We start from the raw sequence: 57,671 nt of genomic DNA on the forward strand, positions 1-57,671 counted from the left end.
CATCCTACTCCTGAGTGATAATCCCTGGCAAAGCTATCGTACCACCACTTGTTGATAATTTACAAATAGTTTACTTTTAAAATTTCATGTGTTGAAAATTGGTTGGAAAACCTTTTCCATAAACCAATCTAATGCAGGGTGGTACTGCTTTCCGAAGCGATTAAAAAATGAATCATTTACATTCATTTACTCAACACTTACCAGATTTTACACCTAATCCGAAGAAAGGCAAGCAAATATGCGAAAAAGAATAAATTTACATTTTTAACGTCGGTTATTTTTTAATGTTCGGCTGATTTGTCGGTCAACTTCCTTACGTTTCAAGTCTTCACGCTTGTCGTACTGCTTTTTCCCTTTAGCTAAACCAATCAAAACTTTGGCATAGCCGTCTTTAATATAGACCTTCAAAGGTACTAATGTGATACCTGTATTTTTGGTTTCGCCGATTAACTTATTAATTTGTTTTTTGTGTAATAATAATTTTCTGGTACGTAATGGGTCATGATTAAAAATATTGCCCTGTTCATATGGACTAATATGAACATTATACAAAAAGGCTTCTCCGTTTCGAATTCGTGCAAAACCATCTTTTAAATTGATACGACCATTTCGAATAGATTTGATTTCTGTTCCTTGTAAAACAAGCCCAGCTTCAACCGTATCGATAATTGAATAATCATGTCTAGCTTTGCGGTTTTGTGCGATTAATTTTCCTTCCCCTTTTGGCATAAGCGACCTCCTCTACTTCTTCTTTTTCCCTTTTTTATTTTTTTGTTTCATTGCTTCTTTATAAAAAGGTTGTTTTTTGCCTTTGCCTTTTTTCTTATTTTTCTTTTTCTTACCATCAAATGATTCATCTTTTTTATTTCTTCGTTGATTATTTGAACGAGTTGAAGAATTGGCTTTACCTTTTTTACGTCCTTTTGGTCCTTCGACTGGCGCGACTTCCTCAGCTGAAATCAATTCAAAATCAACTTCTCTTGTTTCTGGATCAGCTTTTTCAACACGGATTTGAACTTTCTGACCAATTTTCAAAGTCATTCCCGTCCGTTCACCAACTAACGCCATATGATTTTCAATAAAGTGGAAATAATCTTGTTTTAAGTTGTTCACGTGAATCAAGCCTTCTATTGTATTAGGCAGTTCCACAAAGATACCAAATTTTGTGACTGAGCTGATGATCCCGTCATACGTTTCTCCCACTTTATCTACCATAAATTCGGCTTTCTTCATGGCGTCCACTTCACGCTCTGCATCAACTGCGCGACGTTCCATACTTGAACTATGGTTGGCAATTTCTGGTAATGCTTCGTTCCATTTTTCTTGATTTTTTTCAGATTGATCTTGGCTATAGCTGCGAATCAAACGATGCACAATTAAATCTGGATAACGACGTATTGGTGAAGTGAAATGCGTATAATATTCAGCAGCCAACCCATAGTGTCCGTAGTTGTCTTCTGAGTATTTCGCTTGTTGCATACTTCTTAGCAACATCGTATTGATAACCACTTCTTCCGGCTTATTTTCAACTTGCTCTAAAACTTTTTGTAAATCTTTCGGTGAAATGTTTTCTTTTGTTCCTTTAACAAGAATGCCAAGTACTGCAGCAAAGTCAAAGAAACGTTGCATTTTTTCTTCTTTTGGTTGTTCATGAATCCGATAAATAAATGGCAGTTTTAAGTCATGATAATGACGTGCCACAGTTTCATTCGCTGCCAACATAAAGGATTCAATTAATCGTTCACCCACGCCACGCGTGCGTAAAAGAATATCTTGGGGATGACCATTTTCATCAACTAGGACTTTGGCTTCACGATCTTCAAAAGAAATCGCACCACGGCGCATACGCATCTCTTCTAATATATGGTGCAGCTTGCCCATCTCTTTAAACATGGGAACTAGCTCTTTGTAGCGTTCTAACGTTTCAGATTTTTGCTCTTCTAAAATTTCATTGACTGCTGTATAGGTCATTCGCTCCGTTGTTTGGATTACACTTTGGAAAATTTCATGCGAAATAACTTCTCCTTCTGGTGTAATTTCCATCTCACAACTCATGGTTAAACGTGGAACATGTGGGTTTAGCGAACAAATCCCATTCGATAATCGCTGCGGAATCATTGGCACAACTCGGTCTGTCAAATAGACACTTGTACCACGTTCATACGCTTCCATATCCAATTGGCTTCCTTCAGTTACATAATAAGAAACATCTGCAATATGCACCCCTAAAAAGAAATTGCCATTTGCTAACTTTTGTACCGTTACTGCATCATCTAAATCTTTCGCATCTTCTCCATCAATCGTCACAATCAACTGATCACGTAAATCCCGACGACCGACTAAATCGCTTTCTGCAATAGTTTCTGGTACTTGGTCCGCTTCAGCTAAAACTTCGTCAGGAAATGCTGTGGGAATTCCATGAGCCACCACGATTGATAAAATATCCATTCCTGGATCATTTTTATGACCAATCACTTGTTTGACTAGTCCTTCCATACTCGTTGGATATTCTTGATCTGGATAATAGGTAATTTCAGCAATGACAATGCTACCATCTACTGGCTTAATCCCTTCAGGTGCAATTGATACAGTATACTGATTCAATTTCTTATCTTTGGGAATCATGTAGCCATACAGTCCCATTTCTGCCATTTCTTCTTCACTATATGCCACAAATTCTCCGACAACTTGGCTCACTGCTCGCTCTTTAATTTCTTTGACTTTACCTTCTGCGCCGCGATCTGAAAAAGGATCCGCATGTTGGATCACGTCAATTAAAACCGTATCTCCATCCATTGCAAAGTTCGTTGCCTCTTTCGGAATATAAACATCTGGTTCTTCAGGATCGATGGTTACAAAACCAAAGCCTCGTTCATTCGCACGAAACGTTCCTTCTATTAATAAGTCTTTCATTGGTAACAGGACTTTGCCTTTTTTGTTGAAACTAACTGACTTTTCTCGTTCCATTTGTGCAATGGTTTGCACTAAAATTTTAAAATCTGAACTTTTTTCTAAATTCAAGCCTTGTGCAATTTCTTCCATTGAAAAGCTTTTCTTTTTTTGGCTTTCCATGAAATGTAAAATTTGCTCTTTAATTGTTTGTTTTGTCATTATTTCTCCTCATTCCAAGGTAGTGTTGCTAAAAATTGCACCACATCTTGCTCTAATTGTTTGTGTTCTCCACTCACCGTAATGACATGTCCGCTGTTTGGGTACCATTGTAAGGTCACACGTGCTTGTGTTAGTGCTTGGGCCGTTTGATAGACGCCCATTGGCTCAATCATTTCATCTTTGCCAGCTTGCGCTAAGAAAAGAGGTGCGTGGATTTTGTTTAGTTTGTCAGCCGTCTGACTAGCAATCGTTTCAATCGCTCCTAATTGTTGTTTGACTCGTTGCTCAATCGATTGCAACCGGCTTTGTTGTTCCTCTGCAGGAACTTCTGCGATTTTCATCACGTTTTCTGCGTATAATACAAAATTTTCTGGGACTTTATTTTCGACAGGGTAGATCGGTGAACAGAAAAATCCACCACCAATTAATCCTGTTAATTGTTCCGTTAATGCATGCATACTGAAAATCCCGCCCATTGATAAACCAAAAATGGCAATTTCTTGGTAGCCTCTTTCTCTCAAAAAAGCGACTGCTTCTTGTGTATCTTGCCACCATTGTTCCGTTGTTTGATCTAAAATATCTTCAGGAACTAGCGTGCCATGTCCTGAAAAATTAGGCGAATAGACAGTATAATTTTCTTTTTCTAAACGTCTGCTTAACATCCGTACATCATTACTGCTGCCAGAATAAGCGTGTAATAAAAGAACCGCCCGTTTTCCTTTTTCTGAAAATAACGGCTTCGGTAAATTGATTTTTTTTGCCACTTCGCTCACCTCAGCTTCATTCTATCATATTCTCAAAAGAAAACCTTCCGAAATGATAAGTTTCAAAGACTTTTTCAGAAAGAAAAAGAACAGAAAAATAAGTGTTCGCACTCATCTCTCTGTTCTAAACTTGTCATTTTAAAAGATTACGTACTTATTTTGAAGATAAGAACGCCAAAACAAATAATAAAATCATCCAAATTGCGCCAAGAACTGCTGTTGAGCGTTGCATAACAGCTTCAAAACCGCGCGCTTTTTGCTTTCCAAATAATTTATCTGCACCGCCAGTGAAGGCACTTGCTGCACTGTTTTGTTTGCTTGGTTGCATCATAACAGTAATGACGATTAAAACAGATAAAATGATGACCAACGTTAAGATTAGATTATACATGCGTTAATTCTCCTTTTTATACAAATATGCGAAATTCATCTACTTTAATGTAGCATATTTTATCTGTAAACACCAGTGAAATTTAATGTCTTTCCCTATTTGTCTCTAATAGCAACAGCCGCAAGTAGGAATCAGATTTCTACTTGCGGCTGTTGCTAGTTTCTTCTTTATTTTCTCAATACGTCTCCGTATTCAGGTTTAGTATCAAATTCTTTTTTGGCAAATGGACATAGCGGAATAATTTTTTTATGCTCTTTTCTCGCTTTTTCAACACCGGCTAAAACAAGTTTTTCAGCTAATTTTTGTCCACGATAAGTTGGATCAACAAACGTATGATCAATAATCATCATGCTTTCGCCAGCATCTGACCAAGTCATTTCACCAATTTCTTGGTTTTCATCGTTATATAGAGCAAAACGATTGTTTTCTTCTTTAATTTGCATATTCGTTCCCTGCTTTCCGAATATATTTTAGAGCACCACTTGGACATGAATCTACCACAATCATGTCATTTTCAACACTTCCGTTATCTGGAATAATCCATGGTTTCCGACCAACTTCAAAGACTTCTGGATTTCCACGAACACAATTACCAATATGTTCACAAATATCTTTATTATAAAAGATATCAATTCCTTCCCCAGTATATTTACGGTAGCCTTCTTTTAATAGTTGTTCTTCCGTGACTGGTTGCCCATCTATTTGGTTTCCTTTCATTGCACAATCTCTCCCCTGTAACTTATTAATATTAAAAACGTACCTTTATTTTACCACTAAGCTGGACATTCAGGCAATTAATTGTTCCACCTTACTGGCCAATTCGACGAGCACGCAAAGCAGATAAGATTGACACAGTGTCCACGACTTCTTGTAGCATAGCCCCGATTAGCGCCGGAATGATCCCGGTACTAGCAATTAACATTAGTAAAACGCAGATAAAAATTCCGATTAATACAGATTGTTTGGCAATTTTCATGGTATCTTGGGCAATTTCGACCGCTTGGCTGACTTTACTTAAGTCATCTTTTAAAATAACAACGTCAGCAGTTTCACTAGCCGCAGTAGCTCCATGAGCACCCATAGCAATACCTACGTCTGCAGCAGCAAGCGAAGGTGCATCATTTACACCATCTCCTACCATGATGACTGGATGATTTTCTTTAGGCAATTCTTTTAGAATAGTTAATTTATCTTGTGGTAAACATTCCCCATGTACTTCGGTAATTCCTACTTCTGCAGCAATCGTTTCTGCAACGGATTCTTGATCCCCCGTCAGCATTAAAATTCGTTGAAGATGTAATTGGTGTAATTTTTCCATAGTCTCTTTTGCTTCTGGGCGTACAGTGTCTGTAAAAGTAATTCGGCCTAAATATGTGCCATTACGTGAAATATGAATAGTCGTTTTATCAATTTTTTCAGTTTCTTGAGACTCTTGTGTCACAAAATTCTTTTTACCTACCCGTATCTCAGCACCATCCACAAATGCCTTCACGCCAGCACCAGAAACTTCCGCTAGATCTGTAATATTTTTTAATGGGACATCTTGCTTTCTGGCATAAGCAACAATTGATCTAGCTAAAATATGACTTGATTCTTGTTCCACGCTTGCTGCCAATCCCACTAATTCAGCAGCAGTTATTCCAGCATTGATTGGTTGGACTTGATCAACAGAAAGTTGTCCTTGCGTAATCGTGCCTGTTTTATCAAACGCAATCGTTTTTGCAGAAGCTAATTTTTCGACCATCGTTCCCGATTTAATAACGACCCCATGACGACTTGAACGACCCATCCCTGCCACTAAAGCAATTGGGGCAGATAGAATTAAAGGACACGGCGAAGCAACAACTAAGACTTCCGCAAAACGTGTCGGACTTTTTGAAACAAACCAAGCAACACCTGCAATTAGGTAGGCAACTAGTGTAAAAGGTACCGCATAGCGATCTGCTAAACGTACAAAATGAGCTGGACGCGCCGCAGATTCTTTCACTAAGTTCACAATTGTTTGATATTGACTGTCTGCTACAGTTTTTTCAGCAACCATTTTCAAAGAGCCGTCACCATTCACGGAACCCGACATTAATTCATCCCCAGGATTTTTTTCAATTGGTTTTGATTCTCCTGTTAATGAAGATTCATCGACTGTTGATGTCCCGGTTTTTACCAAGCCATCAACTGGAACTAGTTCCCCTGGTTTTACTACTAATTCATCGCCAACATTGATTTCCTCAACAGAAACATCTTCTAAATTTTCGCCATTCAAGCGATGAGCTTTTTGTGGCGAGTTATCCAATAATGACTTCAGCTCTTGGTTAGCTTTTCCAGCGGCATAGTCTTCTAATGAATCACCACCAGTCAACATAATTAAAATCATCAAACTGGCCCAGTATTCTCCCACAGCTAAGGTTGCAACGATAGCGGTAATCGCTAAAATATCGACACCATATTTTCCTTCACGTAAGGTTTGAATCATTTCCCAGAACATCATTAACGCCATTACAGAACCTGTTATTAAAATAATGCCATACGCCCAATTCGGCTGATGTAAAATAAATTCAAATAATAATGCCAAAACTCCTGTTATAATTGTAATCCCCAATTTTGTTACATGCTTCATCTCTTTTTCTCTCCCATCATTCACTTTACATTATTGAGCGTACCTTTTCTGTTTTGAAAAAGAAAGTGAAAACGCCTAAATGAAAACGACTTTCATTATCATGGGATAGTTGCTGTAGCAACGTTTACTTTCTAAAAAGTAGTTATGTAAAAAAACACAGACCATCGTTCATTCGCCGATGGTCTGTGTTTTTATTTCCAAAAATCATCAAAAATTGTAATGGGTAAATGCCGTTTGTGTTGTCCTTTTTTATACCAGTTTTCAATTGTTTGTTGATCTGTTTCCGAGACTTTTTTGCCTTCCAAATAGTCATCAATGGCATCATACGTGACACCTAAGGCAACTTCATCTGCAACTAACGGTTTGTCATCTTCTAGATCAGCTGTTGGTATTTTTAGATACAAGGCTTCTGGTGCCCCAAGTTCTTTCAGCAAAGCTTTTCCTTGGCGCTTATTTAAACGAAATAACGGTAAAATATCCGCTCCGCCATCGCCATATTTGGTGAAGAAAGCTGTCACATTTTCGGCTGCGTGGTCTGTGCCAATTACTGCGCCAGCATTTTCGCCAGCTACTGCATATTGTGTAATCATACGTTGACGTGCTTTCATGTTCCCTTTATTAAAATCGCTAATTTGAACGCCAGCGTTTTCTAGCGAACCAACCATTGCATCCACTGCTGGTTTAATATCCACTCGTAAAGAAACATCTGGCTGGATAAAGGCTAGCGCGGCTTGTGCATCAGCTTCATCTGCTTGCTCACCGTAAGGAAGGCGAATCGCAATAAATTGATACGACATATCTCCTGTTTCTTCGCGCATTTCAGTCATCGCTAATTGTGCTAAGCGCCCAGCTAATGTTGAATCTTGTCCGCCACTAATTCCCAAGACAAAGGTTTTTAAAAAAGGATGTTTAGTTAAATAAGCTTTCAGAAAATCAATACTTTTACGAACTTCTTCTTTTGGATCAATTGTCGGTAACACACCTAACTCTTGAATGATTTTTTCTTGAAGTGTTGTCATTTCTAGGCCTCCTTATTCACCGTTTCCGTTAAATGTTTAACGTCTTTACGCACTTTTTCCAATAAATTCATTTTGTGGTTCCAACAATCTGTTGAAAGGTCCACTGGATATTTCTGCGGATTCAAGTCCCGCTTGTATTCTTCCCAAAGTGAATCTAAATTTTCTTTTGCATATTGTTTAATTTCATCTAAAGTTGGTAATTCGTACACACGTTTTCCTTCAACGAAAATATCTTGGAGTACTGGCCGTGCTTCAAAATCACGGACATACTTATTAATAAAGGTATGAACGGGATGGAACATATAAATTTCTTCTTCTTGGCGAGGATCTTCGTTCCAAAGTGTCACATAGTCCCCTTCTGACTTTTTATCAGATTTACGTGTAATGCGCCAGACTTGTTTTTTTCCTGGTGTTGTCACTTTTTCAGCATTGCTAGATAGTTTAATGGTATCTTTCATTTGACCATCTTCACCTTCAATTGAAACTAATTTAAACACCGCTCCTAAAGCCGGTTGATCATAGGCAGTAATCAGCTTGGTACCCACGCCCCATACATCAATTTTTGATTTTTGCATTTTTAGATTCAAAATCGTATTTTCATCTAAATCATTCGATGCATAAATTTTTGCTTCAGTAAAGCCTGCTTCGTCCAGTTGTTCACGAACTCGTTTAGAAATATAAGCCATATCGCCACTATCAATCCGCACACCTAGGAAATTAATTTTATCCCCCATTTCTCGAGCTACTCGAATTGCGCTTGGCACTCCCGCTTTCAAAGTATCATACGTATCAACAAGGAAAACACAATCCCGATGTGTTTTGGCATACGCCATGAATGCTTCATAATCATTTCCATACGACTGAACCAATGAATGGGCGTGAGTCCCACTAACCGGAATACCAAAAATTTTACCAGCACGAACATTACTTGTCGCGTCCGCCCCACCAATATAGGCGGCTCTTGTGCCCCAAATGGCAGCATCTAATTCTTGTGCCCGGCGTGTTCCAAATTCCAATAAAGGATCATCGCCTATCACGGATTTAATTCGAGCCGCTTTTGTCGCAATTAATGTTTGGAAATTCACCATATTTAGCAAGGCAGTTTCTACCAATTGACATTGTGCCAAAGGACCTTCAATTTGAATTAACGGTTCGTTATTAAAAACCAAATCCCCTTCTAAAGCAGAGCGTACAGTACATTTAAATTCAAAATTTGCTAAATACGTCAAGAAATCTTCTGGATATTCTTCAACTTCTCGGAGATATGCAATATCAGATTCTGTGAACGTTAAATTTTCGAGATAATTGACTAAACGTTCTAAACCTGCAAAAATTGCGTAGCCATGATTAAAGGGCATCTCTCTAAAGTAACATTCAAAAACAGCATGTAAATCTGCTCTCCCTAATTCCCAGTATGTTTGCATCATATTGATTTGATACATATCTGTATGCAATGTCAAACTATCATCTGCATATGTATAGTCCATCGTTTTCTACCTCTATTCTTTGTATTAAAAACTTGTTTATATTATAACAAAAAAATTTTTTTTAGCCTAAAATCTGCTTAGACCTCTTTTTCTTTAAAAATGAAAAATTTACTGAAGAAATAATTTAAAATCACTACTACAACTTGTGTAATCATTTTCGCCCAAAACGATGAAAAATGAATGCCATCAATTAGGAGAATCATTAAACCCATATCAGCCACAAAAGATAAAATTCGGTACCAATAAAATAAGCCCATTTCTTTAAAAAAACCAGCTATGCTTTCATGCTTACTTGCGAATACCCAATATTTATTCGTGAAAAAGGCAAATAGAACAGATAAAAACCAACTAATTGCGTTACTTATCTTGTAATCCAGCCCTAACACGTTTTGACAAACAAAAAACACAACTAAGTTGACGACCGTCGTTGCACCACCAAAAAATAAATAAGCCAGTACTTCTCGGTATTTACGAAATAATTCTTTCAATTTTCACGCATCCTTTCAACTAATCATTTTATCAAACTTCGGCAAGAAAACCTATCTATTTTGTGTAAAGACACAATTCTCTTGCTAATTTTACTATTTATTAAGGTATTTATGAAAAACATAGTAAGAGAAGAGGAGAAGTTCATCCATGGATGAACTTCTCCTCTTCTCTTACTCTAATAATATATTGACTCCATCGACCGATAAGTTAAATCAGCATTAGTCCTTTAGCTTAGGAAGTGCTATCGTTTGTCCTTCGGTTAATACAGAATACGTTAAGTCATTTGCCTGCTTGAGGGCGGTTAAGGAATAGCCCGTTTTTTTAGCAATCTTTGCGAGTGTCTCTCCTCTTTTTACTTCATAATACTCAGTAGACGCTGTTTTTGAGTCATTCGCTTTACCATTTGATTGCTCTGCTGTCTTCAAAGCATTAGTCACCGATTTACTGATTATTAGTGATTGAAGTAACGCTTGTTCTTTCGGTTCTAGAGAAGTCGCCGCTGTATGTTGAGGAATCGTGATCTTTTGGCCAATATAAAACATTTCTTGAGTCTTTGAATTTTGTTTTAAGATGGCTGTTGCTGACACACCAAACGTCTGACTAATGGTGGCGAGAGAATCTCCTTTGCTTACTTCATAGACGACTGCTTCTTTTTTTAGCTGTTCTTTGACTGCTTCCTTATCAAACGAAGGTTTCTTTTCTTCTGCCAAATTAGTCACTACTGGTTTCTTCTTTTCTTGATCGTATTCAGTTAATTGATAGGTTTCAATCAACGCGTTTAATTTTTTATCGTAATATGTATCCGTTGCATAACGACCTGTTAAAAATTTTGTTGCCTGCTGATAATTCGTCGTGTTTGCTTTCAAAACGCCGTGATAAAACGTTGGATTACCCGCCAGCCCATTGATGATTAATTTACTATAGTCTGTTAATGACTCTTTATAGGATGGGTACTGACGAAAATCGGCATGAATGGTGGTCATCTTCCCTTTACCATCATCTTCTTGTGTGGGAAAGCTGACACTTTGACCATGGTAAGCTCCTTTAATGCCAAACAAATTATAATTTGGCGCCGCCGCTAACGCACTATTGCCCGAGCCACTCTCTAAAATAGCTTGAGCTATCATTACAGAAGCGTATAGATCATGTCGCTGACCAATAACTCGTGCTTCTTCACCGATTTTTCTAATAAACTCAGAAGTAGAAGCATTCTCTTGGACAACAAAATTTGCCTCGGCTTGTTGTTGAATTCCTGCTTGCTTTTCCTTTTCTTGACTATTGTCTACCTCTGAATGTACCAACGGCTCTTTGGTCTTTTCAGTTAATGTAGAATTTTGTGGTTCCTGATTATGAGGTGACTTCTCAGTGAGCGCTTTACGCTCTTCAGATACTGGTTGCTCATTTTGTAACGATTCGGTTGGTTTAGTACTAGCAATTGTCTTTTCTTGTGGCGGTAAACTATTTTCAGATTCTAATGGTTCCACATTATTTTCCTGATGGTCACTGCTGTCATTTTGTGTTGAACTTTCTTGTTGTTCAGACGAACTTATTATTGTTTCGTTCAGCGTTGAAGAAGTAAGGGTTCCTTGGTCTTGATTGGCTTGGTCCGCTCTTTTTTCTTCCAGCGATAGCTGTCGACTTTCGTCCCTCGTTTCGGTCTCTTCTTGAGCGATTAATGGTTCCGAATTGTAGTAACTGGCGCCCGCATAAATCCCTAAAATTCCAATACATACCAACTTCAAATATCTTGCCTTTCTTTTTTTCATCGCATTTCTCCTTCATTTACCTCTTTATTTCTGCTAATAACTGCTCTATCTGTTGGTACGTTCCTGTTGATTCATTCTTGATTGTCTGCATTTGTTCACAATAAGCTTGGTACTCTCTTGCCACTTGCTTCATGCGTGTTAAAGTTGCTAAACGTTGTTCCATTTCTTCATGAACTGTTGCAACTTGTTGGTTGGCTTGACTAATTGTTTCTTTTGCTTGACGTTTGGCTTCTAATAACACTTCGCCAATTTCTTTTTGAGAAAGCGTAACGGCTGTGTCTAAATTCTCTTCACTGGTCTGTCTCTGTTGCATCTTTTCTTCAGACAATTGTTTCTGTAAAGAAGTGATAGTTGTTTCTTTATCACTTAATGTTTCTTTAACATGTTTAAGTTGAACATCTTTTTCGACTACTTGTTTTTGTAATGCTTCCACTTCATTGGTTTGCATTAATAATTGCTCCGTTAGCTTTTTAATGGATTGCTGATATAGTTGATTTTCTTCTTCTAGTTTTTCAACAAAAGAAAATGACTCTTCTGACAGTTCAGTCGGCACTTGTTGCTGGACCTGTTTTACTTTTGCGGATTGCTCTTTTGCATAAACGACCTCGTCATCAAAGATTGCTTCTTCTGTTACCGTTGGTTGTGCTTTCATCGATTGTTCATTTTCAAAATCTGGCATCTTCTCATACTCCTCATCTTCATTGTTTTTAGTCAAAAATTGCCACATCTTTTTCTCCTCCTTCGTACCTTTTACACCGTTAACATATAGCCTTTTGAACGAATTGTTTTGATATATTGTGGTTTGTTCACATCTTGTTCAATTTTTTTGCGCAAATGGAAAATCACATTAGCGACACGATATTTTCGTTCATTCGCAGTATCTTTCCAGACATTTTTGTAGAGTTCTTCATATGTAATTGTTTGTCCTGCGTGTTTGTATAAATACTCTATTGTGAAAAATTCCAATTTTGTTAAAAGAATTTCTTCTCCACTTCCCAAGCAAACACTCAAATTTGGCGCAATTAAATACAATCTCTCAGAAAGATTCTTAGTAACTGTTTGTTCCTCGTTTGCAATAGCTAATTTAGGATAAAAACGTCTTTTTACACGTTGCAATAAATTACTCATGCTTAACATGCATTCTTGACGATCATAAGAATAATCAAAAACGCCATCTGCACCTAATTGTAAATAAATAATTCGATTGACTTTACTAATTACTTCTGTCCGAGAAAATAACCAAATCGGTAAATCTGACTGCTTGCGAATCGTCATTAATAACTCACAACAAGTATTTACTTGCTGGTGGTCAGTAACTTCAATCACTAATCCATCAATATGGTGCAAATGAAGAAGTATATTTGTTCCTTGGATGATCTGACATTCTACTTGATTACTAACAAACCAATTTTGACAGTATTCTTTTGTTTCAATTGTCAAAGGAACGACACCAATTGTATATTTTTCCATTTTTCCACCTCAATCTTCCTAATATTCCCCTTCAAAATATAATAATTTTTATTTATATTCTATTAATAAATAAAAATTACCAACTACTAGTTTTCAAAAAATGATTGTTATTACTAAATATTATCGAATAAAAACAAGGCTGTCTAGCTAAAACGAAGCCTTTAAATTATCATCTTTTTTGTTAATTGAGTAAATATTTGAGAAAACACCATAAGCAAAGATATTATTTAGATTATTTATTCTTTATGTAAAAAAAAGCTTACGATTTTTCAATCGTAAGCTTTTAGAATACTTTTTTATTTTTACATCATACCGCCCATGCCCATTGATGGATCCATCATAGGAGCTGGTGCAGCTGGTTCTGGTTTGTCTGCAACAACTGCTTCAGTTGTTAATAATAAAGCTGACACAGAAGCTGCATTTTGTAAGGCAGAACGAGTTACTTTTGTTGGGTCAACAATACCGGCTTCAACCATGTTTACCCATTCACCGTTAGCTGCATTGAATCCGATACCTAAGTCAACATTTTTTAGTTTGTCAACAATCACTGATCCTTCATAACCAGCATTTTCAGCGATTTGACGGATTGGTTCTTCTAATGCACGAACGACAATCTTGATCCCTGTTGCCACATCGCCTTCAGCTTCTAGCGCAGCGACTTTACCAATTACATTGACCAGTGCGGTACCACCACCAGAAACCATGCCTTCTTCTACAGCGGCACGTGTTGCGTTTAATGCATCTTCAATTCGTAATTTTAATTCTTTTAATTCTGTTTCAGTTGCAGCACCGACTTTAACGACAGCAACCCCACCAGCTAATTTAGCTAAACGTTCTTGTAATTTTTCACGATCAAAATCAGACGTTGTTTCGCCGATTTGGTTTTTAATTAAATGAACGCGGGCATCAATGGCTTCTTTTGAACCAGCACCTTCGACAATTGTTGTGTTATCTTTGTCGACAACTACTTTGCTAGCATTTCCTAAGTTTTCAATAGTTGTGTCTTTTAACTCTAACCCTAAGTCGTCAGTGATTACTGTACCACCTGTTAAAATAGCAATATCTTCAAGCATCGCTTTGCGGCGGTCACCAAATCCTGGCGCTTTTACTGCGACAACATTAAATGTACCACGGATTTTGTTCAATACTAATGTTGGTAGAGCTTCCCCATCAACATCATCCGCAATAATCAATAGTGGACGGCTTTGTTGTAGAATTTGTTCTAATAAAGGTAAGATATCTTGAATATTTGAGATTTTTTTGTCGGTAATTAAGATATATGGATTTTCTAAAACAGCTTCCATTTTATCGTTGTCAGTAACCATGTATTGAGATAAATAACCGCGGTCGAATTGCATTCCTTCAACCACATCTAATTCTGTTTCAATCCCTTTTGATTCTTCAATGGTAATTACGCCGTCGTTACCAACTTTTTCCATTGCATCGGCAATTAATTGGCCGACTTTTTCAGAACCTGATGAAACAGCAGCGACTTGTGCAATCGCTTCTTTTGAATCAACTACAGATGAAATATTGTGTAATTCTTCTACTGCTGTTTTTGTTGCTAATTCAATCCCACGACGAATACCTAATGGGTTGGCTCCAGCAGTTACGTTTTTTAAGCCTTCACGAACAATGGCTTGTGTCAAAACAGTCGCTGTTGTTGTTCCGTCACCAGCAATATCATTCGTTTTAGAAGCAACTTCTGAAACTAATTTTGCGCCCATGTTTTCAAAATGATCTTCCAATTCAATTTCCTTAGCAATTGTTACTCCATCGTTAGTAATCAATGGTGAACCAAATGATTTTTCTAAAACAACGTTACGACCTTTAGGGCCTAATGTCACTTTCACTGTATCTGCTAATACATCTACTCCGCGTAGCATTGCTGCACGTGCATCTTCTGCAAATTTAATCTCTTTTGCCATGATTTCTTCACCTCATAATTTTTTTCTTCTATTATATTATTCTGTAAAAGTTGTTTATTATTCAACAGTGGCAATAATGTCTTTGGCTGATACAATTAAGTATTCTACGCCTTCGTATTTCACTTCTGTTCCTGAATATTTTTCAAACATTACTGTGTCACCAATTTTTACTTCCATCGGAACTTTTGTGCCATTTTCAAGCACACGACCTTCACCTACTGCGATAACTTCACCTGTTTGTGGTTTTTCTTTTGCAACGGATGCAAGAACAATTCCTCCAACAGTTTTTTCTTCTTCTTTCGCGACTCTAATTACGACGCGATCGCCTAATGGTTTTAACACAATAAATCCCTCCAAATAAAAAGTTTTCGCTTATTTTAGCACTCGATACACAAGAGTGCTAACTCACACTATTTATAATACTCATTTCACTCTAAAAATGCAAGTCTTTTCTCTCTTTTTCTTGTCAATTATAAGATACGCATTTTTTATTGCGTATTCTTTTTTCATGGAATGTTTTTCCAATCCTTTAATTCATGGTAAAATAAATTGACTACGATTGGAGGCGAATAAAATGAAACAACGTTTACTTACAGCACTAATAGCAACCTTCGTTTATTTTGTGATAGCGAATTTAGGAAATCTTGTTTTCAGTGTCACAGAAGGAATTGTTTCGACACTTTGGGAATCTCTTTTCTTTTTCTTATTCGTTTTTCTTTTATTAGGATATCGCAATAATCGTAAAAAATAATTATAGAAAGGATTAACCATGACCTTAAGAAAATCAAGTTTATTTATTTTAGTCACATACATTATCGCTTTCTTCGGGCCGTTACTTTTTTCGGGTATTTCCCCCAATGCAGCGATTAATGTGACAACTGCTCTCTACATTATTGGCGCCCTTGTAATGATTGGCATCTTTTTAAAAACAACAGAACCTTCTCCTTTAGAGGAAACAGCAACCTTGAAATCACCTATTTTTATTTTTTTACTAGGTGTTAGTGGGATTTTCATTGCCATGCTGATTCAAGGGGTTACTTTTGCCATTGAAGTAGCCATCACAGGAGAACAAGCTACTTCTCAAAATACACAAGCTATTGTAGCGGTGATTTTGGCAAATCCTTTATTTATTTTGGCAACTACTATCGGTGGTCCGATTATGGAAGAATTCGTCTTTCGTTATGCATTTATCCATTTAATCCAGCCTTTTACAAATTTCTGGATTGCGGCTACTGTTAGTTCGGCGATTTTTTCACTCGCACATGCCGATGGTCACTTTTTTGTTTATTTCTTTATGGGATTTTTCTTTGCTCTTTTGTACAAGCAAACTGGAAAAATTTGGACCTCAATTATTGCCCATTGCGGCATGAATACGATTGTGATTATTGTTCAACTACTTTTGCATAATGGTACAATTCAATAAGAAAAGGGCCTTCGTCTAAACGACTAGGCCCTTTTCTTTTGCTTATTCTTCTTCGTCAATCAATTCGTTGTCATGATGTAAGAAATAAATTAATGTTTGTAATTCGTTGGTTAAGTCAACATTTTGAATTAATACTTCAGGTGGCGCTACTAAACGCGCAGCCGTAAAGTTTAGAATTCCTTTAACCCCTGCTTCGGCAAGTTTGTTTACAACTTCTTGTGCTTTGCGAGCTGGAATAGTTAAAATAGCTACTTCGATTTGTTGAACACGGATTTGTTCCATCATATCTTCCATTGGATAAACCGGAATACCGTCAACAATGCGTCCCACAATATCTTCATTCACATCAAATGCGCAACTTACACGAATACTGTTGCTTTGATGGAATTTGTACTTTAATAAAGCACTTCCTAAATTACCAACCCCGATTAATGCGACATTGGTTAACTCATCTTCATTCAATGTTTTTGCAAAAAAGTTCATTAAGTTTTCAACATCATAGCCGTACCCACGTTTACCTAATTCACCAAAATATGAAAAGTCACGACGAATAGTCGCACTGTCTACTTGTACCGCTTCACTTAATTCAGTTGATGAGACTTTATTTTTTCCTGTATCATGTAACATTCTTAAGTAGCGATAATATAAAGGAAGGCGTCGCGCCGTTGCTTTTGGAATAACTTGATCTTTCACAATTGGACCTCCAATACTTTCACTTAAATCTTATCCATTAACATAATAGCAGTTTTTCACAATAAAAAGCAATTCTATGGCTCAAAAATAGCATTTTTCTTCAAAAGTTTGTGATAAAAGGTATAAACCTTCACAAAGCATTTTTTGATACGTGCTATTTTAGCAGATTTTATGCTACACTAAGGGCAATGAATTTAGAAATGAGGACTACTGATGATTTTATTACAAGCAAATCAAGTTGCCCGGCATTTTGGCTCGGAAACATTGTTTGAAAACATACATTTAGAAATTGCAACAAAAAGTCGGATTGCCTTAGTTGGTCGTAATGGTGCTGGAAAATCGACTTTTTTAAAAATCATTGCAGGCATTGATGCTCCCGATAGCGGAACCATTGCCAAAAATAAAACTGCTACGTTAGGTTATTTAGCTCAAAATACCGGCTTAGAATCAGATAAAACCGTTTGGGAAGAAATGACAAAAGCCTTTGCTGACATCCTAGAAATGGAACAGCGTATGCGAGAATTAGAAACTAAAATTAGTGAAATGGAGCCAACCACTTCCGTTTATGAAGGAATTTTAAAAGAGTACGATCAATTGCAACATACGTTTTCTGAAAAAAATGGCTACGGCTATGAAAATGAAATTCGCTCAGTCCTTCACGGCTTTGGCTTTGATGAATCCTTTTACACGAAAGATATTCAAACCTTATCTGGTGGTCAAAAAACCCGGCTTGCATTAGCGAGAATGCTTTTACAAAAACCAGACATTTTAATTCTGGACGAGCCTACAAACCACTTAGATATCGAGACGCTTTCTTGGCTGGAATCTTATTTGCCAAGTTATGCCGGCGCCCTATTAATTGTTTCCCACGATCGTTATTTTTTAGATAAGGTAGTTAATGAAGTTTATGAACTGAGTCGCAAAAAAATGACTCACTACAAAGGAAACTATTCCAAATACTTAGAGTTAAAAGCAGAACAATTAGCCAGTGAATGGAAAGCGTATGAAAAGCAACAAGAAGAAATCAATAAGTTAGAAGATTTCGTTGCCAAAAATCTGGTTCGTGCATCTACAACGAAACGTGCACAAAGTCGCCGAAAAGTATTAGAAAAAATGGACCGTTTAGACCGACCTCAAGGAGATGAAAAATCGGCGCATTTTCTTTTCGATAGTGAAAAAGTCTCGGGAAATGTTGTTTTACAAGTCGAAGATGCCGCCATTGGTTACGACCAAGAACATATTTTATCCGAACCTATTCACTTGGATATTCGTCGCAAAGAAGCCATTGCCTTAGTCGGACCGAACGGAATTGGTAAATCCACTCTCTTGAAATCAATTATTGACCGCATTCCTTTCATTAAAGGAAGTAAAACTTTTGGCACCAATGTTTCTGTAGGTTACTATGACCAAGAGCAAGCCAATTTACATGGCAATAAAACGGTCTTAGCGGAATTATGGGATGAACACCCAACCACACCTGAAAAAGAGATTCGAAGTATTTTAGGCGGCTTTCTCTTCAGTGGAGACGATGTTGAAAAAACGATTCCTTTATTAAGCGGTGGCGAAAAAGCCCGTGTGGCATTAGCAAAACTAGCGATGGATCGTGACAATTTCTTGATTCTCGATGAGCCAACCAATCACTTGGATATCGATAATAAAGAAGTTTTAGAAAATGCGCTGATTGATTATGAAGGAACCATCCTCTTCGTTTCCCATGACCGTTACTTTATCAATCGAATTGCAACAAAAGTTGTTGAGCTTTCTGAAAAAGGCAGCAAACTTTATTTAGGCGACTATGATTATTATTTAGAAAAGAAACAAGAGGAAGAAGAAATCGCTGCCCTCTTAGCTAATGAAGAAGCGGCGAAAAAACCCGAACCAGTTACAGCCAAAAATACCTTTTATCAAAACAAGGAGCAACAAAAATTACTCCGTACTTTGCAAAGAAAAATAACACAAGTCGAAGAAAATCTTGCTCAGTTAGATACGACAATTGCACAATTAGAAGCACAAATGAGTCAACCAGACATTCTAGAAAATCATGTTGAATTGCTGGCTTTAAACCAACAATTAGATGAAGTTCGTCAGCAACAAGATGAACTACTTGAGCAATGGGAAAATTTCAGTTTAGAATTAGAAGAAATGGAAAATAACAATTAACGGAGGGATTCACTATGGCTTCCAAAAAAATCAGTTTAACGAAGCCCAAATATCAACAAATCGCCGTTGATGTTGCGGAAAAAATTGCAGAAGGCAAATTACATGTTGGAGATAAAATCCATGCCCGTTCCACCCTAGCTAACCAATACCAAGTGTCGCCAGAAACAGCTCGCAAAGCCATTATCGTTTTAGTTGATTTAGAAATCGTTAAAGCCAAACACGGCAGCGGCTTCTATGTGGCATCAAAAGAAAAAGCGCAGGACTTTGTGACACAATATCAAGACGTTCAAACGATTGCTGAAATTAAAGAAGAATTGCTAGATAGCGTAGCGAAACAAAAAGAAGAACTTACTCATTTTTCTAGCATTCTAGATACTCTTGTTGAACAAACAAAGCGTTTTGATTCTTTCAATCCAATGAATCCCTATTCATTAGTTTTAACAGAAGAAGCTGCTTATCTTGAGGCGACGATTAGCGAAATGAATTTTTGGCAAAACACTTCGGCAACGATTATCGCCATCAAACACAAAGAAGAGCTTCTGGTCTCACCTGGTCCATATGCAAAGATTTCGTTGAACGACACACTTTATTTTGTTGGACATGACGAATCAACCTTACAACGTGTCCAAAATTTCTTTTATCCTTAAACAAAAAAGTGACTACTTATCTTGCGGTAAATAGTCACTTTTTTTATTTATTATTTCTATTTTTCATAAAAACCCACTATAAAACCTAGTTAAAATACTGTTTTTCTTCATTTTCAGAAAGATTTTCATCTAATTTGACAAAGTGACAACTTTATAGTAGTCTGATGTAGTCACTTTTTTAATGAGGAGGAACAATGATTTGCCAAAAGTAAAAGTAAATCACCTTACCAAGATCTTTGGTAAGAAAACCAAACCGGCACTTGAAATGATTCGTGCCAACAAAAGCAAAACAGAAATTTTAGAAAAAACGGGTGCTACAGTCGGTGTTTATGATGTAAATTTCGAAGTTGAAGAAGGCGAAATTTTCGTTATTATGGGGTTATCAGGAAGTGGGAAATCAACATTAATTCGTTTATTAAATCGTTTGATTGAACCAACTTCAGGAAATATTTATATTGATGGTCAAGATATTTCTTCTTTAGATAAAGAAGGATTACGTGAAGTACGTCGAAATAAAATGAGCATGGTTTTCCAAAACTTTGGTCTTTTCCCCCATCGAACTATCTTAGAAAATACGGAATATGGTTTAGAAATTCGTGGTGTTCCTAAAGAAGAACGCCAAGCAAAAGCTGAAAAAGCCTTAGAAAATTCTAGCTTAATTGCTTTTAAAGACCAATTACCAAGTCAATTATCTGGTGGGATGCAACAACGTGTCGGCCTTGCTCGTGCCTTGGCTAACGATCCAGAAATTTTATTAATGGACGAAGCGTTCTCTGCTCTTGATCCGTTAATTCGTCGTGAAATGCAAGACGAACTATTAGATTTACAAGAAAATGTCAAAAAAACCATTATCTTTATCACACATGATTTGAATGAAGCTTTACGAATCGGCGACCGGATTGCTTTGATGAAAGATGGTCAAATTATGCAAATTGGGACTGGAGAAGAAATTTTAACCAACCCAGCCAACGAATATGTGCGAACCTTCGTGGAAGATGTGGATCGTTCAAAAGTCTTAACTGCCCAAAATATTATGGTACCTGCTTTAACTACTAACATTGAAATTGATGGCCCAACTGTTGCTTTAAAACGGATGCGTCAAGAAGAAGTGAGTATGTTACTTGCCGTGGATAAAAAACGCCAACTAAAAGGCGTTGTACGCGCAGAAAAAGCTTTAGAAGCGCGTAAAAATGGGACTTCTCTTGTAGAATGTGTGGATCCAGAAATTCAAACAATCGACAAAGATATGTTAGTGAATGATATTTTCCCACTGATTTATGATGCACAAACGCCTCTTGCCGTGACTGATAACGGCAAACTATTAGGCGTGGTCATCCGTGGTAGCGTACTTGAAGCACTTGCAGAAACAGAGGTGAACGAACATGAATAAGTATCAATTACCTGTCGCGTCTTGGGTTGAAAGTTTTACTGATTGGTTAACTTCAACATTTGCTGGATTATTCAGCTTTTTACAAACAATTGGTCAAAGTGTAATGGACAACATTACTGCCTTACTAACAGCCGTACCACCACTTGTGCTGATCGTGCTATTAACGATTGCTGCTTTCTTTATTTCTAATAAAAAAATTGGCTTAAGTTTATTCACGTTTATTGGCTTAATGTTTATCTATAATCAAAACTTATGGAACGATTTAATGAGTACCGTTACGTTAGTTTTACTTTCTAGTGTTATTTCCATTATCATTGGTGTGCCACTAGGGATTTTAATGGCGAAAAGCGAAAAAGCCAAGAGTATCATTACACCGATTTTGGACTTCATGCAAACAATGCCTGGTTTCGTTTACTTGATTCCAGCCGTTGCATTCTTCGGAATTGGTATGGTTCCTGGGGTCTTCGCCTCTGTTATCTTCGCTTTACCACCAACCGTACGCTTTACGAACTTAGGAATTCGACAAGTGCCAAATGAACTTGTTGAAGCAGCTGATTCTTACGGTAGTACTGGCTGGCAAAAATTATTCAAATTAGAATTACCTTTAGCCAAAAACACGATTATGGCTGGTGTTAACCAAACAACCATGCTAGCCCTATCAATGGTAGTTATTGCTTCAATGATTGGTGCGCCTGGATTAGGACGTGGCGTCCTTTCCGCTTTACAACGTGCACAAGTCGGGAACGGTTTCGTAAATGGTGTGGCTTTAGTTATTTTAGCGATTATCATTGACCGTTTTACTCAACATTTAAATAATAAAAAAGCAGCTCCTAAAGCAGCTGGTGCCACCTCTAAAAAGAAAAAATACGGGATTATTGCAGCGGTTGTTGTAATTGTCGCTGGCTTAGTTGGTGCTTCAATTTTTACAACAACAAATGATAAGCAAATTTCCCTTTCTTATGTGGAATGGGATACCGAAGTAGCCTCCACACATGTGGTTGCCGAAGTCTTAAAAGATATGGGGTATGATGTTAAAACGACCCCTTTAGATAACGCAATCATGTGGGAATCTGTAGCTAAAGGTGAAACAGATGCCATGGTTGGTGCGTGGCTGCCAGGAACTCACGCAGAGCAATATAAACAATATAAAGATAAATTAGACGACCTTGGTGAAAACCTTAAAGGCGCGAAGTTAGGAATTGTTGTCCCTTCTTATATGGATGTTGATTCTATCGAAGATTTATCTGATCAAGCTGGGAAAAAGATTACTGGAATTGAACCTGGGGCTGGTGTTGTTGCAGCAGCAGAGAAAACTAAAGAAGCTTATCCTAATTTGAAAGATTGGTCTGTTGAAACTTCTTCATCAGGTGCCATGACTGTCGCCTTAGGACAAGCAATTAAAAACAACGAAGACATCGTTATTACTGGCTGGTCTCCTCACTGGATGTTTGCAAAATATGATTTAAAATATTTAGCTGATCCAAAAGGCACTATGGGCGGCGAAGAAGCGATTCACACAATGGCTCGCCAAGGCCTAAAAGAAGATCAACCAGAAGCTTACAAAGTGTTAGATAATTTCCATTGGACCACTAAGGATATGGAATCTGTCATGTTAGAAATTAACGAAGGCAAAGACCCACAAGAAGCTGCACGTGATTGGGTTGATTCACATAAAGACCAAGTAGCAGAATGGAAAAAATAATTCTTAACAAATGACTTCCCCATCTATTAAAAGAGGGCGTTGAACAAATTGTTCAACGCCCTCTTTTTTCGCAAAAAAAACCACTCAGTTGGGTAGACTGAGTGGAAAGGAGTTATTTTTACTTGAGGAGTAAAAATGAAAAGTGTTTATGTTGGGTGTTTTGTTGGTATGCTTATATATTAACGAGAACCTGTGAATAATTTGTGACGAAAACCTTGGAAATTTGCTACGAATTACTTAAAAAAGTTTAAATGTGTCTCACCCTAGTTAATCGATACAGTGATTATTTCTTTTTAGCATTTTGGATGGCTTTAAATAATGTTGAAAATTGTCCTTTGAAAGACATCACATCATCAAAGATATCAACACCATCGTTTAACATTTTGACGGTAACCCAGCCAAGCGCTTCCGTAATTGCTACCGCAACTGAAGCATTGACCATGCCACCAGTCACAGTTCCGACAACAGGAATCACTTTTAGAATATTCCCGACTGCACTCTTACCTAAACTAACCACTACTAATTCTTTGGTTAAGCTTTTCCCTAAGCTTTCAGACCAAGACTGACCAAAAATTTTATGCAGCCGTGACATCATAGTTAATTGAACAGGTACCAGTAAAAAAGCATCCGAAAACGGAATTGGCGAAAACCCAATAATTGCTGCTGACAATGCAGCAAAATGAATCGTTTGATGACTTTTCTTTTTCACGTCAGGTGAAACACCAGCCAAAAATTCATCAAATACTTTGTCGAGTTGTGTTTGACTGTTCGTCACTAATTGTTCTGCTTTACCTTTAGAAGTTGCGAAAGCATTCATTATAGCCGTAGACGTTTTTTGTGGAAATTTTTTCAAGACATCTTGAAAAAAAGAACGAAATTCTGGGTCTTCGATTTCTTCATTCAATTGCTTAGTTTCTTGTTCTGCTAATTCTTGTTTTTCAATCTCTTCAAAAAGTTCTTGTTTCTTTTTGTTTTTATGTTTTTTTCTTCTCATCTCATTAACTCCTTTATCTATCAATATGTAGAAACAAAGTATAGCATAGCCCCTGATTGATTCTCTTTTAGATGATTTGAAAAGCCAGAACTTATCTGTTTTTTAAACAAATAGAAATGTTCCAGCTTTTCTCAAAAAAATCAGCTATTTTGTTTGTTCTTCACCGCAATAAACCGTCAAGTGTTTAGGCAAAATCTTCAGCGTAATTGGCAAAGCAGCTCCTTCATCACCATCCACATTAGTGGTTAATTCTTCTTGGTTTTCTAAGGAGATTGTTCCTTCTTTAAAGGTTAGGTAAACTAAATTATCAGTGGACTGGTCGACGCCTTTTAACAAATCTGGGACTGCTTTTACTGCATCCCATAATGATTGATCTTTTAAATAAACTAAATGAAGTTTGCCATCATCCACTTGGGCCTCTGGTAATAATGTTTCAAACCCACCGATTGAATTCGTTAAGCCAACTAAAACGGTACTACTTTCAATGGTTTGTTCTTTTTGATCCAAGCTTAAATGAAAAGGATACGTTTGAGCATTCGCTAAATGTTTGGCACCTGAAATAAAATAAGCGAGTTTTCCTAACTTCGTTTTTTGTTCAACGTCCACGTCGTTAATTGACTCTGGAATCGTCCCAATTGCAACGACATTCATAAAGTAGTCGTCATTGATTTTCCCCACATCTAAAGCACTGGTTTTTTCTAAATCTAATTGTTGAATCGCTTCTTCAGGGTCCATCGGTAAATTCAAGGCTCGCGCTAAATCGTTCACCGTTCCTAAAGGAAAAAAGCCAAATTTTGGGCGGTAAGCTTGTTCTGCCAACCCACTAATTCCTTCATTAACGGTTCCATCTCCCCCCATTACGAAAACACTGTCGAAGTGACTTTCCGCAGCTTCACGGGCAAATTGTTCTGCATCGCCGCCTTTTTCTGTTTGTTTCACTACAACTTCATCAAATAACTGCTTTAATTTTTCTTCTGCTAACGTTTCAAATTCTTTGGCTTTTTCACCACCAGAACTGGGGTTAACAATTAAAACTGCTTTTTTCACTGGTACCACTCCTCATTGATATCTAAATCGTTTGATTCCTTACAATTATTATAAAAGATATTTTTGATTCTGGCGAAAAATATGCTGACACTTGCTTAACAAACAAGCATTCCTGCTCCTCACTACTTTTCAAAACGTTCTTTAAAGCAATAGGCAAAATAATAGAACAATTTCCAAAAATCTTGCCAAACTTTTGGATCCATCCCCGTCAATTCATGAATTCGTTTCAAACGGTAATTCAATGTATTTCGATGGATATGTAATACTTGTGAGGTTTCATTGATGTTTAAGTTATGATTGGCGAAAAAAATAACGGTTTCATAGTATTCATCATAAATCGTCTGGATGGTTTCAAAAAAATCCAATTCAATATGAAAAGGAAAATTAAAAATTCCTTGAATGAAAAAATCTTCTGCTTGGTAAAACTTAGCCTTTTCTAATTGGAGAAACGATAGAAGTAAATACGTGTTTTGTGCCTCTTGGACCATTTGTTGAATCGTGGCTTTTTCCGAACTTATCACAAGGTATTCTGTTACTGGCTTTGTTATCTGAGGTGGTTCAGAAGTAATCACCAGATAACAATTTTCCCATTCAAATATTTCATGTCCAGGATAATAACTGGATAATAAGCGCTTGTCCTTGGTCAGTACACAATGATTCTGGTCATCTAATTGAAGGTTATATAGTTCCAACGCTTCAAGTTTTAAGGCTTCTGAGTAAGCAGAATCAACATGCATTAAGTGCTGGATAAACTGATTTTTTTGTTTCTTCTTTTTTTCGCGTTCTTGTTGTGTATTTAATTCTTCTGTCAGTAAAAGAACAATCGAGCGCACAAGCTTGGTAAATTTGCGCACCTCGTCTGGTTCTCCTGAAATGCCTACGACACCTAAAATGTGATTATTCAAAATAATCGGTTCATTGGTGCCTTTTTTCTCTAAAGAAGTATCTTTATAAATTTCAATATTTTTTCGTTCATTGATGGCTCTTTCTGCACCACGATGGCGCTCCCCAATTCGAGCAGAATCTCCACTCGCAATAATTTTTCCTCGTTCATCCATAATATTGATGTTATAAGGAATATCTGCCATCAACTTTTCAACAATTTTATTTGCTTGGATTTTGTCTAATTTTAACATTGCTATCGCCAACTTTCTAAAAAGCGAGTAGCGTTTGGGACATAAGCCGCAATGACTTATGTCCCAAACGCTTAATTCTTCAGATCAACGACTGAACATTTTTATTTCAGCTTTCATTACTGATGATACCATGGTTAGTTCTTAGTCACAAGGCACCAGCTGTAATGTACGAGCAATATTTTCAACGGTTCTTTCTAAATTAACTGGTCCATTTTTCAATGCTGCTTCCAATGGTTCGGCTTTGGCCAAAATTCCAAAAATAGCCGTCATCCCTTCTTCATAGAGGACATCCACATCTTTGCCGATATAGCCAGCACAAGCGAAAACCGGTTTTTGATACTTCTTGGCCAAACGCGAGACGCCATAAGGGGCTTTGCCGAATTTTGTTTGAAAATCCATACCGCCTTCACCAGTAAAGACATAATCAGCGGCTTTTATTTTTTCTTCTAATTGATTCACTTCTACGACAATATCAATTCCTGGGCGTAACTGAGCTTTTGTGAATGCTAGTAACCCTGCACCCAAACCACCAGCAGCTCCTGCGCCTGGCATCATCTCAACATCAATGCCGATCTCTTTTTTGATGATCGCTGCATAATGGGCTAAGTTTTTATCTAATTGAGCCACCATTTCTTCTGTCGCACCTTTTTGCGGACCAAAGACATGAGACGCCCCTGTTGGCCCTGTTAGTGGGTTATTCACATCACTTGCTACTAGAACTTCGGTAGCAAAAATGCGTTGATCAAACTGTGTTAAATCGATCTGCGCCAGTTTATCTAATGCACCACCGCCACGTGTCAATTCTTGCCCTTCCTTGTCTAACAAACGCGCACCAAGTGCCTGAATCATACCTGCACCCCCATCATTTGTCACGCTACCACCAATGCCGATAATGATTTTTTTTGCCCCATGATTGAGCGCATGTTGAATCATCTCTCCTGTACCATAAGTAGAAGTGATCAAGGGATTGCGTTCTGCTGCTTTAACCAATTCAATTCCGTTGGCTTTCGCCATTTCAATGACCACCGTTTCTTGGTCACCTAATAAGCCGTAATAGGTTTCAACGATTTGATCAGGAAGCGGTCCTGCCACGCGCACTGGTACTCTTGTACCTCCTGTTGCATCCACTAAGGAATCCACCGTTCCTTCCCCGCCGTCTGCCATCGGGACATGTTGAATGTCTGCATCTTTAAATACAGCTAAAATCCCTTTTTCCATTGCCAGACAGGCTTCTTTTGCACTCATACTTTCTTTAAATGAGTCTGGAGCCAAAACAAATTTTTTCGTCATCTTTTCGCGCCTACTTTCCAACTAGTTTAAAATAAAGCCATATAAAATGGTTGCAACAATCGTCATTACCCCACCGACACACATTTCATAAGGAATCACTCGAATTCTTTCTTTAATCGTCATATTCATACTTTGTGCCGTAATATGGAAATAATTGCCTTGAGGAACACTATCAATCACAGTTGCACCAGTATGCACCATGACTGCTGCTGAAAGTGAAGATGTGCCCATATCTAAAATCGCTGGTCCAAAAGAACCTGTCGCTAAAATAACCGCTGTGGATGTTGAACCAACTGCTAAGCCCATTAAAATACCAGAAATCGGTGCCAAGAAGGTTCCAGAAATTCCCATAACAGAAATTAAGTGGACAATTTGTGTTGATAAATCAGAAACAGAAATTAATCCAGCAATTGCACCTGCACCAATTAAAATTAAAACGGTATCGGTTACTCTCTTCAAGCCAGAAGATGCATAAAAGGCCAGTTGTTTTGTTTGCCCAATCGCAATTGTCCCAACAACTGAGGCGAACGGCAAAATATACAGAGCATCAATATTCAAACTTTTGATGAAAGAAATATTTAAAACGGCGCCAATCGGATTAAGTAATAATAAGACAATCGCTAACACTGGCGCGATCAACGCCTTTTTCAAAGGTAATAATTCTTTTGTTTGTTCCTCTACAAGATCTGTTTCTTTGACCATTGATCCTTTGTTTCTCATGATATTTGCAAGAACAACAGCTGTAATTAAGCCAAATACGGCTGGAATAAAGCCAGCAATCATAACGTCACTTAGAGGTAAATCAAAGCCATTCGCCGCTGCAATAGTATTTGGATTAGGCGAAATAATATTGCCCGCTTTGCCGCCACCTGATAAGGCAATCAATAATGATAACTTACTGATACCCGTACTTTTCCCAACAGATAGAGCAATCGGGGCAACAATCAACACTGCAACAGGAATGAATACGCCCACTGCTGTAATTACCATTGTGGATAATGCCAAAGATAAAATAGCTTTTTTCTCGCCAAGCTTTTGTACAATGGCGTTGGCAATTGATTCTGCCGCACCAGATTCCATCATCACACCCGCCAACATGCCGGCTGCTAAGACACGGATTGCGGTTCCCATAATACTTTGTGTTCCGTTTAATAGAACAGCGACTGTATCTGACAGGGAAGCGCCTCCAATAAGACAACCAACAATTGCACCAAAAAACAAGGAATACACAGGATTAAATTTTTTCAAAATTAATACTATCGCTACAACTAATCCTAAAATTGCAGCAACCCAAGATATTGTAATATCTGGCATTCAAAATCAGCTCCTTAAATTGTTTACGCTTTCATTCTATCAAAGTCCTTTCTTTTTAAAATTGTAAATTTAACAGGATTTATTGTTCAAATGCACAAAAAAACCGTTCTTAAAGAACAGTTTTTTGAAATCTTTTTCTATCTTTCTCAATAATGACCACCAATCCAACGAACAAAAGAACACTCACAATTAACAATACTGCCGTTTTATTATATCCATGAAATAGCGCTTCGCCTCCACATGCGTAAAGTATTGAGGAAGGAATTACACCAATGAATATAGCGGCTATTAAATTTTTTAATGGCAACTGCATAGTATCTGCAGCAAAATTAATCACAGAAGAAGGAATAATTGGAATCATGTAGCCCACCATAATCCCAATTTTTGGATGCTTCATCCGTCGAATGGACTGGACCCAATGATTGGTCTCCGTTTTTTTATCTAAAAATTTTATATGATGCATCAAAAAGATTGCAACCAAATTTCCCATACTATTCCCTAAAACGTTAATGAGTGTGCCGCTGAAGGGACCAAAACTCAATCCTGCAATCACACCAATTACTGAGGTCGGAATCCCTGGTACTGCACACATGATCGCGGTCAAAAAAACCAACAATAGCGCTGCTGAAAAACCATGTGAACGAATTCGCTCTAATAATTGTGTCTTACTGGCTTTAGGATTCAAAAATAATTGAATATCTGTTTGATATTCTAGATACAAACGGTAACCTACCAGCAGGATTAAAATAAGCCCGCTACTGATTAGTAGTATTCGGATTGTTTTCCTCTTCATTTTCTTTGCTCCTTTTATGCTTTATACAAAGTGTAGCACAGGATTCTTTGTGCCTCAATTAGAAGCTTGTATGAATAAAAGCCGCCCCTAAAAGTTAGACTAAAAATCTAACTTTTAGGGGCGATTCGAAAGTTACGAAGATACTTTTTTTATTTCCGATACATCTTAAACTCCAAGAACAGATCGTTATAAATTCCTAAGTATTCTTGACCTAAGTCTTGGTAAACTTCTAAATGTTTGATAGTTTCATCATCTGGATAAAATTGTTTATCTTCGGCAACTTCTTTTGGTAATAGTTTTTTAGCTTCTTTATTTGGTGTGGAATAACCAATATATTCTGCATTTTGTGCCGCATTTTCTGGTCGTAACATAAAGTTCATAAATGCATAGGCACCCTCTTTATTTTTGGCTGTCTTAGGCATCACAATGTTATCAAACCAGAGATTAGAGCCTTCACTGGGAATCACATAATGTAGATGTTCATTGTTTTCTAGCATTTCAGCAGCTTCACCAGAGAAAGTTACAGCAACTGCACTTTCTTCATTAGCCATGTACATTTTGATTTCATCGGCAACAATTGCTTTGACATTGTTCGTTAATCGGTTTAACTTATCGGTAGCCTGACGTAATTGTTGGTCGTTTTTACTGTTTAACGAATAGCCTAAACTGTTCAAAGATAATCCTAACACTTCGCGAGCGCCATCAATCAGCATGACATTATTTTTTAATTCCGGGCGCCATAAATCATCCCAATGTTGGATCTGACGGCCGTCAATAAATTTATCATTATAAATAATCCCCAACGTGCCCCAGAAGTACGGAACGGAAAACTTATTTTTGGGATCAAAGGATTGATCTAAAAAGCGTGCATCAATGTTTTCTAAGCCTTTTAATTTGCTGTGATCAAGTGGTAAAAGCATCTTCGCTTTCATCATTTTTTGAATCATATATTCAGAAGGAATGGCAATATCATAGGCTGTGCCACCTTGCTGAATTTTTGTATACATAGCTTCATTAGAATCAAAGGTTTCGTAATTGACTTTATAGCCTGTTTCTTTTTCAAATTTCTTAATCAAGGCCGGATCTATATAGTCCCCCCAATTGTAAATGGTCAAGGTATCTGCTCCTGCCATGCCACTTGCTTTCTCCAATTGGCGCACGCCAAAAAACAAGATGACAATAATAGCGATAATTCCAATAAAAAGTGACTGTAATTTTTTCATTTTAACTTGGCCACCTCACTTTGTTCCCGACGCATTTTCTTTAAACGTTTTGGCGTATTGTCTTTACTGATAAAGTAATAACCGACAACTAGAATCATTGAGAATAGGAATACTAACGCACTTAAGGCATTGATTTCTAAACTAATTCCCTGACGTGCTCGTGAATAAATTTCAACAGATAATGTTGAAAAACCATTGCCTGTCACAAAGAATGTTACGGCAAAATCGTCCAACGAATAAGTAAAGGCCATAAAGTAGCCAGCAATAATTCCAGGCGCTAAAAAAGGCAAAATAATATTTTTAATCACTTGAACATTATTGGCCCCTAAATCCCGTGCCGCATCTACCATAGAATCGTTCATCTCTTGTAGTTTTGGTAAAACCATTAAAACAACAATTGGAATACTAAAGGCAATATGCGACAATAATACACTTGTAAAACCTAAACTGATAAACCCTACTGCCGTGAAGAAAATTAAGAAACTGGCTCCAATAATAACATCTGGTGAAACGAGTAAAATGTTATTAAAGCTAAGCAACGTGTTCCGGTTTTTACGACGTTTTGTATAATAAATCCCCATCGCACCAAATGTTCCAATGATGGTTGCTATTAAAGCCGATAAGAAAGCTAGCAAAAACGTATTCAGAACAATGGTTAACAAGCGTGTGTCTTCGAAAACGTTCCGATAATTATCTAACGTAAAACCAGTAAACTGATTCATCGTTTGCGTGTCGTTAAACGAATAAAAAATCAAATAAAAGATTGGTGCGTACAGTAGCGCAAAGACAACGAATAAATACACATAAGACCATTTAAACTTTTTCTTTTGCATTATTTGCCACGCCCTTTCTTCTTCTCACCCGTCAGCAACATCACAATAAACATGGCAACAATTAAAATCACACCTATTGTTGAACCCATGCCCCAGTTTTGCGTTACTAAGAAGTGTTCCTCAATCGCCGTTCCCAACGTAATCACCCGATTGCCGCCAATTAAACGCGTTAACATAAAGAGCGAGAGCGAAGGAATAAAGACAGCTTGAACGCCACTTTTCACACCGTTTAGGGAGAGAGGAAAAATGACACGGCGGAACGTCTCCGCACTGCTAGCTCCTAAGTCCCGACTAGCACTAATCAATGAAGGATTCATCTCTTCTAAGGCATTAAAAATCGGCATAATCATAAATGGAATTTCAATATACGTTGCGACAAATAAAAAACTGAAATCTGTAAACAGAATCTGGTGCGTACCCAAACCCATAAAACTCATAAACTGATTGATACTCCCATGAATACTGAAAATCCCAATAAAGGCATAAGCTTTTAATAATAAATTCACCCACGTTGGTAAAATAACAAGCATTAACCACAACTGTTTATGCTTGAGCTTTGTCAAAAAATAAGCCGTAGGATAACTTACCAATAACGTAAAAATGGTAATCAGAAAAGCATACCACACTGAATTAATGGTCATACTTAAATACGTTCCTGATGTAAAATACGTTTGGTAATTCGCCAAGGTAAACTGGCCATTCATATCGAAAAATGATTGATAAATAATCATTAGCACTGGCGCAATGACGAATAAAAGTAACCACATTACATAGGGAATCGAATAAATTCGACGCATTGTTTTCATTTTATTTTCCCCTTTCGTTTACTCGTCGTAACTTTCTAAACGGGCATCAAAGTCTTCTTCTGATTCATTGAAGCGCATCACGTGAATATCTTCTGGCTCAAAAGAGAGCCCTACTTGAGCGCCTTCTTTGGCTTTTCGAGTGGAATGCACCATCCATTCGTTTCCTTGTTCATCAAAACAAATAATTTCATAATGAACGCCGCGGAATAACTGCGTGTCCACCGTTACGGTTAGCTTGCCTTTTTCAAGCGTGGTAATCGTTAAGTCTTCTGGACGTAAAACGACTTCTACAGGTTCATTTTTCCGCATGCCGCCATCGACACATTCAAACTTTTTGCCCACAAATGAAACTAAATTATCTTCCAGCATCACGCCATCCACAATATTACTTTCCCCCACAAAGTCAGCAACAAAGTGATTAATCGGTTCATCATAAATATCGACTGGTGTGCCACTTTGCACGATATGACCTTTATTCATGACAAAAATTTCATCACTCATCGCTAATGCTTCTTCTTGATCATGGGTCACAAAAATAAAAGTAATTCCTAAACGTTGTTGTAAATCACGTAGTTCATATTGCATCGCTGTGCGTAATTTCAAATCTAAAGCGGATAACGGCTCATCTAAAAGCAATACTTTTGGCTCATTGACAATCGCTCGTGCAATTGCGACCCGCTGACGTTGGCCCCCAGACATTTCACTAATTTCACGTGTTTCGTAGCCCGGTAATTGAACCAAACGTAATGCCTCTTTCACTTTTTTTTCAATTTCTGCTTTGGATAGTTTTTTGATTTTTAAACCAAACGCAACATTATCAAAAACATTCATGTGAGGAAACAAAGCATAATCCTGAAACACGGTATTGACTTGGCGTTTATTGGCAGGTACATCATTTATTCTTTTACCATCAAAATAAACATCGCCAGAAGTCACGTCATTGAATCCCGCAATAATACGCAAAATCGTTGTTTTGCCACATCCTGAAGGTCCTAATAACGTATAAAATTTTCCTTCTTCAATTTCAAAGCTGACATTTTTTAATACTGGTTCATCGTCAAATTGTTTGACAACATTTTCAAATGAAATCACATGGTTTCTCACTGGATAAACTCCTCCATTTCGTCCTTTATAAATACGATTCTGTCGCCACAATTAACGCACGACTTTTTCCTCGACCATTGTTGCTAATTTGGTGAGGTTCTGTTGCTTGGTAATACATGGTTTGACCTTTTTTAGCAATATACGTGGCTTCCCCTAATGTCAAACGAATGGAGCCATCAATCACATAAATAAATGTTTCTGATAGAGAAGGTTCAAACGTTTTGTATTCGCCATTTTTATCAAAAGTAATAATGACAGGTTCCATTTCTTTTTCATTCGAGGCTGGAATTAACCATTTTAGTTCATAGCCATGTTCTTCATCATAATAGAGGGTACTTTCTTCTTCATTGTAGACAATTTTTTGTTCAAGCGGTTGCTGACTAAAAAACTGCTCTGGCGTCACGCCTAGTACTTCTAAAATTGAGAAAAATGTTTCCATTGATGGTGAGCTTAAATCCCGCTCCAATTGGGAAATATAGCCTTTGGATAAATCCGTTCTTTCGCCTAATTCTTCTTGTGTTAAATTTTTCTGAATGCGTAAATTTCTCAACTTCTCACCAATTTCCATGGCACACCTCGTTTCTATTTTCAGCTAATCTTTTCAACAAAAGTTTTGTAATACTAAACTTACAGTTTAGTTTTACCTTTTTTAGTATACGAACTTTTTGAAAAATTTCAACCATTTTTCTTTATTTTTCTAGTCTAATTGTCACACAATCTTTCTTTTCTGTATAACTTACTGTTTATAAGAAGAAAAATGATACGAAAAAATCAGAATATGATAAAATAAGACGAGTTGCTTTTTTACATAATTGGAAGGAGAGTTTTTATATGAATTCATTTCAAGCATTTACGTTAAGAGAACAAGATACATCTGTTATTGGTCAACTAGAAACCATTACTTTAGACGATTTATCAGAAGGCACTGTAGTAATCAAAGCAGCCTACTCCTCAGTTAACTTTAAAGACTCTTTAGCTTCAAAAAAAGACGGCGGTGTGATTCGCAATTATCCAATGATTCCAGGAATTGATGTCAGTGGCACTGTTGTCACATCGGAAGATCCTCGTTTCAAAGAAGGCGATAAAGTGATCGTAACAGGCTATCAATTAGGGGTTAGTCATACTGGTGGTTATTCTGAATATGTGCGTGTTCCTGGCGATTGGGTAGTTCCACTTCCTGAAAAAATGAGTCTCAAAGAAGCAATGATCTTCGGAACTGCTGGCTTTACGGCCGGATTATCTGTCACAGCTTTAGAAGACGATGGCTTACGCGACGACAAAGAAGCCCCCATTATTGTAACTGGTGCGACAGGCGGTGTTGCGACATTGTCTATTGCGATGTTGCATCAATTAGGCTACACTTCAATCACTGCATTAACTAGAAAGCCAGATTCTTTTGAGCTTTTAAAAGAGTTAGGTGTTAGTGAATGCTTATTAGTAGAAGATTTCTTAGCAACTCCTGTTAAAGCATTGATGAAACAGCGTTTTGCTTTTGCAATTGACACCACTGGTGGGGAAATTACTTCTGCTGTTTTACCACAACTTCGTTATGATGGCCGTTCAGCCATTTGTGGCCGCGCTGCTGGAATTACATTAGAGACAACCGTTTTACCCTTTATTTTACGGGGCGTTCATTTATTGGGCATTGATTCGGTTAATGTTGGTATGGACAAACGAAAAATAGTCTGGCAACGTCTTGCCACTGATTTAGATATCACTGAAAAAGCTGTGTATCAAGAGATTACTTTAGAAGAACTTCCCCCTGTTTTTGAAGCATTACAAGCAGGCCAACATATTGGACGGACCATTGTCCGAATTTCTTAAGGAGGCGTTTTGATTATGGATGTTTTAGTTACTGCTGGCGGAACGTCAGAACCGATTGATAATGTTCGTTCGATTACCAATCATTCTTCTGGCGGACTAGGAAAAGCAATTGCTGAAAGTTTTTTAGCTGCTGGACACACCGTAACCTACGTAACAACCAAACATGCATTACGTCCAACCCAACAATTGGACTTATCAATTAAAGAAATAGAAACAACGGTTGAATTAGCCACTACGTTAGAACAACTCTTTGCTGAAAAGCAATTTGATGCGATTGTTCACGCAATGGCAGTCAGTGATTTTACGACGGAAACCGCGCAAACGGAAGAACAATTTATTGATTCTTTTGCTCAACAATTAAGCGAACAAACATTGCCAAAGACCAAAGAAGCCTTGGTAACTATCGTTCAAAACACATTGAATCAGATTGCTGATATTCCTCAAACAGCAACAAAAATTTCATCTGATACGGACCGATTATTAATTTTTCTAAAGAAAAATCCTAAAGTCATCCAAATGATTCGTGACAAGCAACCCCAAACTGTTTTAGTGGGCTTTAAATTACTTGTCAACGTTTCACAAGAAGAACTTGTCCAAGTTGCACAAGCCGCTTTGGTTAAAAATCGGTGTGACTTTGTCTTAGCCAATGACTTGATGAACGTTCATGAAACAGAACACAAAGGATTATTAATTAACGAAACGGGCATTGTCCAAGAAGCTTATTCAAAACAAGGGATTGGTTCAATGATCGTTAAAAATGTTGAAAAGAAATGGAGAGAACAACAATGAAAACTATTTTATTAGGCGTCTCTGGCAGCATTTCTGCATATAAAGCAGCAGATATTACAAGTCAACTAGCTAAGCTTGGCTACAATGTGGAAATTTTAATGACTAAAAGTAGCACAGCGTTCATCACTCCGCTGACCTTACAATCACTTTCTAAGAATCCAGTGCATACGGATGTCATGATGGAAATTGATCCCAGTAAAATTAATCACATTGAGTTAGCTAAAAAAGCGGATTTATTTTTAGTAGCACCTGCTTCGGCCAATACAATTGGGAAATTAGCCCATGGGATTGCCGACGACTTATTATCAACAGTTGCTTTGGCACTTTATCCTGAAACACCAAAAATTATTGCGCCCGCGATGAATACGTATATGTACCAAAACCCCATTGTCCAACGAAATATTGGCATTTTAAAAGAAGTCGGCTATCAAGAAATAATCCCACGTGAAGCTCTATTAGCTTGTGGCGATTATGGTCGTGGCGCACTTGCCACTGTTGAAGATATTCTTCAAACAGTGATGAAAATTTTAGCATCTGATAACAAGGAGTAATTTATGAATAACACGAAAAAATTTACGTTAACAGCAATGTTCTTAGCTATCTTACTTTTACTGGCTTTAACCCCACTAGGATTTATCACATTAGGTCCTTTAAATTCGACCACGATGCATATTCCTGTAATTATTGGTTCCATTGTTTTAGGGCCAAAAATCGGTAGTATGTTGGGCGGCACGTTTGGGATCATTAGCTTAATTAAAAATACGACAGCACCAACACCTTTGTCGTTTGTTTTTTCTCCATTTATTCCTGTGATCGGTACCGATCATGGTAGTTGGAAGGCACTTTTAATTGTGCTCATTCCGCGGATTTTAATTGGGGTCGTTCCTTATTTCGCTTACAAATGGCTAAATAAATTAACGAAGGAAAAAGCGCAACCTGTCTCCTTATTTGTGGCTGGTGTTTTAGGCTCAGCAACGAATACCATTTTAGTCATGAACATGATTTATTTTCTTTTTAATTCAGCTTATGCTGAAATTATTGGTAAAGCTGGAACTGCTGTTTACCTAGCTATTATTGCGACGATTTTCAGTTCTGGTGTGCCAGAAGCTCTTGTTGCTGGTGTAGCTGCTTCAGCAATTGCTAGCGTTTTGCTTCGCTTAATGAAACGGAATGCAACGCAAAAACTATAGAAAAAAACACAGGGACTAAAAATCAAGTTTGATTTTTAGTCCCTGTGTTTTTTATTTATTTTTTTTGTTTTCGTAATTTATAGGCATATTCACTGGCTTTAAATAATAATTTATTAACCGGTAAATCGAATTCCCCAATAAATTCATTAATCGTTGGGTTGAAGTTCGCTTTAAACTTAATTAAGCCATCATTTAAACTACCTTCTAAGCCGCCCATATTACAGCTTTCGCAGCCACGGTTAAAACATTCTTGAATGGCATCTCGCCAAGTCACATATGTTGGCATGTAGCGTTTATAACGATCATCTAAGCCAGCATAAAGGATTTCACTTGTTGGACCAAATGTCACAGCCAAAGCGCCAGCAACCGTGACGATTTCACCAGCTTCTGCGATATTTTCTTCTAATTCTTTTAGTTCCCGAGTCAAGGAAGCATCTAATTCTTCTAAATTATGGCGCTTTTTCACTTGATTTTCTTTCAAATTACTCAAGTCTTTTTGATTTTTGTCATAGCGTTGTCGCGTGCTATCTAAGCGTTCCTTTAAATTGACTTGCGCCAGCATAATAAAGGAGTCTTCTGGGTAAATGTTCAACAGCTTCTTAAAGTAATCACTATTCCGCAAAGAAATATGTTGGCGTTCCATGGTTGATTGAATGACTTTTTCAAATTCATCAACAAAGTCAACATGCCCTTGCTGCACAACGACCCCTTTTTTTTCAGCTGTTTTAATCATTTTCTTGGTACTTTTTGACAATTGTTCCTCACTAAAATCTTCACGATAAATATTCGCTTGGAAGCGAGGCTGGATGGTGGCCCCCATATCCATTGTCAGTCCTTGATATTTGGCACCTGCTTCTTTCAAGGTCTCAATAATAGATGTCGCTTCAGCATGCGGTTGGTGTTCTTCTCCCAAATGAAAATCTTGATAATGAACCGCTGGATCCATTTTTATAAATAAAGCTCGTTTTTTCTTGCCAAATTTTTTCAATTCAGCCATAAAGTAGCTGACCAAACGTTCATTTGTATAGTCCATTACTGGACCTCTTGGTGTATATAACATCGTAAAACCGGCTGGTAATGGTTTGATTAAAACTAAACTTGATGCAACTAATGTATCCTTTTCATAAACCCCAACAATTTCAGAACCCCAGTTATCCTTGACTTTTGCCCATGAAGATGACTGTAGTAAATTACATAATGGGTGATTTTTAACAAATGTATCGTGTACTTCTGCCGGAATACCGATTTTAAATGTGTACATGTTCAAACTCCTCTGCTGTGACTTTCCAATAGTCCGTTTATCTTACACTATCATAGTGTATTCCAACAGACTAGTAAAGTTTTACATGAAAATTTTTAGAAAAAATGTAGATCTTATTCTTTATGTAAAAAAGACGAGGTAGAAACAGTTCATTCTACCACTTAGTTCACTAATAGCAACGACACTTTTCTTCACTGCCATTCAAAGGATGAATCATTTCTATCCACATCTTTTCAATTAAATACGTGTTTCAAATTTTAATGGCTTGTTGATAAAATACATGATTGGTGCTGAAATCGTCATAATAATCGCTTCACTTAATGCTAACCAACCATAAGTTGTCCAAAATGCTTGACCGCCACTTGGTACTAGCATAAAGGCAATAAAAAACATACTTACAGTGAAAAATAGACTATTTAGACACATTCTAACAGGAATACTTGGTACCTTTTTTTGTAAAAAAGCTGTTAAACTCAACGCAAATAATGTTTGCGCACCACCAAACAGAGCATCCATTACACCGAAACCAAAAAATAAGTTAAAAAAGATAACGCCGCCTAAAACACCCCACATCAATTTGCGATTGAAAACGACTAGGTGATTCAAACTTTCTGAAATTCTAAATTGAATCATACCAGAAGAAACTGGCCGAACCAATAAAGAGAGGACAATATATAAGCCCATAATGATACCATTGGCTAAGACTGTTCTTAGCTTTCGATTGGCTTGAAACGAATTTTGCATACTTTTTCCTTCTTTCTCCGAGTTTTTTTACAAGGGATGGTTGATGAACCTTGGTTACAATTGCAACAGTTCACATTCTAATATGGAAAGTCAAAATAGTCAATGAAAGCCCTGTTTTACTTTGCACTTATTTGCAGGTTTCACCTCTCATGCATTGTTTCGTGCCTTTTTCTAGTCATTTTTTACTTTTTTAAGCAATCTTTATTCGCAGAAGTTCCTCCCTCTGGTATAATGGACAATAGCGATTCAAAGGAGGAGCTCAATGAACATTCACTACTATCTTATTATCAACGAGCAGGCAAGTAGCGGCAATGGCCGAAAAGTCGCTAGAAAAGTGATTCAACAACTCAAGCAACAAGAACTTAAATATACGGCTCTTTACACTGATTACGCTGGACATGAAAAAGAATTGACGAAGGAACTTGCAGAAACAACTTTACTTCCTTGGTCTGAAGACTTAGACGTTTCAACTTTTCCAATCCTAGTCGTGCTAGGCGGCGATGGCACACTACATAATGTCATTAATTCATTACTTCCATATGATTCAACTATTCCTTTAAGCTATATTCCATGCGGCTCTGGAAATGATTTTGCACGAGGGGTGGGATTATCAAGAAATATTGATAAAGCATTGCATCAAATCCTGCGCACCAGACGACCAAAAGAAATTCAAACAATTCATTATGTAGAAGCCAACCAAGAAGAAATCGGCTTAGCCACCAATAATGTTGGCTTAGGGTTGGATGCGGCAATCGTGGAAAAAACCAACGAATCGTCATCAAAAAAAGCCTTAAATAAATTTAAGCTTGGCTCGCTTTCCTATATTTCTTCAATCATTCATGTCTTTTTTAGACAAAAAGGCTTTCCAATTTTAGTTGAAATGAATGGTAAACAATACACATTTAATCGTGCTTTCCTATGTACGGTCACAAATCATCCTTATTTTGGCGGGGGCGTATCAATTATGCCGACGGCCAATCCTCGCAAAGCAGTCGTGGACTTAGTTGTCGTGGAACGAATCAATATTTTTAAAATTTTGTGGCTTATTTTCCTATTGCTTCGCCAAAAACAAGGGAAATCTAAGCATTTTCATCATTTTCAATCAAGCAAAATTCGAATTGTTTCGACGATTCCACAAACCATTCACGCAGATGGCGAGATTTTAGGCAAACGAAGTATTGATATGGTTTATACCACACAAAAACGTTTGTTTTGGTTTTAAAAAATAAAAACATACCGAGATTAATTCATAATCTTGGTATGTTTTTATTGCTGTGTTATCTATCTCAATCCGAATATCTTCTTAAACTTTGCAACAGATTTACATCTCTATTCTAAAATAAATTTTCTAATTCTCAAAAATTAATTATTAACTAGTTTCCCACTTTCATCAAACATGTAAGTGATTCCATCAATGATTTGTTCTCCAATAGCGAGAGCACCATCTTCTTTACTGTAGTAACGATTTCCGTCTAAATCTACCCACATATTTTTATATAGTGCACCATTTTTATCGAAAATATATTTATTTTCACCAATTTGTTGATGTCCAACCGCTAATGAGCCATCTGATGTACTATAATATGAATATTTATCGCTGCTTGTCCAAGTATTCTTGTACATGGCACCATTTTTATCAAAATTATAGCGTTTCGTACCTACCCAAGTCAAACCAACCGCTAATGAGCCATCTGATGTACTATAATATGAATATTTATCGCTGTTTGTCCAAGCATTCTTGTACATGGCACCATTTTTATCAAAATTATAGCGTTTCGTACCTACCCAAGTTAAACCAACCGCTAATGAGCCATCTGATGTACTATAATATGAATATTTATCGCTGTTTGTCCAAGCATTCTTGTACATGGCACCATTTTTATCAAAATTATAGCGTTTCGTACCTACCCAAGTTAAACCAACCGCTAATGAGCCATCTGATGTACTATAATATGAATATTTATCGCTGTTTGTCCAAGCATTCTTGTACATGGCACCATTTTTATCGAAATTATAGCGTTTCGTACCTACCCAAGTTAAACCAACCGCTAATGAGCCATCTGATGTACTATAATATGAATATTTATCGCTGTTTGTCCAAGCATTCTTGTACATGGCACCATTTTTATCGAAATTATAGCGTTTCGTACCTACCCAAGTTAGACCAATCGCCTTTGTTCCGTCTGCATAATAGTAATAATCATAGTGACCGTTGTTATACCAACCTACAGGTGTTTGTGGCATATCTTTAAAATGAATGTATCCATTGGCGGAATTCTTGTTAATCCAACGAGTATTGTATTTACCATCGAATCCATAATTGTACTCTTCAACTTTAACATTGTCGCCAGATACTTCTGCTACCCACGCAACATGCGTAGATGTCCACCAAGCCACCGATCCTACTTTAGGATTCTTATCTACTTTGTAACCTCTCGCCATTGCTTCTGTTCCCCAACGATCAGCATTTCCAAAGCCACTTGGAAGCTCAAAGTTATTAGCTGTGCTTAATCTATAAGCGACAAATGAGGTACAATATCTAGTATACATTCTCCAATCATCAATCGCCCCGCCTAAAGGAAGATTTTTCCATTTAACAGGATAGTCATCACCTATCGTTGTAGCCTCTACTACTTCTGACTTAACGAATAAACTAACACCAACAAAACCACTCAAAAAAACAAGTAATGCGCTTACATATATAAATGATTTTAGACTTTTTCGTTTCATTTTTACAATTAATTCCTCTCTATCAGTTTAAGTGATGAATAAATATCTGTAAAAAATATTTATTCATCGTCTCACTTTTTTATTTTTTTGTAAAACTGTTGCAAAGCTTAAACAAACATTCAAAACTATTTAATAATATTGAATCAAATAAAATAAATTGACTTCTTAAACAGACAAACATAATTAATTATTTATTTTCACATAAACTGATATGGAGTGGTTCCAGCCATACCAATCATTGGATTAATTTTATTTTCTTGAATTTCTTGAATTGACAATACAGGATTTTCAGGTAATTGTTCTTCTTTCTGTGGTTCAGCTGGTGAGGTTGACTCTTCCCCTTCATCAGCAAATAGTGAAACCTCTTGTACCGTTGTGTCAACTAATTGCTCGTCTGTTTCTTTGATCTGATCGGCTTTCGTTGATTGCTGTTCAGTTTCATAAAAGACAGCTTTTGTTTCCGTTTCAGTAAATGGATGGTCTGCCGTTAAACCTTCTTCATAGGCTTCTAACTGAGTTCTAGTCGTTAAGGTCATTTGTTCTGCGTTCACGATTCGTTCTTTTAGCATCGTCATGCGACTAGCCGATTCGTTTTTGACACATGTTTCAAAAGCAGAAACCTCACCTAGTAGAATTAATAATTCTTTACTACGTGTCACTGCTGTATACAGCAAATTTCGTTGCAGCATTCGGCTATACTGATGAACCATTGGCAGTAACACCATGCGGAATTCACTACCTTGCGCTTTATGAATCGAACAACAATACGATAGCGTAATTTTATTCCATTCATTTCTTTTATACGTTACTTCATTATTATCAAACTGTAAAACCAACTCGTCCACTTTGTCCTCTGAGTCTTTGGCTAAAGTAATTCCGACGATTTCTCCCATATCTCCATTGAACACATTTAATTCTGGCGTATTGACTAGTTGCAAAACTTTGTCCCCGATCCGATAGACGGTGTCATTCCATTTGACTTCTTTTTTCTTACCATCATTTGGATTGAAGATTTCTTGCATCATCTTATTCAAGGCATCAATGCCGGCTGCGCCACGATACATTGGCGCTAAAACTTGGATATCTTGTGGCGTAAACCCTTTTGCTTTTGCCTTTGTGACGATTTGTCGAATGTATTCTTCAATATGACCAATATCACTTGCAAAGAACGAGCGATCCTTTTGATTTTTTTGAAAATCAGCAGGCAACTTTCCTTCTTTAATTTCATGGGCAAGAGGAATAATACTTGAACCGTCTCCTTGACGATAAATTTCGTTTAGCTCACATTTGGGAATTTCGTTAATTTGCAATAAGTCATGTAAGACTTGACCTGGACCGACAGACGGTAGCTGATCCTTATCACCAACAAAAATCACTTGCATGTTTGTCGGAATAGCTTTTAATAACGTATTGGCTAACCAAGTATCCACCATGGACATTTCATCTACAATTAGCAAACCACCTTCTAATTCTTTGGCGGTTAAACTCGGATTTTTTTCACGACCTGTCAAGCCTAACAAACGGTGGATGGTACTTGCAGGTAAACCTGTCGTTTCGTTCATACGTTTCGCTGCTCGCCCAGTTGGCGCCGCTAGCAAGATTGGAAACATCTCCTGCGTATAGTCTTTGAGATCTAATGAAAGGCCATTTAGTTCCGCAAACAACGAGACAATCCCATTGATAACAGTTGTTTTCCCTGTTCCGGGCCCTCCAGTTAAAATAAATAACGGCGATTTAATCGCTTCTTCAATCGCTGCTTGTTGCGAGTCGCCATATTGAATATTTAAACGTTTCTCAATCATTCGGATATTTTTTTGGACTTCTTCTTCCTCATAATGAATTTCTTTTTTACGAGAAAGTAAACGTTGAATCGAAGTACCAATGCCCCATTCAGAAAAATAGAGACTGTTCTCAAAAAGTTTAGTCTCTTCTTGTTGGATTTTTCCATGTTCGACTAACGTAATGATTTCATTGGCCACTTGATCAGGTGAGATTTCCACTGGGCGACTTGCTTCCAAGGTCCGAATCGCTTCTTCTAACAAAACATCTGCTTGAACATACGTATTGCCTGAACGAATAGAGTGTTCAAACACTTCATGTAAAATCGCCGCTCGAATTCGAACAGCAGAATCCGCCTGAATGCCGATTTGTTCAGCAATATTGTCCGCTCGTTTAAATCCGACTCCCTCAATATCTTCAACTAACTGATAGGGATTTTCTTGAATCACAGAAAGGGTTTCTTCTTGATAGGTTTGATAAATTGAAAAAGCTAACTGACTACCAAAGCCGTATCGATTTAGTCCCACAATCACTTGCTCCATCCCGTGATTCAAGCGAATTGTTTCGACGATTACTTGACGTTTTTTTTCATTTAAAACAGTAACTTCTTCCAAAACACTAGGATCATCAATAATTCGGTCAATCGCACTTTCCCCTAATACTTCAACAATTTTTTCAGCGGTTCGTTTACCAATGCCAGGAAATTTGTCACTTGATAAATAGTTAACCACCCCACTAGCCGAAGTCGGTCTTTCTTGCTGATAACTATCCACCTGAAACTGTCTGCCATAACGAGGATGGTCCACAAAATGACCAAAGAAACGATAGGGTTCCTCTTCTTGAACTTGGCCAAAACTTCCAGTTACTACAATTTCTTTTTCTAAATAATCTGTATTTGTATCGGTCACATTTACAAGAACGACTTTATAAAAATTACTGGGATTTTCAAAAAAGATTGCTTGTACAGTTCCAACAATAAAGGCTTTTTCTTCGTCCTCACCAAAAAGTGTTACCACTACAAGCCCTCCTTTCTGTTGTGTGCTTATTGTGCTTTTTCTTTAGCTAAAAAAGACGTATCATTCCATAACGTTAAGTCGTACGGCATGTTCCTTGATGCCTCTTTGGTTTCAAGGATTGAGAGGCTATTGTTTAACAGCCCGCCCATTGTCCGTAATTCTGATAATGGTTTACCAGCCATCGCTTGGATTGCCGCCGTCAGCGCTGCTCCGTGTCCGACAAATAGAACTGGACCTTCGTGCTGTTTCGCCGCTTCAGCAACTGTTTCTGAAATCCGTTGAATCGCTTGCTCGATTGGTTCACCATCAAAAATTGTTGGATCATACAAATCTAAACGATGCCGTAAATGATCTAATTCTTCTCCATAAAAATTACGCATTTCTTCAATATATTGTCCTTCTAGACGACCTAAACCTAATTCTTTTAAGGTATCTGTATAAACAATTTCAACTGGATGAGTCAATTCTTGTTGAATTCCCCGCGCAGTATTTTTGGCACGTAATAGCGGACTAGAATAAATTTTTTCAAACGGAATATCTTGTAAATATTGGCCTAATTGTTTAATTTCGTCATAACTAGTTGGTAATAACGGCGAATCTCCTGTCATTCCTTGAAATCGTTTCTGTTGATTCCATTCAGTTTTTCCATGTCGTGTAAAATATAATTTCATGTAACTTCTCCAAACTTCTTTATCTCTTCATATGTCTTTCTAGTTTATCACTTCCCTGCGAAAATATCCATGGAAGTTTCTAGTAATCCAAGCAAAATAAGCCTAGAACAAAAATCTAAATTGTTTTTTGTTCTAGGCTTGGAAATTGGGCAACAGTAAAAATAAAACCACTTTCTTCTGACATTTTTGAAAAAAGCGCTGCTGTTTTAACTTTTTTTAATCCAATTTATCATTTTCATAATGATGCGTCAGTTCTAAGTTCGGAAAATTTTGCTGACGTAAGGCTTCATAAACAATTAGTGCGGCAGTGTTAGAAAGATTCAATGAGCGCACATGTTCATCGTTCATAGGAATTCGGATACACTTTTCTTCGTTTTCTCGCATAAACGTTTCTGGTAAGCCCGTTGTTTCTTTTCCAAAAAGGAAATAATGGTCTTCGCCATCATTATAATTGACCTCACTGTATGTTTGGTGAGCAAATTTGGTTACTAAATGCAAGTGTTTGCCTGCCACATGGGCTAAAAAGGCAGCCAAATCTTTATGATACGTAATATTTACATCATTCCAATAATCTAATCCGGCACGTTTTAAGTGTTTATCATCTGTTGAAAATCCTAAAGGTTCAATTAAATGCAACGGTGTATTCGTCGCTGCACATGTCCGTGCAATATTTCCAGTATTTGCTGGAATTTGTGGTTCAAATAAAACAATATGGTTCGTCAACTATCTTCAGCTCCTCAAATATCAATCGTGTTCATTTTAGCATAAATTCAAAATAAATAGCGCCCACAATACTTATTTTCAAAAAAAACCGCATGACGCGATGATGTCAAGCGGCAGCTATTTTAACCAATAAAAAAAACGTACCGTCTCGGTGTCTAGCACGGCGAGTCGTTACGTTAGTGAAGGTCTCTTCACTAACTTTTATCAGAACAGGACCCTGATAAAAACCAATGAAAAAACAACTTGTAAGTAATATAACACCAATGTCACTTTATTGCAAGACTTTTTTAGGATTTTCTTCACAAAAAAGTCTATCTTTTACGACCTACTAACAAGCGGACGTCAATCGTAATTTTTTCCAACGGTCGCTGTTGTAGCTCGGCTTTAACTTCTTGAGAAACTTGCCACTCTAATGGCGACATTTCTAATAAATCCAACCGTCTTTCCTCGGGAATGTCAAAGCAATAAGTTATTCGTTCATCTACTTCCACAGCTAATTCCTCGGCAAAACGTTGGACTACTTTTTGATTGGAATAACTTTGTTTCTTTTCGTCATTGGGATAAAAAGCCGCTCGTAATTCCTTTAAGTAATTCTCTTCAGGAATAATTTTAATCACAGTCCCGTCAGCTTTTAGTACTCGCCGAAATTCTTGATAATGTGAAGGGGAAAAAATATTTAAAATCGTATCAAGCCCTTCATTCGCAAATGGCAAATTCGTTAAATCCGCCACACACCAAAACGCATCAATTGGCTGATTACTTGCTAAATAGATTCCTTCCTTTGATAAATCAAACCCGATTTTCAGTCCAGATAAGCCTGCTTGACTTAACTCAGCAAGAAAACTCCCTTCACCACAACCAACATCGACTACTGTTTTATTTTGAGGAAGATAGTGCATAATTTTGTTTAAAACAGGCGCGTACATGCCACTTTGAATCATTTTTCCTCGAGAAGTAAACATTTTTTTATTATATTCTGTCTGAACGCCATGATTTAGAAAGTATAGCGTGCCTTTCTTGGATAAATCAAATTGATGCCTCTGTTGACAAATCAGACCAACCCCTTCTAAATGCATTGGTTCATGACAAGTTGGACAGCGAAAAACGGCTGCTTCTTTTTTCAATAATTGTTGTGCTCGTTCAATTTTCTTTAACATTTAAAACTCCTTACGTTCATTAAATGAACATTTTCTCTTATAAAAAGTTGCACTCTTTTTTTCAGGGCTATGGTAGTAAGCAGAATTATGGTACAATGCCTGTGAAGAAAAAGCAAGGAGCGATAAGAAATGATTAAAGAATTCTGTGCCGAAAATTTCACTAAGATTCCCCAAGCCATTCAAAAAGGTGCGAATCGCATCGAATTATGCGATAACTTAGCCGTGGGTGGAACGACGCCAAGTACTGGTGTTATTGAAGAAGTCTTAGCATACGCTGGCGAACATTCTGTACCAGTGATGACAATCATTCGTCCTCGTGGCGGCAATTTTGTCTATAATGATATTGAATTAAAAATTATGCATACCGATTTAATCGAAGCAAAGAAATTAGGAACCGACGGCATTGTTATTGGCTGTTTAACTGAGGACGGTTGGTTAGATGAAGAAGCTTTGGACTTATTCATTGAAACGGCTGAAGGCTTGCAAATCACTTTCCATATGGCTTTTGATGCCTTGTCGAAAGAAAATCAATTTAAGGCGATCGACTGGTTAGCTGAGCGTGGTGTGACGCGTATTTTAACTCATGGCGGGCCAGCTGGTACCCCTATCGAAGACAACTTTGATCATTTAAAAGAATTAATTGTCTACGCAGATCAACGGATTCTTATTTTACCAGGTGGCGGTATTTCCACAGAAAACGTTCAAACTGTGATGGACACTTTAAAAGTCACAGAAGTCCATGGCACAAAAATTGTTTAATTTCTTGTATCTAAAAAAGTGAGGTAGCCGTCGTATTAACGGCTATCTCACTTTTTTGATTTCAAGCAAACCAACGAATCCTTTTACCTCAGTCTCATGATAAATAAGTGCAATTTTTTAAACAAAATAACGCATAAACATGCTGGCAATATTGAAATAAATTAATACACTGGTTAAATCACTTAAGGTAGTAATAAACGGGCCACTGGCAACTGCGGGATCAAACCCTAATTTATCCATTAACATTGGGATTAAACTCCCTGCTAAATTCGCCACAGTAATTGCACAGAGCATTGCCATCCCAATCACAAATCCAAGCGGAAGATTATGTTGCCACACGCCAACCACAATCATAATGGTTAAACCTGTCACAGCCCCCGTCACTAGTCCCGTGAGCACTTCACTTAAGATTAAGCGACCAAAATTACTATCCTTTTCATCTTTCATAGCCAAACGGCGTACCGCGACCGCCAATGATTGTGTCCCGGCATTGCCGGCTGTTCCGGTAATTAAAGAAATAAAAACGGCTAAAATACTCGCTTCGCTAACTAACGACTCATAATTACTGATTAACGAGGCCGTAGACATCCCTAAAAACAGCAGCGTAATTAACCAAGGTAATCGTTTAGAAGCGGCTTTTAAAGGGTTCTCACTAACTTCTTCAACGTCGACCCCGGCTAAACCAGAGTAGTCGCTAGCGGCTTCATCATCGATAACATCAATAATATCATCAACTGTTACAATCCCCAACAAATGATCATCATAATCTGTAACTGGCACAGCTAAGAAGTCATAGTCACGAATTGTTTGCGCGACATCTTCTTGGTCATCGCCAACATGAACTGAAATAACCCGTTCATTCAAAATATCAGCAATCAAGGTATCATCATCATTAACAATTAAATCCCGCAACGAAATAACGCCGACTAAATGATTTTCTTGGTCGACTACGTAAACGTAATAGATTGTTTCCGCCATGTCCGCTTGATTCTTTAAGACGTACATCGCAGAACGCACTGTTTGATTCGCCACAATCGAAACAAATTCGGTGGTCATAATCGCCCCAGCAGTTTCATCTTCGTAATGAAGTAACTCTTTAATTTCGCCTGCTTCTTCACTACTTAACAAACTAAGATATTTCGCCTTTTGACTCTTATCTAACATATTTAGTAAATCCACCGCATTATCGGTATACATCTCAGCTAACATATCGGCTGCATAACTTGGGCGCATTTCAGCTAAATAATCTTTCATATTCTCATTATCTTCTTCGATAACATCAAACATATCCGCTAGTTCTTTCGGAGATAGGTAATTGTATAAATGTTGTCGGTCTTTTTCATCTAACGATTGGTAAAATTGTCCTTGTTCATAAATGTGTAACGCTAAAAATAGCTCACGAAATTCGTTCATTTGTTGATTTTTTAGCGTTTCTAAAAGAAGGGCAAATTGCTCTTCCATTTCTTGGCCTTCATTCATCTTACACTTTCCCCTCCTGCCTCTTTATTATTATAACGTATCATCTACACTTTTCATATCCTCCGCTAGTGGGGAAATCAGATGAACCGTTTCTTTGGTAAAAGGATGAGTAAAAATTAGTTCCATGCAATGCAACGCTTGCCGCTCAATTCCTTGATCCATCTTTCCATGATACATCTCATCCCCTAACAATGAACAGCCAATTGCTTCAAAATGTACCCGAATTTGATGTGTTCGTCCTGTATGGAGCTGAATGCGCACAGCTGCTGCTTGGGCTCCTCTTTTTGCGAGCCAATATTCTGTACTAGCAAATTGACCTGTTTCGATAACTTGGCGTTTTAATAAAGAGGACAAGTCGCGCCCAATTGGCTTTTCAATCAATTGATGCTCGCTTAACTGCTCAATCGCTCCACCAACAAGGGCATAATAAATTTTTGTCACCTTTTTTTCTCGTAATTCTTGGTCAATTAAAGCATGAGCAAAGCCGTGTTTCGCAAATAACATCAGCCCAGAAGTATCTCGATCTAAACGAGTCACGACATGAATAACTTGATTCACGTAATTTTGACGCTTGTAATAGCCCTTAACACGATTCGCCATCGTTCCTGAAGGATGATACTGAGCAGGTATCGAGGCAATGCCAGCAGGCTTATTAACTACTAAAAAATGATCATCTTCAAACACAATTTCAATCGGTTCATCATCTGTTAATAATGTCTCATGTTCCGCTTCATCTGGAATCGTCATTTTAACGACATCGCCAGTTTGTAAAGGATAGATGGCATTTTGAACGGTCCCATTCACTTGAATTTTACCACCCTGAAATTTCACCTTTGCTAATAACCCTTTTGAAACACCTTGTTCCTTTAAAAAATATTTCACTTGTTGTGTTGTTTCTTTGTCATATGTCCATTGAAATTCCATCGTTTAATTAATCCTCACCAATAAAGGCATCTTTCACTCGATGCCAAAAATGCATGTGCCGATAAGAGGCAAAATGAATCCGTTCGTCTGCAATTCGATAGCAGACAGAAGCGATATTTTCTTGATAAATATCTAATTGGTCCACCGTGACAAAATAATCATCACTTTCCTGTAATTTAATCTCCAGCCACTCCGTATGTGCGATTACAATCGGTGACCCCAATGTTCGAAAGACACGATTGTTTAAGGAGGCGATTTCGGTTAACTGAAACGCATTAATGCTAGGATGCAAAACAGCCCCACCAATACTTTTATTATACGCAGTAGAGCCGGTTGGGGTCGAAATCGACAACCCATCACCACGAAATCGTTCAAACAGTTCATCTTTAATAAACACATCGCCCACCATCGTCCGGTTTCCTCGTTTAATTGTTGATTCATTTAATGCTAAAAAATGTTTATCTGGTTTCCCATCTCTAAACCGAATCCGCACATCTAATAATGGATAACTCGTACTTTTTTCACGATGAATACACAAACTCTCAACTAGTTCTTTTAATTCATAATCACGCCAATCTGTATAGAAACCCAAGTGTCCGGTATGTACACCTAAGAAACTTACTTCGTTTAACAGATGATTAAATCGATGAAAAGCGGAAAGAAGCGTACCATCTCCGCCGACTGAAATCACAAGTTCAGGTTGACGATTGTCTATTTGAATTTGGTTTTGCTCTAATAGTGTTGTCAGTTGTTTTGTGACTTGTTTCGATTTTTCTTCCGAGTTATGAACAATCGCCACTTTCATAAGCAGACTCCTTTACTGATTTTCTGGTGTTTCGTTTTTAATTTGCTTATAGTATTCGTTTTCTAGCAATCCACGGCCATGAGAGAAGTAATGTTGTGCTTCTTGAATTTCTTCACGAATAGATGACATTTCTTCATCTAATAAATAGGCTGCCTCTGCCGCTCGCTGAAGGCGTTCTTTCATTTCTTCAGGAAAGACACCTTGATATTTATAATTCAAAGAATGTTCAATCGTTGCCCAAAAATTCATGGAGAGTGTCCGAATTTGGATTTCGGCCAAAATAATCTTTTCCCCGGTGACTAATTGCACAGGATATTCCACTACCACATGGTACGAACGATAGCCACTTTCTTTTTTATTTTCAATGTAGTCCCGTTCTTCCACAATTTTTAAGTCTTTACGATTTCTTAAAAGTGCGACTACCTGGTAAATGTCTTCCACAAATTGGCACATAATCCGCAAACCAGCAATGTCTTGCATTTCTTCTTCAATCCGATTTAAAGGAATATGCCGAATAGCCGTCTTTGTCAAAATACTATCTACTGGTTTCACACGTCCTGTAACGAATTCAATTGGTATGTGTTTATCTTGCTCCCGAAATTGTTTACGAATACCTCGTAGTTTTACTTTTAATTCGCTGACCGCCTGTTCATATGGCGCTAAAAACAGCTCCCACTCTCGTTCCATGGTAGATCCCTCAATTTCCTTGAATTTCATTCACTGATTATTTTACCACAGTCCTCCCTAAAATAGGGTGTTATTCGCTATTTGATTTCCAAACGCCTTTCATTAGAAAAATTTTTCACAGAGAAGACCACTTTTCTTGACGGAAACCTATATAATATGTGAAAATTGGAGTGATTTAAGAAAGAGAGAGAACCCCATGAGTGAGCACTTAGAAATTGAATTTAAAACATTAGTTAGTCCGCAAGATTTCAAACGATTAATCGACCATTTTGCTATTCAAAAAACGGACTTTTTTACGCAAACAAATCATTATTTTGATACGGACGATTTTCAATTAAAAGCACAACGAATGGGCTTAAGAATTCGCGTATTAGCAGATCGTGGTGAGTTAACCTTAAAAGTTCCTGCGCCAGAAGGATTATTAGAAATCAATGACCCTTTATCGCTTGAGACGGCGAACCACTTTATCAAGAGGAATCACCTCCCTACTGAGGGGGCTGTGGCGAAGAAATTACAAGAATTAGGTATTGAAATCGCCTCGATCCATTTAATTGGTTCATTAAAAACAGCACGTGCAGAAAAACAAATTCCTCAAGGACTACTTGCGTTAGACGAAAGTTGGTATAACCAACAGCACGATTTTGAATTAGAGTTAGAAGTTACTGAAGCTGAAAGCGGCAAGCAAGCGTTTCAAACATTAATGGCTGATTTGAACATTCCCATTACGCTTGCACCTAACAAGATTCAACGCATGATGCGGACCACTGCCCCTTAGTATTCGAAGCACTGACGTTCTGGCACCTGTATTTGAAAAAGCATGGCATTGGAGGAAGTATGAATGGTTGAAATTTATTTGTTCGTCAATCCTTTAGGCGGCGTCTGTTTAGAAATTGAAAAAGAAATTATACAATTGTCTGTTAACGACAAGAAGAAAATACAATTGCGCTTTATTCCTTTATTAAATATGAAAACGATCAATGAATTTTTGAGTCGTCAACATATTCCGATTAATGACATTAAACGACGGAATCGAATTTTTGAAGATTTATACTCAGCCGCTCTTGACTATAAAGCAGCACAGTTACAAGGCCGAAAAAAAGGCCGACAATTGTTGATTGGCTTACAAAAAGCAGTAGCTGAAGACGGTCTAGCTTACTCTCCTGAGTTATCAGAAGAACTACTTCTAGCGGCTGGCGGGGATATTGATATGTATCGTAAAGACCGACAATCCGATTTTGTCAAAGAATCTTTCCAAACCGACCAAAAAGTTGCTCGAGAAATGGGGATTAAACAACACCCTACCGCAGTCGTTTACAACTATACTTGCGAGAACGATTTCGGCATTTTAGTCGAAAATTTTGAAAACATGGATGAAATTAAACAACTTTGTCGTGTTCATCCACATAACGAACCGTTGCTGAACCAAGGTGACGCAACCTTTGAATTTAAACGTCGCTCCAATTATCATTTTCCAAATGGACATTTACATTTATTATAAAAAAGATGCTGCGACGAAAGCTGTTAACCAATTATCTTAAGAGTTAAAAAGTGGGATATAAGTCATCTGGACTTATATCCCACTTTTTTGTCTATAATTTTTCAACCAAAGCTTCTAATTCCGTTAAACGTTCTTCAAAAACTTTCATTGCATCTTCGATATACGCGGCTTGTGTCATATCCACGCCCGCTTTTTTCATCACTTCAATTGGGAAGTCACTACTTCCTGCTTTCAAGTAGTTAAGATAATTCTCTAAAGCTCCCTCTTCTCCAGCTAAAATATGTTTAGACAATGCCGAAGCGGCTGAGAAGCCAGTTGCATATTGATAAACATAGTAATTGTAATAAAAATGTGGAATTCTCGCCCATTCGTAACTGATTTCTTCGTCTCTAACTACTTCTGGTCCATAATATTTAGCATTGAGCTCGCCATAATACTCACTCAAATATTCACTTGTTAATGGCGTGCCTTTAGCATCTTCCGTGTGAATAAAATGTTCAAATTCCGCAAATTGCGTTTGACGGAAAATGGTTCCCTTAAAGCCGTCTAAATAGTGATTTAAGACATACGCACGTACTTTAGGATCTGTTTCTGTTTGTAATAAATATTCTGTTAAAATATTTTCATTTGTGGTTGAAGCAATCTCAGCTAAGAAAATTGAATAGTCGCCATAAACATACGGCTGATTATTTCTTGTATAGTAACTATGAACACTATGGCCCATCTCATGGACTAATGTAAATAGTTGATCCAAACTATCATGCCAATTCATTAAAATGTATGGGGCTGTATCATAAGCTCCTGAAGAATATGCGCCGCTTCGTTTTCCTTGATTTTCAATCACATCAATCCAGCGACTTGAAAAAGCTTCTTTAACAATAGATAAATAGTCTTCACCTAGTGGTTTTAAAGCCTCAATTGCTTTTTCTTTTGCTTCTTCATAGCTGTAACGAATTGGTGCTTCACCTAGCAAAGGCGCATACAAGTCGTACATGTGTAATTCTTCTACGTTTAATAATTTTTTTCTTAATTTTACATAACGATGTAGCAAAGGTAAATGTTTATTTACTACAGCTACTAATGTTTCGTGAACACTTTCAGGGATATGATTACTTGCTAAAGAGGCTGCTCGAGCAGAATCATAATTTCTAATTTTTGCTTTATAATTATGTGTTTTAACATGTGCACCTAAAGTTGAGGCTAATGTATTTCTAAATTGTTTGTATACTTTGTACAAACCTTTAAATGCTGCTTCACGAACAGATGGATCGACACTTTCCATTAACTGACCATAAACGCCATGAGAAAGTTGAATCGTTTCGCCTTCAGCATTTTGCACAGTTGGAAATTCTAAGTCTGCATTATTTAAAATTGAAAATGTATTACTTGAGGCACCAAAAATTTCACTAGCCCCCGCCAGTAAAGCTTCTTGTTCCATCGATAAAACATGGGGACGTTCATCTAAAATATTTTGAATATAGTGACGATAAACAGCTAATTTCGGCTGCTCTTCAAAATATCCCCAGATTTGTTCATCACTTAATGTTAAAACCTCTGGGTCAAACCAAGAAACAGCTTCACTAACTTGTGCATATAAAGAACTAGCTCTGGCATATAAAGCTTGGTAAGCTGTATTTGTAGTGTCTTGATCATTTTTTAAATGAGAATAGACATATAATGTTTCCACTTTTCGATAGACATCTAAAACGTATTCTAACGCAGCTAGAAAAGCTTCTGCACCATTCCCTAAGGTACCTTTAAATGATTCTGCTTGATTTAGCTCTTCTATCAACTGATTATACGCAACATCAAAAGCAGCATCATCTTTAAAAATTTTGGTTAAATCCCAAGTCAATGGAGTTGGAACTTCATCACGTGTTGGTAATTGTTTAATTTCGCTCATAGTTTACTCTCCTTTAAGAAACGTTTTACTCATTATACTATCATAATTTAACACGTGTGACTAAAAAAATGTTGTTTTTTCACTTTTTTTAGCCAATGAATGAGCTTTTCAGGATCTTCTCTTAGGAAAATACTAGTTATTAGGTACTTATTGTTTACTTTAATTAACACATAACATTCTTGTAACCATCTCAATAAGTTATTTCCCACAATTTTAAAAAGCTTTTTTAAGCCAATATTCGGCAGTGGCTGCCAAACAAAGTTCCCTTCTTCCAAAAAAATAGCTTCCAAGATACGCCATAGTTCCTGTTTGGTCACTAAACGCTCTTCTTCGGTTTTTAGTGCTTCCCAAACAAGCATTTTTAAATGAATATCTTCTTCAGAAGAAGGTATTAGCTTCAATCCAGGATAGTAAAACCAAGGAGGTAACTGGAGAAGGTGACAACCTTTCGTGTATAAAAAGCTTTGTGTTCTAAGCAACTGAGCATTTCTGTAACCAAGTTGTTGCGTCAATTTTTGATAATAATCATGCATCAATTGGCCAGTGTGCCGTCTATCTGGCAGTAAATTTAAATTAGCGGTCGGTAGTCGGAAGATTTCTAGTAATTGTTTTTCGTAAAAATCCCATGATTGTTTTCTTCTATAAAATTGTTGACATTGACTCTCTTCAATATGACAAAGTAATTCTATTCGTTCTTGCTTCTTATTGGCCGACCATAAATAAAATCCCAAGGACTCCGAAAAGTAAAGGAATTGTTTCGTTAATTGCGTGAGCTTGTCTTTAGGCACTAATCGTTCACCTAAAATCCAAACAACTTGATAGCCATGAGTTTGATAAGTCTCCGTCCGTTCTACCAAACGTTTAATTGGCAATGGACTACATTGAATTTCAATGGCTATCTTCCCAATGAGTAAATCTGGGCGTTGCTTCAAGGTGGGTAAGTATGCCTCAACTTGGAAGGACAGCTTTTCGCGTAAACACTTTTCCGCAAAAAGCTGCTTCAAGCGGAGGTGTTCTTCTGTTTCAGCTTCTGCTTCGTACCAACAACTATTCTTTTTACGATGAGCAAAATGGGGTATTTTAATGGGGCCTGCCTTCAAAATGACCGATTGATGACACATTGGACACACAAAAGCTTGTTCGCTTCGTATCTGTGTTAATTCATCAATCGAGCAATCGATTAAAGAAAATAATTCTTGGTTGTCTGCCGTTAAAGCTGTTAACATGATTTTCACCTCTCATAAATAAACTACGCAAAGTTTCTTAATTTTCATCCAAAAAAAAAGCAAAAACTCGAAAGTTTTTGCTTTTTTGCTTAATCATTAAAGTAATAACGTGTTAATTCCAATGCACTGCGTTCCATAATACAAGTGCCATATTCGACTAAAGTATCCTGAGTGACAGTTGTTTTATGAGCAAATTCTAAAATCTGTGCAATTTCATTGTCAACATTTGTTTTTTCTAATTCATCGGTTAAGAACAAAACTTGTAAGTAATAACGATCGTTGTACGTGTATAAGTTAGTCAAAACAGATTGCATGAAGACTTCTTTGGATAATTGAATCATCGCTTCAAAATTATCTAATTCAAAGATTACATTTCTGTTTGTTTCATCTGTGGCTTCCATCTCGTCAAGTTCATCGGCGGCTGCTTTGTCTGCTTCAATTTGTTTGCGAATCAATTCGCTAACATCTGCATTGACTTCGCTCAGACCTTCTAAGGAAGACAAGTCGTCCATAGCGACATTCTTACTAATAAACAATTCTAAGCCATCATTTTTAGGCAAGACTTGGAAAGTGACTGCTTCACTACCTTGGAATTCATCTTCGACATCAACTTCTTCTAAAATACTATAAAAGAAATTTTCAACATCTTTGTGGTTTCCTAGTAAGTCAAGAAAAGTAATCCCTCTATCCGCCAGGTCTTCGTTGCCAATTAACACACGAATCGTATTTTCATTAATATGTTCCATTTCCATAGCGCTACACCTCTCTTTGCTTCAATCAGGAAACTTCTTACGTTCATTGTAGCGAAAACTGCACAAAAGTAAAGTGGAAAGTCTGTAAATCATCGGAAACTAGCGAACATTTTATAAACTTTGAACTTTTTTAACGATTGGTTTTTCGCTCCTTCTACCT

At 37.3% G+C, this 57,671-nt stretch carries 55 protein-coding genes; 14 read left to right on the forward strand and 41 right to left on the reverse strand.

From position 1 onward, the window contains the following. Positions 1-264: 264 nt before the first annotated feature. The 15 genes from smpB to groES all read right to left on the reverse strand — a co-directional run bounded on the left by smpB (position 265) and on the right by groES (position 15,381). Entirely contained in the window at positions 265-729 is a 465-nt protein-coding gene (smpB, locus tag IGL32_RS09945; RefSeq protein ID WP_002356550.1) for an SsrA-binding protein SmpB, read from the reverse strand. 12 nt (positions 730-741) lie between these two features. Then, complete coding sequence (gene rnr / locus IGL32_RS09950; RefSeq protein ID WP_002379722.1) at positions 742-3,111, reverse strand: ribonuclease R; 2,370 nt, start codon at positions 3,109-3,111, stop codon at positions 742-744. Beyond that, a complete protein-coding gene (locus IGL32_RS09955; RefSeq protein WP_002384145.1) occupies positions 3,111-3,884 on the reverse strand; it encodes an alpha/beta hydrolase in 774 nt (257 codons plus the stop codon). Before IGL32_RS09955 ends, rnr begins: the two co-directional genes overlap by 1 nt. Before the next feature lie 145 nt (positions 3,885-4,029). After that, positions 4,030-4,266, reverse strand: a complete 237-nt coding sequence (gene secG, locus IGL32_RS09960) for a preprotein translocase subunit SecG (protein WP_002356546.1) — start codon at positions 4,264-4,266, stop codon at positions 4,030-4,032. 167 nt (positions 4,267-4,433) lie between these two features. Continuing rightward, complete coding sequence (locus IGL32_RS09965; RefSeq protein ID WP_002356545.1) at positions 4,434-4,709, reverse strand: GNAT family N-acetyltransferase; 276 nt, start codon at positions 4,707-4,709, stop codon at positions 4,434-4,436. Next, entirely contained in the window at positions 4,699-4,983 is a 285-nt protein-coding gene (locus IGL32_RS09970; RefSeq protein WP_002356543.1) for a (4Fe-4S)-binding protein, read from the reverse strand. The genes IGL32_RS09965 and IGL32_RS09970 overlap by 11 nt, the downstream gene beginning before the upstream one ends. 91 nt (positions 4,984-5,074) lie before the next feature. After that, a complete protein-coding gene (locus IGL32_RS09975; protein ID WP_002379723.1) occupies positions 5,075-6,904 on the reverse strand; it encodes a heavy metal translocating P-type ATPase in 1,830 nt (609 codons plus the stop codon). Positions 6,905-7,071: 167 nt separating this feature from the next. Further along, on the reverse strand, positions 7,072-7,899 hold the full coding sequence (nadE, locus tag IGL32_RS09980) for an ammonia-dependent NAD(+) synthetase (RefSeq protein ID WP_002356540.1): 828 nt from the start codon (positions 7,897-7,899) through the stop codon (positions 7,072-7,074). 2 nt (positions 7,900-7,901) lie between these two features. Continuing rightward, positions 7,902-9,386, reverse strand: coding sequence for a nicotinate phosphoribosyltransferase (locus IGL32_RS09985; RefSeq protein ID WP_002356538.1), 1,485 nt, complete (start codon positions 9,384-9,386; stop codon positions 7,902-7,904). Between the two features lie 77 nt (positions 9,387-9,463). Beyond that, positions 9,464-9,874, reverse strand: a complete 411-nt coding sequence (locus IGL32_RS09990) for a GtrA family protein (protein ID WP_002367164.1) — start codon at positions 9,872-9,874, stop codon at positions 9,464-9,466. Between the two features lie 219 nt (positions 9,875-10,093). Then, positions 10,094-11,641: a glucosaminidase domain-containing protein gene (locus tag IGL32_RS09995; protein ID WP_002379724.1), complete on the reverse strand. Its 1,548-nt coding sequence runs from the start codon at positions 11,639-11,641 to the stop codon at positions 10,094-10,096. Between the two features lie 16 nt (positions 11,642-11,657). Further along, positions 11,658-12,368: a hypothetical protein gene (locus IGL32_RS10000; protein WP_002379725.1), complete on the reverse strand. Its 711-nt coding sequence runs from the start codon at positions 12,366-12,368 to the stop codon at positions 11,658-11,660. Positions 12,369-12,391: 23 nt separating this feature from the next. After that, positions 12,392-13,111 carry a response regulator transcription factor gene (locus IGL32_RS10005; RefSeq protein WP_002379726.1) on the reverse strand — a complete coding sequence of 240 codons (720 nt, stop codon included), beginning with the start codon at positions 13,109-13,111 and terminating at the stop codon, positions 12,392-12,394. Between the two features lie 302 nt (positions 13,112-13,413). Next, entirely contained in the window at positions 13,414-15,039 is a 1,626-nt protein-coding gene (gene groL / locus IGL32_RS10010) for a chaperonin GroEL (protein WP_002362559.1), read from the reverse strand. 57 nt (positions 15,040-15,096) lie between these two features. Further along, positions 15,097-15,381 carry a co-chaperone GroES gene (groES, locus tag IGL32_RS10015; protein WP_002356531.1) on the reverse strand — a complete coding sequence of 95 codons (285 nt, stop codon included), beginning with the start codon at positions 15,379-15,381 and terminating at the stop codon, positions 15,097-15,099. Between the two features lie 232 nt (positions 15,382-15,613). Between groES and IGL32_RS10020 the strand changes: the two genes are divergently transcribed. Further along, complete coding sequence (locus IGL32_RS10020) at positions 15,614-15,790, forward strand: hypothetical protein (protein ID WP_002356530.1); 177 nt, start codon at positions 15,614-15,616, stop codon at positions 15,788-15,790. 18 nt (positions 15,791-15,808) lie between these two features. Continuing rightward, positions 15,809-16,462: a CPBP family intramembrane glutamic endopeptidase gene (locus IGL32_RS10025; protein WP_002362272.1), complete on the forward strand. Its 654-nt coding sequence runs from the start codon at positions 15,809-15,811 to the stop codon at positions 16,460-16,462. 42 nt (positions 16,463-16,504) lie between these two features. Here the strand turns inward: IGL32_RS10025 and IGL32_RS10030 are convergent, their stop codons facing one another. Beyond that, positions 16,505-17,155: a redox-sensing transcriptional repressor Rex gene (locus IGL32_RS10030; protein ID WP_002356528.1), complete on the reverse strand. Its 651-nt coding sequence runs from the start codon at positions 17,153-17,155 to the stop codon at positions 16,505-16,507. A gap of 213 nt (positions 17,156-17,368) precedes the next feature. On the opposite strand from IGL32_RS10030, the gene IGL32_RS10035 reads away from it, so the two are divergent. The 4 genes from IGL32_RS10035 (at position 17,369) to IGL32_RS10050 (ending at position 23,054) form a co-directional block, all read left to right on the forward strand. Continuing rightward, on the forward strand, positions 17,369-19,315 hold the full coding sequence (locus tag IGL32_RS10035; RefSeq protein WP_002379727.1) for an ABC-F family ATP-binding cassette domain-containing protein: 1,947 nt from the start codon (positions 17,369-17,371) through the stop codon (positions 19,313-19,315). A 14-nt stretch (positions 19,316-19,329) separates the two neighbouring features. Then, positions 19,330-19,962, forward strand: a complete 633-nt coding sequence (locus IGL32_RS10040; protein WP_002356525.1) for a GntR family transcriptional regulator — start codon at positions 19,330-19,332, stop codon at positions 19,960-19,962. Between the two features lie 199 nt (positions 19,963-20,161). Then, positions 20,162-21,352 carry a quaternary amine ABC transporter ATP-binding protein gene (locus IGL32_RS10045; RefSeq protein WP_002388977.1) on the forward strand — a complete coding sequence of 397 codons (1,191 nt, stop codon included), beginning with the start codon at positions 20,162-20,164 and terminating at the stop codon, positions 21,350-21,352. Then, a complete protein-coding gene (locus IGL32_RS10050; RefSeq protein WP_002356521.1) occupies positions 21,345-23,054 on the forward strand; it encodes an ABC transporter permease/substrate binding protein in 1,710 nt (569 codons plus the stop codon). Before IGL32_RS10045 ends, IGL32_RS10050 begins: the two co-directional genes overlap by 8 nt. A 283-nt stretch (positions 23,055-23,337) precedes the next feature. Here the strand turns inward: IGL32_RS10050 and IGL32_RS10055 are convergent, their stop codons facing one another. The 11 genes from IGL32_RS10055 to IGL32_RS10105 all read right to left on the reverse strand — a co-directional run bounded on the left by IGL32_RS10055 (position 23,338) and on the right by IGL32_RS10105 (position 34,162). Next, entirely contained in the window at positions 23,338-24,072 is a 735-nt protein-coding gene (locus IGL32_RS10055; RefSeq protein WP_002384134.1) for a YcjF family protein, read from the reverse strand. A 120-nt stretch (positions 24,073-24,192) separates the two neighbouring features. After that, positions 24,193-25,095 (reverse strand): diacylglycerol/lipid kinase family protein, encoded by a 903-nt coding sequence (locus IGL32_RS10060; RefSeq protein ID WP_002362274.1) that lies wholly within the window; start codon positions 25,093-25,095, stop codon positions 24,193-24,195. A gap of 122 nt (positions 25,096-25,217) precedes the next feature. Continuing rightward, positions 25,218-26,231 (reverse strand): CdaR family transcriptional regulator, encoded by a 1,014-nt coding sequence (locus tag IGL32_RS10065; RefSeq protein WP_002379728.1) that lies wholly within the window; start codon positions 26,229-26,231, stop codon positions 25,218-25,220. Between the two features lie 141 nt (positions 26,232-26,372). Next, positions 26,373-27,521 carry a glycerate kinase gene (locus IGL32_RS10070; RefSeq protein ID WP_002367172.1) on the reverse strand — a complete coding sequence of 383 codons (1,149 nt, stop codon included), beginning with the start codon at positions 27,519-27,521 and terminating at the stop codon, positions 26,373-26,375. A gap of 21 nt (positions 27,522-27,542) precedes the next feature. Continuing rightward, positions 27,543-28,835 carry a GntP family permease gene (locus IGL32_RS10075; RefSeq protein ID WP_002379729.1) on the reverse strand — a complete coding sequence of 431 codons (1,293 nt, stop codon included), beginning with the start codon at positions 28,833-28,835 and terminating at the stop codon, positions 27,543-27,545. A 109-nt stretch (positions 28,836-28,944) separates the two neighbouring features. Continuing rightward, complete coding sequence (locus tag IGL32_RS10080) at positions 28,945-29,628, reverse strand: TVP38/TMEM64 family protein (RefSeq protein ID WP_002362276.1); 684 nt, start codon at positions 29,626-29,628, stop codon at positions 28,945-28,947. Positions 29,629-29,777: 149 nt separating this feature from the next. Continuing rightward, positions 29,778-30,851, reverse strand: coding sequence for an ABC transporter substrate-binding protein (locus tag IGL32_RS10085; protein ID WP_002376560.1), 1,074 nt, complete (start codon positions 30,849-30,851; stop codon positions 29,778-29,780). Then, positions 30,848-31,684 carry an ABC transporter permease gene (locus IGL32_RS10090; RefSeq protein WP_002356512.1) on the reverse strand — a complete coding sequence of 279 codons (837 nt, stop codon included), beginning with the start codon at positions 31,682-31,684 and terminating at the stop codon, positions 30,848-30,850. Before IGL32_RS10090 ends, IGL32_RS10085 begins: the two co-directional genes overlap by 4 nt. Beyond that, positions 31,684-32,490 (reverse strand): ABC transporter permease, encoded by an 807-nt coding sequence (locus IGL32_RS10095; RefSeq protein ID WP_002356510.1) that lies wholly within the window; start codon positions 32,488-32,490, stop codon positions 31,684-31,686. Before IGL32_RS10095 ends, IGL32_RS10090 begins: the two co-directional genes overlap by 1 nt. Positions 32,491-32,508: 18 nt before the next feature. Beyond that, positions 32,509-33,594 carry an ABC transporter ATP-binding protein gene (locus IGL32_RS10100; protein WP_002356508.1) on the reverse strand — a complete coding sequence of 362 codons (1,086 nt, stop codon included), beginning with the start codon at positions 33,592-33,594 and terminating at the stop codon, positions 32,509-32,511. A gap of 25 nt (positions 33,595-33,619) precedes the next feature. Next, positions 33,620-34,162 (reverse strand): helix-turn-helix domain-containing protein, encoded by a 543-nt coding sequence (locus IGL32_RS10105; protein WP_002356507.1) that lies wholly within the window; start codon positions 34,160-34,162, stop codon positions 33,620-33,622. Positions 34,163-34,425: 263 nt separating this feature from the next. On the opposite strand from IGL32_RS10105, the gene IGL32_RS10110 reads away from it, so the two are divergent. From IGL32_RS10110 to IGL32_RS10125, 4 genes are read left to right on the forward strand one after another with little or no spacing between them, the layout of a single operon-like run. After that, positions 34,426-35,418, forward strand: a complete 993-nt coding sequence (locus IGL32_RS10110) for a YhdH/YhfP family quinone oxidoreductase (RefSeq protein WP_002356506.1) — start codon at positions 34,426-34,428, stop codon at positions 35,416-35,418. A 15-nt stretch (positions 35,419-35,433) separates the two neighbouring features. Beyond that, positions 35,434-36,207, forward strand: coding sequence for a phosphopantothenate--cysteine ligase (coaB, locus tag IGL32_RS10115; RefSeq protein WP_002379731.1), 774 nt, complete (start codon positions 35,434-35,436; stop codon positions 36,205-36,207). Beyond that, the gene (coaC, locus tag IGL32_RS10120; RefSeq protein WP_002359573.1) at positions 36,204-36,758 is read left to right on the forward strand and encodes a phosphopantothenoylcysteine decarboxylase; all 555 of its coding nucleotides are present in this window, start codon (positions 36,204-36,206) and stop codon (positions 36,756-36,758) included. Before coaB ends, coaC begins: the two co-directional genes overlap by 4 nt. 3 nt (positions 36,759-36,761) lie before the next feature. Further along, on the forward strand, positions 36,762-37,397 hold the full coding sequence (locus IGL32_RS10125; protein ID WP_002356501.1) for an ECF transporter S component: 636 nt from the start codon (positions 36,762-36,764) through the stop codon (positions 37,395-37,397). A gap of 55 nt (positions 37,398-37,452) precedes the next feature. Here the strand turns inward: IGL32_RS10125 and IGL32_RS10130 are convergent, their stop codons facing one another. Next, positions 37,453-38,658, reverse strand: coding sequence for an aminoacyltransferase (locus tag IGL32_RS10130; RefSeq protein WP_002387163.1), 1,206 nt, complete (start codon positions 38,656-38,658; stop codon positions 37,453-37,455). A gap of 237 nt (positions 38,659-38,895) precedes the next feature. Further along, positions 38,896-39,402, reverse strand: coding sequence for a QueT transporter family protein (locus tag IGL32_RS10135; RefSeq protein WP_086325826.1), 507 nt, complete (start codon positions 39,400-39,402; stop codon positions 38,896-38,898). Between the two features lie 262 nt (positions 39,403-39,664). On the opposite strand from IGL32_RS10135, the gene IGL32_RS10140 reads away from it, so the two are divergent. Then, entirely contained in the window at positions 39,665-40,624 is a 960-nt protein-coding gene (locus tag IGL32_RS10140; protein WP_002379732.1) for a diacylglycerol/lipid kinase family protein, read from the forward strand. A gap of 140 nt (positions 40,625-40,764) precedes the next feature. Here IGL32_RS10140 and IGL32_RS10145 read toward each other — a convergent pair whose 3' ends face one another. The 5 genes from IGL32_RS10145 to IGL32_RS10165 all read right to left on the reverse strand — a co-directional run bounded on the left by IGL32_RS10145 (position 40,765) and on the right by IGL32_RS10165 (position 47,478). Next, positions 40,765-42,132, reverse strand: coding sequence for a CHAP domain-containing protein (locus tag IGL32_RS10145; protein WP_010708534.1), 1,368 nt, complete (start codon positions 42,130-42,132; stop codon positions 40,765-40,767). Positions 42,133-42,329: 197 nt separating this feature from the next. Next, the gene (gene recD2, locus IGL32_RS10150; protein WP_002379735.1) at positions 42,330-44,927 is read right to left on the reverse strand and encodes an SF1B family DNA helicase RecD2; all 2,598 of its coding nucleotides are present in this window, start codon (positions 44,925-44,927) and stop codon (positions 42,330-42,332) included. 26 nt (positions 44,928-44,953) lie between these two features. Then, a complete protein-coding gene (locus IGL32_RS10155) occupies positions 44,954-45,598 on the reverse strand; it encodes a histidine phosphatase family protein (protein ID WP_002362550.1) in 645 nt (214 codons plus the stop codon). A gap of 216 nt (positions 45,599-45,814) precedes the next feature. Next, on the reverse strand, positions 45,815-46,321 hold the full coding sequence (gene trmL / locus IGL32_RS10160) for a tRNA (uridine(34)/cytosine(34)/5-carboxymethylaminomethyluridine(34)-2'-O)-methyltransferase TrmL (protein ID WP_002356493.1): 507 nt from the start codon (positions 46,319-46,321) through the stop codon (positions 45,815-45,817). A gap of 311 nt (positions 46,322-46,632) precedes the next feature. Then, entirely contained in the window at positions 46,633-47,478 is an 846-nt protein-coding gene (locus IGL32_RS10165) for a methyltransferase domain-containing protein (protein ID WP_002359566.1), read from the reverse strand. A gap of 129 nt (positions 47,479-47,607) precedes the next feature. Between IGL32_RS10165 and cutC the strand changes: the two genes are divergently transcribed. After that, positions 47,608-48,237: a copper homeostasis protein CutC gene (gene cutC, locus IGL32_RS10170; RefSeq protein ID WP_002356490.1), complete on the forward strand. Its 630-nt coding sequence runs from the start codon at positions 47,608-47,610 to the stop codon at positions 48,235-48,237. Between the two features lie 117 nt (positions 48,238-48,354). Here the strand turns inward: cutC and mgtE are convergent, their stop codons facing one another. From mgtE to IGL32_RS10190, 4 genes are read right to left on the reverse strand one after another with little or no spacing between them, the layout of a single operon-like run. After that, positions 48,355-49,716, reverse strand: coding sequence for a magnesium transporter (mgtE, locus tag IGL32_RS10175; protein WP_002362548.1), 1,362 nt, complete (start codon positions 49,714-49,716; stop codon positions 48,355-48,357). A 30-nt stretch (positions 49,717-49,746) separates the two neighbouring features. After that, complete coding sequence (locus IGL32_RS10180; protein ID WP_002356487.1) at positions 49,747-50,640, reverse strand: RluA family pseudouridine synthase; 894 nt, start codon at positions 50,638-50,640, stop codon at positions 49,747-49,749. Positions 50,641-50,647: 7 nt separating this feature from the next. Then, positions 50,648-51,445 carry an NAD kinase gene (locus IGL32_RS10185; RefSeq protein WP_002356486.1) on the reverse strand — a complete coding sequence of 266 codons (798 nt, stop codon included), beginning with the start codon at positions 51,443-51,445 and terminating at the stop codon, positions 50,648-50,650. Positions 51,446-51,457: 12 nt separating this feature from the next. Next, positions 51,458-52,132, reverse strand: a complete 675-nt coding sequence (locus IGL32_RS10190; protein ID WP_002356484.1) for a GTP pyrophosphokinase — start codon at positions 52,130-52,132, stop codon at positions 51,458-51,460. 196 nt (positions 52,133-52,328) lie between these two features. On the opposite strand from IGL32_RS10190, the gene IGL32_RS10195 reads away from it, so the two are divergent. Then, on the forward strand, positions 52,329-52,907 hold the full coding sequence (locus IGL32_RS10195; protein ID WP_002356483.1) for a CYTH domain-containing protein: 579 nt from the start codon (positions 52,329-52,331) through the stop codon (positions 52,905-52,907). Between the two features lie 63 nt (positions 52,908-52,970). After that, entirely contained in the window at positions 52,971-53,630 is a 660-nt protein-coding gene (locus tag IGL32_RS10200; protein ID WP_002368840.1) for a ClpXP adapter SpxH family protein, read from the forward strand. A gap of 91 nt (positions 53,631-53,721) precedes the next feature. On the opposite strand, the gene pepF is transcribed toward IGL32_RS10200, so the two are convergent. The 3 genes from pepF to IGL32_RS10215 form a co-directional block, all read right to left on the reverse strand. Then, entirely contained in the window at positions 53,722-55,533 is a 1,812-nt protein-coding gene (gene pepF / locus IGL32_RS10205; protein ID WP_016622211.1) for an oligoendopeptidase F, read from the reverse strand. A 47-nt stretch (positions 55,534-55,580) separates the two neighbouring features. Further along, positions 55,581-56,759: a competence protein CoiA gene (locus tag IGL32_RS10210; RefSeq protein WP_002387170.1), complete on the reverse strand. Its 1,179-nt coding sequence runs from the start codon at positions 56,757-56,759 to the stop codon at positions 55,581-55,583. Positions 56,760-56,848: 89 nt separating this feature from the next. Beyond that, positions 56,849-57,511, reverse strand: coding sequence for an adaptor protein MecA (locus IGL32_RS10215; RefSeq protein ID WP_002356478.1), 663 nt, complete (start codon positions 57,509-57,511; stop codon positions 56,849-56,851). Between the last annotated feature and the right edge of the window lie 160 nt (positions 57,512-57,671).

The sequence above is a fragment of the Enterococcus sp. AZ035 genome, assembly GCF_050548325.1.
GTDB classification, from domain to species: Bacteria; Bacillota; Bacilli; order Lactobacillales; family Enterococcaceae; genus Enterococcus; species Enterococcus faecalis.

Excerpts from the sequence above, each read along its gene's own strand:
- smpB (WP_002356550.1), bottom strand. The coding sequence starts at position 729 with ATGCCAAAAGGGGAAGGAAAATTAATCGCACAAAACCGCAAAGCTAGA.
- rnr (WP_002379722.1), bottom strand. The coding sequence starts at position 3,111 with ATGACAAAACAAACAATTAAAGAGCAAATTTTACATTTCATGGAAAGC.
- secG (WP_002356546.1), bottom strand. The coding sequence starts at position 4,266 with ATGTATAATCTAATCTTAACGTTGGTCATCATTTTATCTGTTTTAATC.
- IGL32_RS09965 (WP_002356545.1), bottom strand. The coding sequence starts at position 4,709 with ATGCAAATTAAAGAAGAAAACAATCGTTTTGCTCTATATAACGATGAA.
- IGL32_RS09970 (WP_002356543.1), bottom strand. The coding sequence starts at position 4,983 with ATGAAAGGAAACCAAATAGATGGGCAACCAGTCACGGAAGAACAACTA.
- nadE (WP_002356540.1), bottom strand. The coding sequence starts at position 7,899 with ATGACAACACTTCAAGAAAAAATCATTCAAGAGTTAGGTGTGTTACCG.
- IGL32_RS09985 (WP_002356538.1), bottom strand. The coding sequence starts at position 9,386 with ATGGACTATACATATGCAGATGATAGTTTGACATTGCATACAGATATG.
- IGL32_RS09995 (WP_002379724.1), bottom strand. The coding sequence starts at position 11,641 with ATGAAAAAAAGAAAGGCAAGATATTTGAAGTTGGTATGTATTGGAATT.
- IGL32_RS10000 (WP_002379725.1), bottom strand. The coding sequence starts at position 12,368 with ATGTGGCAATTTTTGACTAAAAACAATGAAGATGAGGAGTATGAGAAG.
- IGL32_RS10005 (WP_002379726.1), bottom strand. The coding sequence starts at position 13,111 with ATGGAAAAATATACAATTGGTGTCGTTCCTTTGACAATTGAAACAAAA.
- groL (WP_002362559.1), bottom strand. The coding sequence starts at position 15,039 with ATGGCAAAAGAGATTAAATTTGCAGAAGATGCACGTGCAGCAATGCTA.
- IGL32_RS10020 (WP_002356530.1), top strand. The coding sequence starts at position 15,614 with ATGAAACAACGTTTACTTACAGCACTAATAGCAACCTTCGTTTATTTT.
- IGL32_RS10025 (WP_002362272.1), top strand. The coding sequence starts at position 15,809 with ATGACCTTAAGAAAATCAAGTTTATTTATTTTAGTCACATACATTATC.
- IGL32_RS10035 (WP_002379727.1), top strand. The coding sequence starts at position 17,369 with ATGATTTTATTACAAGCAAATCAAGTTGCCCGGCATTTTGGCTCGGAA.
- IGL32_RS10040 (WP_002356525.1), top strand. The coding sequence starts at position 19,330 with ATGGCTTCCAAAAAAATCAGTTTAACGAAGCCCAAATATCAACAAATC.
- IGL32_RS10050 (WP_002356521.1), top strand. The coding sequence starts at position 21,345 with ATGAATAAGTATCAATTACCTGTCGCGTCTTGGGTTGAAAGTTTTACT.
- IGL32_RS10065 (WP_002379728.1), bottom strand. The coding sequence starts at position 26,231 with ATGTTAAAATTAGACAAAATCCAAGCAAATAAAATTGTTGAAAAGTTG.
- IGL32_RS10070 (WP_002367172.1), bottom strand. The coding sequence starts at position 27,521 with ATGACGAAAAAATTTGTTTTGGCTCCAGACTCATTTAAAGAAAGTATG.
- IGL32_RS10075 (WP_002379729.1), bottom strand. The coding sequence starts at position 28,835 with ATGCCAGATATTACAATATCTTGGGTTGCTGCAATTTTAGGATTAGTT.
- IGL32_RS10080 (WP_002362276.1), bottom strand. The coding sequence starts at position 29,628 with ATGAAGAGGAAAACAATCCGAATACTACTAATCAGTAGCGGGCTTATT.
- IGL32_RS10085 (WP_002376560.1), bottom strand. The coding sequence starts at position 30,851 with ATGAAAAAATTACAGTCACTTTTTATTGGAATTATCGCTATTATTGTC.
- IGL32_RS10090 (WP_002356512.1), bottom strand. The coding sequence starts at position 31,684 with ATGCAAAAGAAAAAGTTTAAATGGTCTTATGTGTATTTATTCGTTGTC.
- IGL32_RS10095 (WP_002356510.1), bottom strand. The coding sequence starts at position 32,490 with ATGAAAACAATGCGTCGAATTTATTCGATTCCCTATGTAATGTGGTTA.
- IGL32_RS10105 (WP_002356507.1), bottom strand. The coding sequence starts at position 34,162 with ATGGAAATTGGTGAGAAGTTGAGAAATTTACGCATTCAGAAAAATTTA.
- IGL32_RS10110 (WP_002356506.1), top strand. The coding sequence starts at position 34,426 with ATGAATTCATTTCAAGCATTTACGTTAAGAGAACAAGATACATCTGTT.
- coaB (WP_002379731.1), top strand. The coding sequence starts at position 35,434 with ATGGATGTTTTAGTTACTGCTGGCGGAACGTCAGAACCGATTGATAAT.
- coaC (WP_002359573.1), top strand. The coding sequence starts at position 36,204 with ATGAAAACTATTTTATTAGGCGTCTCTGGCAGCATTTCTGCATATAAA.
- IGL32_RS10125 (WP_002356501.1), top strand. The coding sequence starts at position 36,762 with ATGAATAACACGAAAAAATTTACGTTAACAGCAATGTTCTTAGCTATC.
- IGL32_RS10130 (WP_002387163.1), bottom strand. The coding sequence starts at position 38,658 with ATGTACACATTTAAAATCGGTATTCCGGCAGAAGTACACGATACATTT.
- IGL32_RS10135 (WP_086325826.1), bottom strand. The coding sequence starts at position 39,402 with ATGCAAAATTCGTTTCAAGCCAATCGAAAGCTAAGAACAGTCTTAGCC.
- IGL32_RS10140 (WP_002379732.1), top strand. The coding sequence starts at position 39,665 with ATGAACATTCACTACTATCTTATTATCAACGAGCAGGCAAGTAGCGGC.
- IGL32_RS10145 (WP_010708534.1), bottom strand. The coding sequence starts at position 42,132 with ATGAAACGAAAAAGTCTAAAATCATTTATATATGTAAGCGCATTACTT.
- IGL32_RS10155 (WP_002362550.1), bottom strand. The coding sequence starts at position 45,598 with ATGAAATTATATTTTACACGACATGGAAAAACTGAATGGAATCAACAG.
- IGL32_RS10165 (WP_002359566.1), bottom strand. The coding sequence starts at position 47,478 with ATGTTAAAGAAAATTGAACGAGCACAACAATTATTGAAAAAAGAAGCA.
- cutC (WP_002356490.1), top strand. The coding sequence starts at position 47,608 with ATGATTAAAGAATTCTGTGCCGAAAATTTCACTAAGATTCCCCAAGCC.
- mgtE (WP_002362548.1), bottom strand. The coding sequence starts at position 49,716 with ATGAATGAAGGCCAAGAAATGGAAGAGCAATTTGCCCTTCTTTTAGAA.
- IGL32_RS10180 (WP_002356487.1), bottom strand. The coding sequence starts at position 50,640 with ATGGAATTTCAATGGACATATGACAAAGAAACAACACAACAAGTGAAA.
- IGL32_RS10185 (WP_002356486.1), bottom strand. The coding sequence starts at position 51,445 with ATGAAAGTGGCGATTGTTCATAACTCGGAAGAAAAATCGAAACAAGTC.
- IGL32_RS10190 (WP_002356484.1), bottom strand. The coding sequence starts at position 52,132 with ATGGAACGAGAGTGGGAGCTGTTTTTAGCGCCATATGAACAGGCGGTC.
- IGL32_RS10195 (WP_002356483.1), top strand. The coding sequence starts at position 52,329 with ATGAGTGAGCACTTAGAAATTGAATTTAAAACATTAGTTAGTCCGCAA.
- IGL32_RS10200 (WP_002368840.1), top strand. The coding sequence starts at position 52,971 with ATGGTTGAAATTTATTTGTTCGTCAATCCTTTAGGCGGCGTCTGTTTA.
- pepF (WP_016622211.1), bottom strand. The coding sequence starts at position 55,533 with ATGAGCGAAATTAAACAATTACCAACACGTGATGAAGTTCCAACTCCA.
- IGL32_RS10210 (WP_002387170.1), bottom strand. The coding sequence starts at position 56,759 with ATGTTAACAGCTTTAACGGCAGACAACCAAGAATTATTTTCTTTAATC.
- IGL32_RS10215 (WP_002356478.1), bottom strand. The coding sequence starts at position 57,511 with ATGGAAATGGAACATATTAATGAAAATACGATTCGTGTGTTAATTGGC.